Source organism: Pseudomonas wadenswilerensis (assembly GCF_900497695.1).
Classification (GTDB): domain Bacteria; phylum Pseudomonadota; class Gammaproteobacteria; order Pseudomonadales; family Pseudomonadaceae; genus Aquipseudomonas; species Aquipseudomonas wadenswilerensis.
On sequence record NZ_UIDD01000001.1, the window covers coordinates 281,544 to 335,613 of the forward strand.

The 54,070-nt window shown below is 62.9% G+C and carries 54 protein-coding genes and 2 pseudogenes (2 of these 56 only partly in view); 30 read left to right on the top strand and 26 right to left on the bottom strand.

Annotation, left to right across the window (positions count from 1 at the left end; all coding sequences use genetic code 11):
* The 3 genes from CCOS864_RS01365 to CCOS864_RS01375 form a co-directional block, all read right to left on the bottom strand.
* On the bottom strand, positions 1-1,004 hold the 5' portion of the coding sequence (locus tag CCOS864_RS01365) for a YifB family Mg chelatase-like AAA ATPase (protein ID WP_115084714.1). It extends 490 nt beyond the left edge of the window; 1,004 of the gene's 1,494 nt are visible here — the first part of the coding sequence; its start codon is at positions 1,002-1,004; its stop codon lies beyond the left edge, outside the window.
* Positions 1,005-1,278: 274 nt separating this feature from the next.
* Positions 1,279-1,632, bottom strand: coding sequence for a gamma-glutamylcyclotransferase family protein (locus tag CCOS864_RS01370; protein WP_115084715.1), 354 nt, complete (start codon positions 1,630-1,632; stop codon positions 1,279-1,281).
* Positions 1,633-1,639: 7 nt separating this feature from the next.
* Positions 1,640-1,903, bottom strand: coding sequence for an accessory factor UbiK family protein (locus CCOS864_RS01375; protein ID WP_115084717.1), 264 nt, complete (start codon positions 1,901-1,903; stop codon positions 1,640-1,642).
* Between the two features lie 329 nt (positions 1,904-2,232).
* Between CCOS864_RS01375 and glnK the strand changes: the two genes are divergently transcribed.
* The 3 genes from glnK (at position 2,233) to sutA (ending at position 4,734) form a co-directional block, all read left to right on the top strand.
* Entirely contained in the window at positions 2,233-2,571 is a 339-nt protein-coding gene (gene glnK / locus CCOS864_RS01380; RefSeq protein ID WP_002555808.1) for a P-II family nitrogen regulator, read from the top strand.
* Positions 2,572-2,614: 43 nt separating this feature from the next.
* Positions 2,615-3,946 (top strand): ammonium transporter, encoded by a 1,332-nt coding sequence (locus tag CCOS864_RS01385; protein WP_010221118.1) that lies wholly within the window; start codon positions 2,615-2,617, stop codon positions 3,944-3,946.
* 464 nt (positions 3,947-4,410) lie between these two features.
* Positions 4,411-4,734: a transcriptional regulator SutA gene (sutA, locus tag CCOS864_RS01390; RefSeq protein WP_115084719.1), complete on the top strand. Its 324-nt coding sequence runs from the start codon at positions 4,411-4,413 to the stop codon at positions 4,732-4,734.
* A gap of 148 nt (positions 4,735-4,882) precedes the next feature.
* On the opposite strand, the gene CCOS864_RS01395 is transcribed toward sutA, so the two are convergent.
* The 6 genes from CCOS864_RS01395 to lptM are packed head-to-tail and all read right to left on the bottom strand — an operon-like array spanning position 4,883 to position 9,454.
* Positions 4,883-5,578 (bottom strand): HAD family hydrolase, encoded by a 696-nt coding sequence (locus CCOS864_RS01395; RefSeq protein WP_115084720.1) that lies wholly within the window; start codon positions 5,576-5,578, stop codon positions 4,883-4,885.
* A complete protein-coding gene (gene xerC, locus CCOS864_RS01400; RefSeq protein ID WP_115084722.1) occupies positions 5,575-6,474 on the bottom strand; it encodes a tyrosine recombinase XerC in 900 nt (299 codons plus the stop codon). The genes CCOS864_RS01395 and xerC overlap by 4 nt, the downstream gene beginning before the upstream one ends.
* Complete coding sequence (locus tag CCOS864_RS01405) at positions 6,474-7,211, bottom strand: DUF484 family protein (protein ID WP_115084724.1); 738 nt, start codon at positions 7,209-7,211, stop codon at positions 6,474-6,476. Before CCOS864_RS01405 ends, xerC begins: the two co-directional genes overlap by 1 nt.
* Before the next feature lie 13 nt (positions 7,212-7,224).
* Positions 7,225-8,055 carry a diaminopimelate epimerase gene (gene dapF, locus CCOS864_RS01410; RefSeq protein WP_045200978.1) on the bottom strand — a complete coding sequence of 277 codons (831 nt, stop codon included), beginning with the start codon at positions 8,053-8,055 and terminating at the stop codon, positions 7,225-7,227.
* Positions 8,056-8,059: 4 nt separating this feature from the next.
* The gene (gene lysA / locus CCOS864_RS01415) at positions 8,060-9,307 is read right to left on the bottom strand and encodes a diaminopimelate decarboxylase (RefSeq protein WP_115084726.1); all 1,248 of its coding nucleotides are present in this window, start codon (positions 9,305-9,307) and stop codon (positions 8,060-8,062) included.
* 9 nt (positions 9,308-9,316) lie between these two features.
* Entirely contained in the window at positions 9,317-9,454 is a 138-nt protein-coding gene (gene lptM / locus CCOS864_RS01420) for an LPS translocon maturation chaperone LptM (RefSeq protein ID WP_038998077.1), read from the bottom strand.
* A gap of 195 nt (positions 9,455-9,649) precedes the next feature.
* Here lptM and cyaY point away from each other — a divergent pair, with 195 nt between their 5' ends.
* The 3 genes from cyaY (at position 9,650) to rnk (ending at position 10,756) form a co-directional block, all read left to right on the top strand.
* Positions 9,650-9,982: an iron donor protein CyaY gene (cyaY, locus tag CCOS864_RS01425; protein WP_115084727.1), complete on the top strand. Its 333-nt coding sequence runs from the start codon at positions 9,650-9,652 to the stop codon at positions 9,980-9,982.
* Positions 9,982-10,203, top strand: a complete 222-nt coding sequence (locus CCOS864_RS01430; RefSeq protein WP_010221127.1) for a DUF1289 domain-containing protein — start codon at positions 9,982-9,984, stop codon at positions 10,201-10,203. Before cyaY ends, CCOS864_RS01430 begins: the two co-directional genes overlap by 1 nt.
* A 133-nt stretch (positions 10,204-10,336) precedes the next feature.
* Positions 10,337-10,756: a nucleoside diphosphate kinase regulator gene (gene rnk, locus CCOS864_RS01435; protein WP_115084729.1), complete on the top strand. Its 420-nt coding sequence runs from the start codon at positions 10,337-10,339 to the stop codon at positions 10,754-10,756.
* A 3-nt stretch (positions 10,757-10,759) separates the two neighbouring features.
* Here rnk and CCOS864_RS01440 read toward each other — a convergent pair whose 3' ends face one another.
* From CCOS864_RS01440 to CCOS864_RS01450, 3 genes are all read right to left on the bottom strand, one after another.
* On the bottom strand, positions 10,760-13,606 hold the full coding sequence (locus CCOS864_RS01440; protein WP_115084731.1) for a class I adenylate cyclase: 2,847 nt from the start codon (positions 13,604-13,606) through the stop codon (positions 10,760-10,762).
* Between the two features lie 157 nt (positions 13,607-13,763).
* On the bottom strand, positions 13,764-14,009 hold the full coding sequence (locus CCOS864_RS01445; protein WP_045200993.1) for a TIGR02647 family protein: 246 nt from the start codon (positions 14,007-14,009) through the stop codon (positions 13,764-13,766).
* Positions 14,010-14,093: 84 nt separating this feature from the next.
* Positions 14,094-14,378 (bottom strand): hypothetical protein, encoded by a 285-nt coding sequence (locus CCOS864_RS01450; RefSeq protein WP_010221131.1) that lies wholly within the window; start codon positions 14,376-14,378, stop codon positions 14,094-14,096.
* A gap of 146 nt (positions 14,379-14,524) precedes the next feature.
* Here CCOS864_RS01450 and CCOS864_RS01455 point away from each other — a divergent pair, with 146 nt between their 5' ends.
* Complete coding sequence (locus CCOS864_RS01455; protein WP_115084733.1) at positions 14,525-15,187, top strand: glutathione S-transferase family protein; 663 nt, start codon at positions 14,525-14,527, stop codon at positions 15,185-15,187.
* 55 nt (positions 15,188-15,242) lie between these two features.
* Here CCOS864_RS01455 and argH read toward each other — a convergent pair whose 3' ends face one another.
* Positions 15,243-16,637, bottom strand: coding sequence for an argininosuccinate lyase (gene argH / locus CCOS864_RS01460; RefSeq protein WP_115084735.1), 1,395 nt, complete (start codon positions 16,635-16,637; stop codon positions 15,243-15,245).
* A 220-nt stretch (positions 16,638-16,857) separates the two neighbouring features.
* Here argH and CCOS864_RS01465 point away from each other — a divergent pair.
* The 8 genes and pseudogenes from CCOS864_RS01465 to rsd all read left to right on the top strand — a co-directional run.
* A pseudogene (locus CCOS864_RS01465) lies at positions 16,858-16,965 on the top strand (sensor histidine kinase); the annotation flags it as partial.
* Positions 16,962-17,708, top strand: a complete 747-nt coding sequence (locus CCOS864_RS01470; protein WP_115084737.1) for a LytR/AlgR family response regulator transcription factor — start codon at positions 16,962-16,964, stop codon at positions 17,706-17,708. The pseudogene CCOS864_RS01465 and the gene CCOS864_RS01470, both read left to right, overlap by 4 nt.
* Before the next feature lie 121 nt (positions 17,709-17,829).
* Positions 17,830-18,771, top strand: coding sequence for a hydroxymethylbilane synthase (hemC, locus tag CCOS864_RS01475; protein WP_115084738.1), 942 nt, complete (start codon positions 17,830-17,832; stop codon positions 18,769-18,771).
* Complete coding sequence (locus CCOS864_RS01480; RefSeq protein ID WP_115084740.1) at positions 18,768-19,535, top strand: uroporphyrinogen-III synthase; 768 nt, start codon at positions 18,768-18,770, stop codon at positions 19,533-19,535. Before hemC ends, CCOS864_RS01480 begins: the two co-directional genes overlap by 4 nt.
* Positions 19,536-19,581: 46 nt before the next feature.
* Positions 19,582-20,673, top strand: coding sequence for a uroporphyrinogen-III C-methyltransferase (locus tag CCOS864_RS01485; protein ID WP_115084742.1), 1,092 nt, complete (start codon positions 19,582-19,584; stop codon positions 20,671-20,673).
* Positions 20,670-21,908, top strand: a complete 1,239-nt coding sequence (locus tag CCOS864_RS01490; protein WP_115084743.1) for a heme biosynthesis protein HemY — start codon at positions 20,670-20,672, stop codon at positions 21,906-21,908. The genes CCOS864_RS01485 and CCOS864_RS01490 overlap by 4 nt, the downstream gene beginning before the upstream one ends.
* A gap of 216 nt (positions 21,909-22,124) precedes the next feature.
* Positions 22,125-22,646, top strand: coding sequence for a disulfide bond formation protein B (locus CCOS864_RS01495; RefSeq protein WP_115084745.1), 522 nt, complete (start codon positions 22,125-22,127; stop codon positions 22,644-22,646).
* A 226-nt stretch (positions 22,647-22,872) separates the two neighbouring features.
* Positions 22,873-23,343, top strand: a complete 471-nt coding sequence (gene rsd / locus CCOS864_RS01500; protein WP_115084747.1) for a sigma D regulator — start codon at positions 22,873-22,875, stop codon at positions 23,341-23,343.
* Positions 23,344-23,358: 15 nt separating this feature from the next.
* Here the strand turns inward: rsd and CCOS864_RS01505 are convergent, their stop codons facing one another.
* On the bottom strand, positions 23,359-24,024 hold the full coding sequence (locus CCOS864_RS01505; RefSeq protein ID WP_115084749.1) for an FKBP-type peptidyl-prolyl cis-trans isomerase: 666 nt from the start codon (positions 24,022-24,024) through the stop codon (positions 23,359-23,361).
* Between the two features lie 226 nt (positions 24,025-24,250).
* On the opposite strand from CCOS864_RS01505, the gene CCOS864_RS01515 reads away from it, so the two are divergent.
* Positions 24,251-25,285 (top strand): AlgP family protein, encoded by a 1,035-nt coding sequence (locus CCOS864_RS01515; protein WP_115084751.1) that lies wholly within the window; start codon positions 24,251-24,253, stop codon positions 25,283-25,285.
* Here the strand turns inward: CCOS864_RS01515 and CCOS864_RS01520 are convergent.
* Complete coding sequence (locus tag CCOS864_RS01520) at positions 25,261-25,743, bottom strand: TIGR02444 family protein (RefSeq protein ID WP_115084753.1); 483 nt, start codon at positions 25,741-25,743, stop codon at positions 25,261-25,263. The two genes, CCOS864_RS01515 and CCOS864_RS01520, sit on opposite strands and share 25 nt — an antisense overlap.
* A 50-nt stretch (positions 25,744-25,793) precedes the next feature.
* On the opposite strand from CCOS864_RS01520, the gene abc-f reads away from it, so the two are divergent.
* The 3 genes from abc-f (at position 25,794) to CCOS864_RS01535 (ending at position 29,007) form a co-directional block, all read left to right on the top strand.
* Positions 25,794-27,704, top strand: a complete 1,911-nt coding sequence (gene abc-f, locus CCOS864_RS01525) for a ribosomal protection-like ABC-F family protein (protein WP_115084998.1) — start codon at positions 25,794-25,796, stop codon at positions 27,702-27,704.
* On the top strand, positions 27,704-28,291 hold the full coding sequence (locus CCOS864_RS01530; RefSeq protein ID WP_115084754.1) for a mechanosensitive ion channel family protein: 588 nt from the start codon (positions 27,704-27,706) through the stop codon (positions 28,289-28,291). Before abc-f ends, CCOS864_RS01530 begins: the two co-directional genes overlap by 1 nt.
* Positions 28,292-28,374: 83 nt before the next feature.
* A complete protein-coding gene (locus CCOS864_RS01535; RefSeq protein WP_115084756.1) occupies positions 28,375-29,007 on the top strand; it encodes a LysE family transporter in 633 nt (210 codons plus the stop codon).
* Between the two features lie 61 nt (positions 29,008-29,068).
* Here CCOS864_RS01535 and CCOS864_RS01540 read toward each other — a convergent pair whose 3' ends face one another.
* Genes CCOS864_RS01540 through CCOS864_RS01555 form a run of 4 tightly spaced genes read right to left on the bottom strand, consistent with a single transcriptional unit; the run spans position 29,069 to position 32,203 of the window.
* Complete coding sequence (locus CCOS864_RS01540; RefSeq protein ID WP_115084758.1) at positions 29,069-29,809, bottom strand: penicillin-binding protein activator LpoB; 741 nt, start codon at positions 29,807-29,809, stop codon at positions 29,069-29,071.
* A gap of 3 nt (positions 29,810-29,812) precedes the next feature.
* Positions 29,813-30,400 (bottom strand): penicillin-binding protein activator LpoB, encoded by a 588-nt coding sequence (lpoB, locus tag CCOS864_RS01545; RefSeq protein WP_115084760.1) that lies wholly within the window; start codon positions 30,398-30,400, stop codon positions 29,813-29,815.
* A 24-nt stretch (positions 30,401-30,424) separates the two neighbouring features.
* Positions 30,425-30,796, bottom strand: coding sequence for a YcfL family putative periplasmic lipoprotein (locus CCOS864_RS01550; protein WP_115084762.1), 372 nt, complete (start codon positions 30,794-30,796; stop codon positions 30,425-30,427).
* A 9-nt stretch (positions 30,797-30,805) separates the two neighbouring features.
* Positions 30,806-32,203: a COG3014 family protein gene (locus tag CCOS864_RS01555; protein ID WP_115084764.1), complete on the bottom strand. Its 1,398-nt coding sequence runs from the start codon at positions 32,201-32,203 to the stop codon at positions 30,806-30,808.
* 345 nt (positions 32,204-32,548) lie between these two features.
* Here CCOS864_RS01555 and CCOS864_RS01560 point away from each other — a divergent pair, with 345 nt between their 5' ends.
* Together CCOS864_RS01560 and CCOS864_RS01565 are read left to right on the top strand one after the other, a co-directional pair.
* Positions 32,549-34,447 (top strand): cytochrome c/FTR1 family iron permease, encoded by a 1,899-nt coding sequence (locus CCOS864_RS01560; protein WP_115084766.1) that lies wholly within the window; start codon positions 32,549-32,551, stop codon positions 34,445-34,447.
* 60 nt (positions 34,448-34,507) lie between these two features.
* On the top strand, positions 34,508-34,966 hold the full coding sequence (locus CCOS864_RS01565) for a YaiI/YqxD family protein (protein ID WP_115084767.1): 459 nt from the start codon (positions 34,508-34,510) through the stop codon (positions 34,964-34,966).
* Positions 34,967-35,123: 157 nt separating this feature from the next.
* Here CCOS864_RS01565 and elbB read toward each other — a convergent pair whose 3' ends face one another.
* Positions 35,124-35,792, bottom strand: a complete 669-nt coding sequence (gene elbB, locus CCOS864_RS01570) for an isoprenoid biosynthesis glyoxalase ElbB (protein WP_115084769.1) — start codon at positions 35,790-35,792, stop codon at positions 35,124-35,126.
* Positions 35,793-35,983: 191 nt separating this feature from the next.
* Between elbB and CCOS864_RS28580 the strand changes: the two are divergent.
* A pseudogene (locus CCOS864_RS28580) lies at positions 35,984-36,532 on the top strand (sterol desaturase family protein); the annotation flags it as partial.
* Between the two features lie 501 nt (positions 36,533-37,033).
* On the opposite strand, the gene CCOS864_RS01580 reads toward CCOS864_RS28580, so the two are convergent.
* Positions 37,034-37,678, bottom strand: a complete 645-nt coding sequence (locus CCOS864_RS01580) for a DedA family protein (RefSeq protein WP_166675748.1) — start codon at positions 37,676-37,678, stop codon at positions 37,034-37,036.
* Positions 37,679-37,885: 207 nt separating this feature from the next.
* On the opposite strand from CCOS864_RS01580, the gene hemB reads away from it, so the two are divergent.
* Both hemB and ppk1 read left to right on the top strand, forming a co-directional pair.
* Positions 37,886-38,896, top strand: coding sequence for a porphobilinogen synthase (gene hemB / locus CCOS864_RS01585; RefSeq protein WP_115084772.1), 1,011 nt, complete (start codon positions 37,886-37,888; stop codon positions 38,894-38,896).
* Between the two features lie 19 nt (positions 38,897-38,915).
* Positions 38,916-41,162 carry a polyphosphate kinase 1 gene (gene ppk1 / locus CCOS864_RS01590; RefSeq protein ID WP_115084773.1) on the top strand — a complete coding sequence of 749 codons (2,247 nt, stop codon included), beginning with the start codon at positions 38,916-38,918 and terminating at the stop codon, positions 41,160-41,162.
* Here the strand turns inward: ppk1 and ppx are convergent.
* Complete coding sequence (ppx, locus tag CCOS864_RS01595) at positions 41,149-42,651, bottom strand: exopolyphosphatase (RefSeq protein ID WP_115084999.1); 1,503 nt, start codon at positions 42,649-42,651, stop codon at positions 41,149-41,151. The genes ppk1 and ppx overlap by 14 nt on opposite strands.
* A 241-nt stretch (positions 42,652-42,892) precedes the next feature.
* Here ppx and trxA point away from each other — a divergent pair, with 241 nt between their 5' ends.
* The 5 genes from trxA to CCOS864_RS01620 all read left to right on the top strand — a co-directional run bounded on the left by trxA (position 42,893) and on the right by CCOS864_RS01620 (position 48,194).
* Positions 42,893-43,222: a thioredoxin TrxA gene (trxA, locus tag CCOS864_RS01600; protein ID WP_045201042.1), complete on the top strand. Its 330-nt coding sequence runs from the start codon at positions 42,893-42,895 to the stop codon at positions 43,220-43,222.
* Positions 43,223-43,451: 229 nt separating this feature from the next.
* Positions 43,452-44,711 carry a transcription termination factor Rho gene (gene rho / locus CCOS864_RS01605; RefSeq protein WP_028942380.1) on the top strand — a complete coding sequence of 420 codons (1,260 nt, stop codon included), beginning with the start codon at positions 43,452-43,454 and terminating at the stop codon, positions 44,709-44,711.
* Positions 44,712-44,840: 129 nt separating this feature from the next.
* Entirely contained in the window at positions 44,841-46,307 is a 1,467-nt protein-coding gene (gene ubiD, locus CCOS864_RS01610) for a 4-hydroxy-3-polyprenylbenzoate decarboxylase (protein WP_115084774.1), read from the top strand.
* Positions 46,308-47,276 (top strand): CDP-6-deoxy-delta-3,4-glucoseen reductase, encoded by a 969-nt coding sequence (locus CCOS864_RS01615; RefSeq protein ID WP_115084775.1) that lies wholly within the window; start codon positions 46,308-46,310, stop codon positions 47,274-47,276.
* A 276-nt stretch (positions 47,277-47,552) separates the two neighbouring features.
* Positions 47,553-48,194 carry a gamma-glutamylcyclotransferase gene (locus tag CCOS864_RS01620; protein WP_115084776.1) on the top strand — a complete coding sequence of 214 codons (642 nt, stop codon included), beginning with the start codon at positions 47,553-47,555 and terminating at the stop codon, positions 48,192-48,194.
* 17 nt (positions 48,195-48,211) lie between these two features.
* Here the strand turns inward: CCOS864_RS01620 and CCOS864_RS01625 are convergent, their stop codons facing one another.
* Positions 48,212-49,189 (bottom strand): NADPH:quinone oxidoreductase family protein, encoded by a 978-nt coding sequence (locus CCOS864_RS01625; protein WP_115084777.1) that lies wholly within the window; start codon positions 49,187-49,189, stop codon positions 48,212-48,214.
* Positions 49,190-49,345: 156 nt separating this feature from the next.
* Between CCOS864_RS01625 and CCOS864_RS01630 the strand changes: the two genes are divergently transcribed.
* Positions 49,346-49,750: a flagellar basal body-associated protein FliL gene (locus CCOS864_RS01630; protein WP_115084778.1), complete on the top strand. Its 405-nt coding sequence runs from the start codon at positions 49,346-49,348 to the stop codon at positions 49,748-49,750.
* Here the strand turns inward: CCOS864_RS01630 and CCOS864_RS01635 are convergent, their stop codons facing one another.
* The 3 genes in view from CCOS864_RS01635 to CCOS864_RS01645 are tightly spaced (each overlapping or abutting the next) and all read right to left on the bottom strand, a layout consistent with a single transcriptional unit that may run on beyond the window.
* On the bottom strand, positions 49,751-50,869 hold the full coding sequence (locus tag CCOS864_RS01635) for an ABC transporter permease (RefSeq protein ID WP_115084779.1): 1,119 nt from the start codon (positions 50,867-50,869) through the stop codon (positions 49,751-49,753).
* Positions 50,869-53,592, bottom strand: coding sequence for a ribosome-associated ATPase/putative transporter RbbA (rbbA, locus tag CCOS864_RS01640; RefSeq protein WP_115084780.1), 2,724 nt, complete (start codon positions 53,590-53,592; stop codon positions 50,869-50,871). The genes CCOS864_RS01635 and rbbA overlap by 1 nt, the downstream gene beginning before the upstream one ends.
* Positions 53,589-54,070: the end of an HlyD family secretion protein gene (locus tag CCOS864_RS01645; RefSeq protein WP_415842464.1), read on the bottom strand. It continues 484 nt past the right edge of the window; only the last 482 of its 966 coding nucleotides appear in the window; its start codon lies beyond the right edge, outside the window; it ends in the stop codon at positions 53,589-53,591. Before CCOS864_RS01645 ends, rbbA begins: the two co-directional genes overlap by 4 nt.

Here is a 54,070-nt window from a genome sequence, read left to right on the forward strand (position 1 = left end):
GGGAAGCGGATTTTGTCCTTGGCCCGGGCGATGACGATCTCGCCGGATTCCAGCGGTTCGCGCAGCACTTCCAGTACGCGCCGCTCGAACTCCGGCAGCTCATCGAGGAACAGCACGCCGTGATGGGCCAGGGTTATCTCTCCTGGCTGCGGTCGGCTGCCACCGCCGACCAGCGCAGCACCTGAGGCCGAATGGTGCGGATGACGAAACGGACGCTGCGGCCAGCTGCTCAGCGGTACATGGCTGGCCACCGACTGGATCGCTGCCACCTCCAGTGCCTCGCGCTCATCCAGCGGCGGCAACAGGCCGGGCAGGCGGCTGGCGAGCAGGGTCTTGCCGGTGCCGGGTGGGCCGCTGAACAGCAGGTTGTGTGCGCCTGCGGCCGCGACCAGTAGCGCGCGCTTGGCGGCTTGCTGGCCTTGCACTTCGTTGAGGTCGGGGTAGGGGCGGATCTGCAGCAACAGGCCGTTGGCTGCGTAGGGATTGAGCGGGGTGTGGCCGTTGAAGTGGGCGACCAGCTCCAGCAGGTGACTGACTGCAAACACCACCAGCCCCGATGCCAGACAGGCTTCTTCGGCATTTTCCTGCGGCACGACCAGGGCCCGACCGGCTGCTCGTGCAGCCAAGGCTGCGGGCAGAACACCTTGCACCGAGCGGATCGCCCCGGACAGCGCCAGTTCGCCCAGGCATTCCACCTCGCCAAGCGCTGCAATCGGGAACTGGCCGTTGGCGGCGAGAATCCCCAGGGCGATGGCCAGGTCGAAGCGCCCGCCATCCTTGGGCAGGTCGGCTGGCGCGAGGTTGAGGGTGATGCGCCGGGCGGGGAATTCCAGGCCGGAATTGAGGATCGCGCTGCGCACCCGATCCTTGCTTTCCTTCACGGTCGCTTCCGGCAGGCCAACCAGGGTCAGCGCCGGCAAACCATTGGCCAGATGCGCTTCAACACTGACCGCCGGGGCCGAAACACCAACCTGGGCACGGCTGTGGACAAGGGCGAGGGACATGAACGCTCCATGATCTAGACGAGGCCGCGTCCTGCGGCTCTGCAAGCGTAGTGGGGTGGAGCGGATCGGGGCGGGGAAGAGTGAGTCAGGTTTTTACAGGACCATTTGTGCGAGCGCTGCGCACTCGATCGCCGGCAAGCCAGCTCCCACAGGTTCAGCACTGTTCTCAGGCTTGGCGCTCACCTTGTGTAGGAGCGGGCTTGACCCGCGATGAGGTCAGCTCAGCCAGCCACGCCGAGCGTTATGTGCGAGGCCTTGGCCACTACCGCGTCGCTCAGGCGCGCACGTAAACCCAGGCCGTCAGGCCAGAGGCCAGGGTCACCGCAACCCGCTTGTAGTCGGACACTTCATAGGCATCCGCCGCCGCAAGCTCGGCCTCGCTGATCTGGAAGACCATGCCGGCCACGCTGTCGTTTGCATTGTTGCTGGGGGTGACGATCGGGTGGTGGGTCTTGCCGCTGGTGGCCAGGACTTGCGGGTCGGTAATTTCCACCCATGTCTGGCTGTAACCGAGCATCTGGTCAGTCTGGCCGACCAGTTCGCGGCCGAAGTTGGCCAGTTGCACGGCTTTGTCCTGCAAGGTGCCGTAGGAGAACAACAGCACCGGGTACTCAGTAGAAGGCGTCATCGCAAGCTCACTCGGCAGCGGGCGGGTTCTGGCGTGCTTCCATCTCCGCGACCTTGGCTTCGAGCGCTTCAAGGCGGGCGCGGGTGCGGGCCAGGACGACCATCTGGCTGTCGAATTCTTCCCGGCTGACCAGTTCCAGTTTGCTGAACCCACTTTGCAGCAGGGCCTTGAACTGGCTTTCGATTTCGCTGCGGGGCTGCGAGGAGTCGCCACTGAACAGGCGCGAGGCCTGGTCGCTCAGGGCATCAAGAAAGGCTTTGGGCGCGAGCATGTTCGGCTGTCCACAGTATGCAATGGGGCGCCAGTGTAACACGCACCTTTAGCGCCCCAATGCTGCACGCTTTTCGCGCATGGCGGCGAAACGCCGCGCACCGTTGTTGTGCATCAAAACGGTGCTGGCGACTGGCCAAGTCGGGCCGAGTAACGTAAGTCCCTGTAATCCGGGGGTTTAACCAATCTGGCAAGCTTTCTGCTAAGACCTTCATGACCCATGCATTGATGCAGTCACCATGACGACGCGTTACAAAGCCAGGCACTGCGCTTAGACTTGAGTCGGGTTTGTTTTCCTGGGGCAAGTCCACCAATTCGGGAGAGAGTTTCATGAAGCTAGTCACTGCCATCATCAAGCCGTTCAAGTTGGACGACGTGCGCGAGTCGCTGTCCGAAATCGGCGTGCAGGGCATCACTGTCACTGAAGTCAAAGGTTTCGGCCGGCAGAAAGGTCACACCGAGCTGTATCGCGGCGCTGAATATGTGGTCGATTTCCTGCCCAAGGTGAAGATCGACGTCGCCATCGACGACAAGGATTTGGACCGGGTCATCGAGGCGATCACCAAGGCGGCCAACACCGGCAAGATCGGTGACGGCAAGATTTTCGTGGTCAATCTGGAGCAGGCGATTCGCATCCGTACCGGCGAAACCGATACCGACGCGATCTAACAAAAAAGCCTCACCAAACCCCAACGCCCCAGGAGATAACAATATGACTCTGCGTCAGTTCGCAGGGCTAGGAGCCCTTTTGTCCCTCGTAATGCCCGGCCTGGCCCTGGCAGAGGAGGCAGCCCCCGTGCTCAACTCCGGCGACACCGCCTGGATGTTGACCGCCACAGCCCTGGTGCTGTTCATGACCATCCCTGGTCTGGCCCTGTTCTACGGCGGCATGGTGCGTTCCAAGAACGTGCTGTCGGTGATGATGCAGTGCTTTGCGATCACCGGCCTGATCAGCGTCCTGTGGGTGGTTTACGGCTATAGCCTGGCGTTCGATACCACCGGTATGGAGCAAGGTGTAGTCAACTTCAATTCCTTCGTTGGCGGTCTGTCCAAGGCGTTCCTCGCCGGCGTGACCCCGGCGAGCCTGACCTCTTCGGCGGCGCTGTTCCCTGAAGCGGTATTCATCACCTTCCAGATGACCTTCGCGATCATCACCCCGGCGCTGATCGTCGGTGCCTTTGCCGAGCGTATGAAGTTCTCGGCGATGCTGATCTTCATGGCCATCTGGTTCACCCTGGTCTACGCGCCGATCGCCCACATGGTCTGGAGCGGCAACGGCGGCCTGATGTGGGACTGGGGCGTGCTCGACTTCGCCGGCGGCACCGTGGTGCACATCAACGCCGGTATCGCCGGCCTGGTGGCCTGCCTGGTGCTGGGCAAGCGCAAGGGCTTCCCGACCACGCCGATGGCGCCGCACAACCTCGGTTACACGCTGATGGGCGCGGCCATGCTGTGGATTGGCTGGTTCGGCTTCAACGCAGGCTCTGCCGCTGCGGCCAACGGCACCGCCGGCATGGCCATGCTGGTGACCCAGATCGCCACCGCCGCAGCGGCCCTGGGCTGGATGTTCGCCGAGTGGCTGACCCACGGTAAGCCAAGCGCACTGGGCATCGCCTCGGGGGTGGTAGCAGGTCTTGTGGCCATCACCCCGGCTGCCGGCACCGTCGGGCCGATGGGCGCCCTGGTGATCGGCCTGGTGGCAGGCGTGATCTGCTACTTCTGCGCCACCAGCCTCAAGCGCAAGCTCGGCTATGACGACTCCCTGGATGCCTTCGGCGTGCACGGCATCGGCGGTATCGTCGGTGCGATCCTCACCGGCGTGTTCGCAGCCCCGGCCCTGGGTGGCTTCGGCACCGTTGAAGACATCGGCGCACAAGTCTGGATTCAGGCCAAGGGTGTCGGCTTTACCGTGATCTACACCGCGATCGTCACGTACGTGATCCTCAAGGTGCTGGATCTGGTCATGGGCCTGCGGGTCAACGAAGAAGAAGAGTCGGTCGGTCTCGACCTGGCGCAACACAACGAGCGCGGCTACAACCTGTAACGGCCTCGAAAAAAACTTGCCCGGCTTGCCGGGCATTTTTTTGCCCGTAAATTGTCCGTTCGTTCAAGCGCAAACGGTTTCTACCCGAGCTTTGATGGCTGCGTGTGATGTGGGCAGAAAACTTACAGCGCTCAGTGAAATTTAGGCACTTTGCTTTTTCTCTGAGCACGCTAGAATGCGCGCCGAAGGGTGCTGACGAGCTGTCCGCAAACTTCCATACCCTTTGCTAGGCTTGCCAATAAGCGAGTCGATCACGCCAGGGTATGTCGGCGCATTAACGCCGCCCGCTCTTTATTTGTACAGGCCTCGCCCGTGACGTGGGGTTTGCCCGGTTCTCGCCATTCGTTGTGGCGCAACCACGGCCTGCGGCCAGTCCGCGGACCTTGAATTTTTTCTGGCAGCTGTCGATTTTCGACGTTGCTGGTCTATAACTAATCTGCTTTTCGCAAGTCATGAGGTAGAACATGAGCGACGACGATCTGGAAACTGACGACCTCGAAGTAGGCGACGAAGACGAAGGTGATGAAGGCCTCGAAGCGGCAGCTGATGATGTGGCTGACGACAGCGGCGACGACAGCCCGGCACCTGTAGCCAAGGGCAAGAAGTCGGCGGCGGTCTCGGTCGACGAGATGCCGAGCATGGAAGCCAAGCAGAAGGAGCGTGATGCTCTGGCCAAGGCCATGGAAGAGTTTCTCTCCCGTGGTGGCAAGGTGCAGGAAGTGGAGGCCAACGTGGTCGCCGATCCGCCCAAGAAGCCGGACAACAAGTACGGTAGCCGCCCTATCTGAGTGGCCCCGTCAGCAAAAAAGCCCGCCGTCGCTGCGGGCTTTTTTGTGTCTGTAATGGTTGGATCGCCGAAATGTAGTAGCGGGCTTGCCCCGCGATGCGATGTGCGCTGACAGTCCGCAATCGCGGGTCAAGCCCGCTCCCACAGATTTAGCGCCAGCTGTTGAGCAGTTCAGGCAGCTGCGACAGGCGCTGGATCTCCGCGTCAGGGCGGTTCTCAGCCTCCCAGGTCTTACCCTGGGGGTTGAACCAGATCGCCCGCAGGCCGGCACGCTGGGCTCCGGCAATGTCATCGCCGGGGTGATCGCCGATATGCACCGCCGCATGCGCTTCGACCTCACCCTGACGCAGGGCTTCGAGGAAGGGCTGCGGATCGGGTTTGCCAACGCCTAAGTCTTCGGCGCACAGGGCAAACTTGAAGTAGTCGGCCAGGCCCAGGCGGCGTACATCGGCGTTGCCGTTGGTAACCACGCCCAGGGTATAGCTGTGCCGGAGGATCTCCAGTACCGGCTGCACTTCGGGAAAAATGTCAATCTGGTGGCGGGCGCGGAGGAACACCTCGAAGCCTTCGTTGGCCAGCTCACGGGCCTTGTTCTCGCTGTAGCCGACCTCTTCCAGGGCATGGAACAGCACGCGCCGGCGCAGGGCGCTGATGCGGTGCTTGAGCCCGGGCTCCGCCTGTACCAGATGCTCGCGGATGGCGTACAGGTGCTCCACCGGGACCGCGCCCAGGGTTGGCGCATTGGCCGCCAGCCAGTCGCGCAGGATGGCCTCGGCGCTGACAATCACCGGCGCGGTGTCCCACAGGGTGTCGTCGAGGTCGAAGGTGATCAGCTTGATGCTCATGAGTCACTGCCCTTACTGCGTTTGGCCCGGGGATGGGCGCTGTCATAGACGGCGGCCAGGTGCTGGAAGTCCAGGTGAGTGTAGATCTGCGTGGTGGCGATGTCGGCGTGGCCAAGCATCTCTTGCACGGCGCGCAGGTCCTGGGACGATTCCAGCAGGTGGCTGGCGAAGGAGTGCCGCAACATGTGCGGGTGCAGGTTCTGGCCCAGCTCGCGGGCACCAGCGGCCTGCACGCGCAGCTGAATGGCCCGTGGGCCGAGCCGTCGGCCTTGCTGGCTGACGAATACGGCGCCGTCCTGCGGGCCACTGCCAGCGCGCAGGGGCAGCCATTGTTCCAGCGCCTCGCGGGCCTTGCGGCCGACCGGCAGCACGCGGGTCTTGCTGCCCTTGCCGTGCACCTGCACCAGGCCGCCCGGCAGGTCGAGCTGCTCCAGGTTGAGGCTGGTCAGCTCCGACAGGCGCAGGCCGGAGGAGTAGAACAGCTCGAGCATGGCCTGGTCGCGGCGGGCGAGAAATTCATCCTCGACTGCGCCTTCCAGCAGTTGCAGGGCGCGGTCGGTGTCGAGGGTCTTGGGCAGGCGCCGCTCGCCCTTGGGTGCCGACAGGCCGTTGGCCGGATCGTGGCTGCAGTGGCCTTCGCGGTTGAGGTAGCGGTAGAAGCCACGCACTGCCGAGAGCAGGCGGGCGAGGCTGCGTGAAGACTGGCCCTGATGGTGCTGGCGGGCGATCAGTTGGCGCAGATGCTGGATTTGCAGGGCGTTCCAGCTGTCGATGCCGCCCTTGGTGCAGAACGCCAGGACACTTTCGAGGTCGCGTCGGTAGGCCAGCTGGGTGTGTTCGGACACCTGGCGCTCGTTGCGCAAGTGCGCGCAGAAGGCCTCCAGCTGGCGTTCCACTAGCGCACCGGACGCAGGGTCTGGGTATGGCGCGGGACGACCCGGCCCAGCACTTCGGCGATGTAGCTGAGGAACAGGGTGCCGACCGTGCTCTTGTAATGCTGCGGATCGCGGCTACCGATCGCCAGTACGCCGTGCAGGCCCTGATGGTTGAGGGTGGCGACGGCGCTGGAGCCGACTTCCTTGCGCTGCTCTTCGCCGAACAGAAAGTCCAGCTCGTGATCACGCAGGTTGCCGCTGACCGTCTTGCCGGCGCACAGCAGGCCGCCAATGGCTTGCTGGGCGTCTGTGCTGTTGACCCAGCGGCCGACCGGCGCTGCGGTTTCGCCGAACAGAATCAGGCTGACAAAGGGCACCTTGAACTCCTGGCGCAGGCTGTCTTCGACGGCCATGACCACGCTTTCGAGGCTGTCGGCATCGAGCAGGTCGAGGATCAGCCGGCGGGTCTTGTCGAACAGCCGGTCGTTGTCGCGGGCCACGTCCATCAGTTGCGAAAGGCGGTGGCGCATTTCGATGTTGCGGTCGCGCAGCAGCTTGAGCTGGCGCTCGACCAGCGACACGGTGTCACCACGCTGATGGGGGATGTGCAGCTCGCTGAGCAACTCGTCGTGCTCGGCGAAGAACGTCGGGTTGTCGCGCAGGTAGGCAACCACGGCCTCAGCCCCGAGGTTGGGCGTCGAGCCCTCGGCGCTAAGGTCGGTGGGCTGTTCGGCGGGAGCCTGGGGCTGATCGGTCATGGCTGGTACTCACTCATAGACGAACCTGTCCTTCAAACACGCGTACGGCGGGGCCGGTCATCAGCACCGGTTTGCCCGGGCCTGCCCATTCGATGGACAGGCGCCCACCCGGCAGGTCGATCAACAGCGGTGAATCCATCCAGCCCTGGCTGATCGCCGCCACAGCAGCGGCGCAGGCGCCAGTACCACAGGCCTGGGTTTCGCCAGCGCCACGTTCCCACACCCGCAGTTGCGCGCGGTGGCGGTCGATGACCTGGATGAAACCGACATTGACCCGCTGCGGGAAGCGCGGGTGATGCTCGATCTGCGCGCCCAGCTCGTGCACCGGTGCGGCGTTGATGTCGTCGACGCGCAGCACCGCATGGGGGTTGCCCATCGACACGGCGGCCAGTTCGACAGTGCGTCCGGCGACCTCCAGCGGGTAGCTCAGGGCCTGGGCCGGCGCGTCGAACGGGATCTCGGCCGGCACCAGCCGCGGTGGGCCCATGTCGACGCTGATCTGCCCGTCGTTGCGCACGTCCAGCTCAATGATGCCGCCCTTGGTTTCGACGCGGATGCGTTTTTTAGCGGTCAGGCGCTTGTCCAGCACGAAGCGTGCAAAGCAGCGCGCACCGTTGCCGCACTGTTCGACTTCAGAGCCGTCGGCGTTGAAGATCCGGTAGCGGAAATCCACTTCCGGGTTGCTTGGCGCCTCGACGATCAGCAGTTGGTCGAAGCCGATGCCGGTGTGGCGGTCGCCCCATTGCTTGGCGTGCTTGGGCAGAATGTGCGCATGCTGGCTGACCAGGTCGAGGACCATGAAGTCGTTGCCCAGCCCATGCATCTTGGTAAAACGCAGCAGCATGGGTTTACTCCGGCAGCAGGCTTTCGCCGGCGAACAACTCGGCCACGGTTTCGCGACGACGCACTTCGAAGGCCTGGTCACCATCGACCAGCACTTCGGCACAACGACCACGGGTGTTGTAGTTCGAGCTCATGACAAAACCATAGGCGCCCGCCGAGTGCACCGCCAGCAAGTCGCCTTCGGCCAGGTTCAGTTCGCGCTCTTTGGCGAGGAAGTCGCCGGTCTCGCAGATCGGCCCGACGATGTCGTAGGTACGGCCTTCACCGGCACGCGGTTGCACCGCGGTGACGTTCATCCAGGCCTGGTACAGGGCCGGGCGGATCAGGTCGTTCATCGCCGCATCGACGATGGCGAAATCCTTGTGCTCGGTGTGCTTGAGGTACTCGACCTGGGTCAGCAGTACGCCGGCGTTGGCGACGATGTAGCGGCCCGGCTCGAACACCAGGGCCAGGTCGCGATCACCGACGCGCTCGCGGATGGCCTTGATGTAGTCGCTGGCCAGTGGCGGCTCTTCGTCGCGATAGCGCACGCCGACGCCGCCACCCAGGTCCAGGTGGCGCAGGAGGATGCCGCAGTCGCCGAGACGGTCGATCAACGCCAGCAGGCGGTCGAGGGCATCGAGGAAGGGTTCCAGGGTGGTCAGCTGCGAGCCGATATGGCAATCGACGCCGACCACTTCCAGGTTCGGTAGCTGCGCGGCGCGGATGTACACCTCTTCGGCATCGGCGATGGCGATCCCGAACTTGTTTTCTTTGAGGCCCGTGGAGATGTACGGGTGGGTGCCGGCATCGACGTCCGGGTTGACCCGCAGCGAAACCGGCGCACGCACGCCCATTTCGGCAGCCACTGCCTGCAGGCGCTCGAGCTCGTCGGTGGATTCGACGTTGAAGCAGTGCACGCCGACTTCCAGGGCGCGGCGCATGTCTTCGCGGGTCTTGCCGACGCCCGAGAACACCACGCGATCGGCACGCCCGCCAGCAGCCAGGACCCGCTCCAGCTCACCGCCGGAAACGATATCGAAACCTGCGCCCAGGCGGGCCAGCAGGTTCAGCACGCCGAGGTTGGAGTTGGCCTTGACGGCGAAGCACACCAGGTGCGAAACACCCTCCAGGGCATCGGCGTAGCTACGGTACTGGGCCTCGATGTGGGCGCGCGAGTAGACGTAGGTGGGCGTGCCGAAACGTTTGGCGATGGCCGACAGGGCCACGCCTTCCGCGAACAGTTCACCGTCGCGGTAGTTGAAAGCGTCCATGGGTTACCCTTACTGGTGCTTGTGCGATTGCGACTTTTGACCGTCTTTGCTTTCGTCTGGCAGGTACAGCGGGCCCTTCTGGCCGCAGGCGGAAACGAGGCAGGCAACCGCGACGAGCGCCGCGAGGGTGGAGATCAGGCGCTTCATGGCGTAATCCTTTGTAATAAGCAGTATTGCGCCCGAGTATACCGAGCGCCCGGCCCCTTGCCTATGCAGGCAGCCCGCCGTCGGGCGGGGTGGTGGCTGCGCCGGCGGGCGCAGGTCGGTATCCTTTGCATTCGGCGCGCCGCGCTCGTATCTTGCCCGGCTTGCGTGTGTGCAGACATTTTTGAGGTTCTTGCAATGAGTTTGACCGAAGCGCGTTTTCACGACCTGGTCGACGCGACCCAACAGGCCCTGGAAGACCTGTTCGACGAGACTGACCTGGATCTGGACATGGAGAACTCGGCAGGGGTCCTGACCATCAAGTTCGACAACGGCAGCCAGCTGATCTTCAGCCGTCAGGAGCCGCTGCGCCAACTGTGGCTGGCCGACAGGTCCGGTGGTTTCCACTTCGACTACGACGAGCAGAACGGCAAGTGGACCTGCGAAAAGAGCGGAGAGCTGCTGGGCGAAATGCTCGAGCGCATCGTCTGGGAGCGGATCGGTGAAAAGCTCGATTTCGACGACATCTGATGAGCAGTGCAGCCAAGCCGGCCAAGCCGCTCTACAGCAATGTCAGCCCGGCAGTGCCGTCGCCGTGCATCAGCACCTGCCGGCTGGATGAGCACAAGGTCTGCATCGGCTGCTTCCGCCATGTCGAGGACATTCGCCAGTGGCGTGCGGCCGACGATGAGCAACGCCGGCAGATCTGCCGAGAGGCGCTGGCGCGTCGCCAGCTGGCCGGGTCGGCATAGACCCTCCGGGTATTGTGTATTTACTTGGCTGTGGTAGTGTCGAACCTGTTTCGGCTGTGCCGAATTCCTGCAAACCCCGCCCTTGGGCGGGGTTTTGCTTTATATCGCCCAGAAAAAGGAGTCTGACCGGATCATGAGCACCAAGCCTTCCATTATCGTCACCCGATTGGACGTACAGCGTCTCGAGCGTCTTATCGACAGCCTCGATGAGAAGACGCAGGATTCGCCGGGTGTGCTCGCCTTGCAGGACGAGCTGGACCGCGCCGAAACGGTCGGTCACGAGGAAATTCCGGCCGGTGTCGTGACCATGAACTCCCGGGTTCATTGCCGCGAAGAAGCCAGTGGCAAGGACTACCACCTGACTTTGGTCTATCCGAAAGACGCCAATGCCGACGAAGGCAAGATCTCCATTCTCGCCCCGATCGGCAGCGCGCTGCTGGGCTTGTCGGTGGGCGAGAAGATCGACTGGCCGGCCCCGGGCGGCAAGACCCTCAAGCTCGAGCTGCTGGCAGTCGAGTACCAGCCAGAAGCGGCAGGCGACTTCGACCTCTGAGCCTCAAGCCTGCGCCAGGGCCTCGTTGAGCGCCCGCTCCAGTTCGCCCTTGTAGCGCAGGTACAAGATGCTCGAGCCCAGGCCGTCGGCCAGCAGGCCGGACAGGTCCAGGTCAGTGATGTAACACCGGTAGCGCTCGGCCTCGAGGCGCTGCTCGATGATCTCGCGGGCGACCACGGCATACAGCTGGTCGCCGTGCTCGAGCTGGGAAAACTCCCGTTGATTGCAGTACAGCGTGACTTGCACGTCGTCGCTGGCGCCTGCCTGCAAAATCGCCTGCACCTCGTAGTACGGCCGGTCGATAGTTTTGACCTCGACCTGGCGCGCTTCCACCTGGCGGACCTTGCCGGTACCCGATGGCAACAATTGGTAATAAAGAATATCCAGTGAGCCTTGGGCCTGCAGGTTGTCCAGCGGCAGGCGCGCTTCGCGGCGAAACACGATTGATTGCAAAAAGCGCTGCAGCGGCAGCAACAGGCTGTTTTCATCGTGGAACGGCAGGCGCTGCTGCCACAGCGCATTGTGCTCATCGAGCACATAGACATCCGCCCAGGCGTCCTGCACCCGATAGAACAACTGGATGCACTGCGGCTGCCCCAGGGACAGCAGCTGGGCCAGGTCAAGCTCCTGCAGGGCGTTGGCGTCCAGGTGCAGGGGGCTGTAATCGCTGCGCTCTTCGCCGAGGTAACGCAGCACGGCGTCCTGATCTTCCAGGGTCACCAGGTTCACCGCGCCGCTTTGCAGTTCCAGCACATGGGTGTGTTGCTCAACCTGCAACAGGTAGCGGTGGTTGAGGTTCTGCGCGAGCAGCGCCTGGGTAGTGGCGAACACTTCCTCGACCCGCAGGGCAATGGCCTGGGCACGGTTGTGGCAGAAACAGCGCACCCGTAGCCTCGGCGTGTGGCCGGCACCGAGGCTGTTGAGGTAATCGCGCAGGCAGCGCAGCAGGGCATGTTCGCCGTCGTAGCGGTGTACCTGCACTTCGTTCCAGCTATTGAGCGTGACCTGATCGAGGGTCAGCACCAGGTTTTCGCGCACCCCGGCATAGCTCAGCGAGTCGGTGCGCTCGGTGGTCATCAGGATGTTCAGGTCGCGGTGGTGCTGCAGCGGGTCGATGCCGACGTTGACCAGCAAGAGTATCTCGTCCGCCACGCTCGGTTGCAGCAGGCGCTGCTCGCTGACCACCGGCAGGGGCAGGGCGACGCTCTGTTGCAGGCTGCCGAGCAGGTTGAACAGCTCATACTCGCTGAGGTCGCTGCTGCCCGGGTGCAGGGCCAGGCGCGTGCTGCTGTCGATCACGCCATTGCGGTGGGCCCAGGTCAGCAATTCGAGCAGTTCGCGGCAACGCTTGATCGGGGCAAAGTGCTCCCACTCGTGTACGCCCAGGTTGCCGTTATACAGGCCCCAGTGAGTTTGCCCGGGTTCCTTGCGGTTGGGCGACTGGACCAGGGTCAGGGTGTCTTCGGCGAGGTCCGGGGCGATCCCCGGGTTGATGAACTCGACTTTGCCGGCGCGCCGTTCGAAGGCGGCGTACAGGCGCCGGCCGAGGACGCTGAGGTCACGCTGGTCGATGCGGCTGATAGCGTTCTGGCTGCGGGCGAATTGGCAGAGGAAGCGGTAGCTGTAGTTCAGCTCGGCCACCAGCTCACGGCGCTCGACCGCCACCTGGCGGACTTTCCACTGGCTGCGGCTGTCGAGCAGCGCCAGTTGGCGCTCATCCCAGCCCCATTCCTGGCTGAGGCGCTGCAGCAGGTCACGCTGCCAGCTGGCACTACGCTGGCGGGCCAGGCCGCTGAGTTTCTTGTTCACCTTCAAGTACAGGCTGCGCCGCACCAGCTCCAGCCGCTCACGTTCGCCACGGCCTTGCAGGTACTGCTCGATACGCCGGTAGACCATCATGTACGGGTCGAGCTCGTCGAGATCGAGGCGATTGCTGAACACCGCCTGCTTGAACTGCAGGCTCAGGCACTGTACCTGCGGGTGCTCACTGGCATAGACCTCGGTGAGCAGCAGCTTGAGCACCGACTTGTAGGGCGACTCGATGCCCTTGAACAGCTGCCACAACCCGGCGCCGACGAACTCGCCCGGCGGGATGTGCGCAAGGTTGCCGAGGTCGAGGTTGTCTTCGGCGCGCACGAAGCGCTTGGACAGCAGGGTATCGATGTATTGCCGGTAGCGTGTTTCTTCGTAGACCGGTACCAGCCACCACAAGGGCGTGCGCCCGGCGAGCCAGATGGCGGTACGGTAAAACTCGTCGAGCAGCAGGTAATGCTGGGTGGTGCCGCAGTCATCGGAGCTGAGCTGGCCGTCGCGCTCGCCCTGGACGAAGCTTTGCGGCTCGATCAAAAACAGGTGGGCTTCGGCGCCCTGGCTGGCAGCCCAGATTTCCAGCAGCAGGCATTTCTTGCGCAGCTCTGCCAGTTCGCTTTCGCTGAGGTCGGCGGCGTGACAGACCCAGACGTCCATATCGCTTTGCTCGGCCTGGGCCAGGGTGCCCAGGCTGCCCATCAGGTACAGCCCGTGAATCGGCTGGGGCGGGTTGCCGCGGCGGGCCTTGTACGAGAACGAGCGGGTCAGGCGCTGGGCTTCGGCCAGCAGTGGGGCATCAGGCTCGAAATTGGCGACGCCCGCCGGTGTGTTGCCGGATACATAACCGGGTAGCAGTGGGTGATTGACGTGGAAAAACAGCGGCAGCAGGGTCAGCACCTGCTGTTGCCGGCTCGACAGCCCGTCCATGGCCCGCCCCAGGCGCCCCTGGTTGAGCGTCAGGAAACGTTGGCGCAGCTGGCTGAGCACCTTGCGGTCAATGCCCTGGTCGAGGTCGGGGCGAATTTCGTGGGGGTGGTTCATGGCGAGCTAAACCGGCCGTCTGGGGAGCAATGGCGAGTTTAAGCTATTTTAATTTTGACGCCATTTTATTAGCGTTGGTGTGGATACGACCGCTAGCAAGGCCAGCCCCCACTGTGGGAGCCGGCGTTGCCGGCGATGGACTGCAAGGCAGTCCCGATCAGGCAGGTTCGACGACATTCAGAATGTTCAGCAACACCTGCACGTTCTCGGCAGCATCGTGACCAAGGCTGGTCAGATAACCGCCATCGGGCTGGTCGGTGAGCTTTTTCTCGTACAGGCGACGCGCAGCGGCGATCACCTCCTTGGAGGCAGTGTTATGGACCTTGATGCCTTCCTGGCTGCTATCCAGGTTGAACAAGGCAAGGACTTCCAGCTCGGCAATCAGTTCGGGGGTAAACGACATAGAGACTCCGACTTCCAGACAAGGAGGGCAGCACCGTCGCCGGTGCCTGGTTTTGCAGTGTAGTCAGGGAAATCCTGCTTTGCTTCAGACCTTTTCCGGCGGCAGCTCGGGCAGGGCGCGCAAGGCGGTTTCGTACCATTCGGTGTTGAACGCGCGGTCGTCTTCGAGCATCGCGTCAATCTCGTAGGCCAGCACATGGGCCATCAGGTTGAGAATATCTTCACGCTCGTAGCCCACCAGGGTCAGCTTGTTGAACGTGGCCTTGGCCGCCGGCGGGTTGTCGCTTTCGATCTGGTTCTCGATGGCTTCGATCAGGGTCGACTCGGCGAACTCTTCTTCGTCGTTGTCGATATCGGTTGGTTCGCTCATGGGCGCTTTCCTCTTTAGGGGGGCCCAGTTTGCCACGAGCCGGGCACCGATGCCTTGCTATCGACGAACTCCATGATGCTGGTCAGTGCCCGGCACTTGGGTCTATAACAACCCGGCCAACCCCTTTACGGCCTGGAGGCTGTTTCATGCTCAAGCTTCATGGATTTTCGGTCAGCAACTACTACAACATGGCCAAACTGGCGCTGCTGGAGAAGGGCGTGCCGTTTGAAGAAGTGCTGTTTTTCGGCGGCCACAGCCCCGAAGCGCTGAAGCTCAGCCCGCGCGGCAAGGTGCCGGTGCTGGAGACCGAAGAGGGCTTTATCAGCGAAACCAACCTGATCCTCGACTACATCGAGCGGACTCAGCCGGGCAAGGCGCTATTGCCTGAAGGGTTTTTTGCCCAGGCCAAGGTGCACGAGCTGGCCAAGGAGATCGAGCTGTACATCGAACTGCCTGCCCGCGCCTGCTACCCCGAAGCATTTTTCGGCGCACGGGTCGATGACGCCATCAAGGCCAAGGCCAAGGCCGAATTGCTGGCCGGTATCGCCACCCTCAAGCGTAATGGCAAGTTCAGCCCATTTGTGGCCGGCGACAGCCTGACCCTCGCCGACATGCTGTTCTGCTTTAGCGTCGACCTGGCCTATGCCGTGGGCAAGAAGGTCTTCGCCATCGACGTGCTGGAAGACTTCCCGCAAGCGCGTGAGCTGTTGGAGCGTTTCAAGCACAACCCGAACGTGCAGAAAATTGCCGCCGACAAGGAAGCGCAGATGCCTGCTTTCCTGGAGATGGTGCGCTCAAGCAAGCCTTGAAGGCCAAGTGCTGCCACCCAGTCAGAACTGGCCGGGCAGCAGCACGCGACAGGGCTTAGCGCGCGGCGAGCAGCGCCTTGCCGCGGGCTACGGCAGCGCGTACTTGTGCAGGCGCAGTACCGCCGATGTGGTCACGGGCGTTGACCGAGCCTTCGAGGGTCAGCACGGCGAACACATCCTGCTCGATCTGGTCGCTGAACTGGCGCAGTTCGTCCAGGCTCATTTCGGCCAGGTCTTTGCCGGTATCGACACCGTATTTCACCGCGTGGCCGACGATTTCGTGGCAGTCACGGAACGGCAGGCCGCGGCGCACCAGATAGTCGGCCAGGTCAGTGGCGGTGCTGAAGCCGCGCAGGGCCGCTTCGCGCATGATGGCGTGGCGTGGCTTGATCGCCGGGATCATGTCGGCAAAGGCACGCAGCGAGTCGCGCAGGGTGTCTGCGGCGTCGAACAGCGGCTCTTTGTCTTCCTGGTTGTCCTTGTTGTAAGCCAGGGGTTGGCCTTTCATCAGGGTCAGCAGGCCGGTGAGGGCGCCGAACACACGGCCGGTCTTGCCGCGTACCAGCTCCGGCACGTCCGGGTTTTTCTTCTGCGGCATGATCGAGCTGCCGGTGCAGAAGCGATCAGGCAGGTCGATGAACTGGAACTGGGCGCTGGTCCACAGCACCAGCTCTTCCGAGAAACGCGACAGGTGCATCATCGCCACGCTGGCGGCGGCGCAGAATTCGATGGCGAAGTCACGGTCGGAGACGCCGTCGAGCGAGTTGCCGGCCACGGCTTCGAAGCCCAGCAGCTGGCAGGTCAGTTCGCGGTCGATCGGGTAGGTGGTGCCGGCCAGCGCGGCGCTGCCCAGGGGCATGCGGTTGGTGCGCTTGCGGCAGTCGACCAGGCGCTCGTAGTCGCGGCTGAGCATCTCGAACCAGGCCAGCAGGTGGTGGCCGAAGGTTACCGGCTGGGCGGTCTGCAGGTGGGTGAAGCCGGGCATGACGGTTTCGGCTTCGCGCTCGGCCTGTTCCAGCAGGCCCTGCTGCAAGCGGGTGATTTCGGCCAGGATCAGGTCGATCTCGTCACGCAGCCACAGGCGGATATCGGTTGCGACCTGGTCGTTGCGGCTACGGCCGGTGTGCAGCTTCTTGCCGGTGATGCCGATGCGGTCGGTCAGGCGCGCTTCGATGTTCATGTGCACGTCTTCAAGGTCGACGCGCCAGTCGAAGTTGCCGGCCTCGATTTCGCCCTGGATGGTCTTCAGGCCATCAATGATGGTGTCGCGTTCGGCGTCGGTGAGAACGCCGACCTTCGCCAACATGGTGGCGTGGGCGATCGAACCCATGATGTCGTGGCGATACAGGCGCTGGTCGAAATTGACGGAGGCGGTGAAACGGGCGACGAAGGCGTCGACGGGCTCACTGAAGCGGCCGCCCCAGGACTGATTGGTCTTGTCGGTGCTCATGGATTCACTCGTTGAAGGCGTGAACGGAAAAAGTGGCGTCGATCATAGCAGGATTGGCGGCCCTGCCGGAGTGCGGCGGTCGGGGCAAATGCGGGTTTATGTCGCAGCACAGGCCCGCGACAGCGCGCTTGCAACAGGATATTTATCGATTGAACGGCAGTGTTGCGGCAACCGTCTACAGTTGGACAGAGGCTCGGCATGTTTCCTGCCGAGCCAGTGAATCTTTAGCCATCGTGCGAGTCTGAGCGTGGATCGCCGTGACGGTCGTCACCTCACCTGTCTACGCTATCCTTGTGCGAGACTCACGCAGGAATCCAGCGCAATATGAATGTCCTGATCGTTGATGACGAACCCCAAGCCCGGGAACGCCTGAGCCGACTGCTCGGCGAACTGGAGGGCTATACCGTGCTGGAGCCCAGCGCCACCAATGGCGAAGAGGCTCTGGCCCTGATTGACAGCCTCAAGCCCGAGGTGGTCCTGCTCGACATTCGCATGCCGGGGCTGGATGGCCTGCAGGTCGCTGCCCGGCTGTGCGAGCGTGAAGCACCGCCTGCGGTGGTGTTTTGCACCGGTGACGATGAGTTCACCGTACAGTCGTTCAAGGACAGCACCCTGGGCTATGTGCTCAAGCCGGTGCAACCCGACAGCCTGCGCGAAGCCCTGAGAAAGGCCGAGCGCCCCAACCGGGTGCAACTGGCGGCCCTGACCCGTCCGGCAGCCGAGAGCGGCAGCGGCCCGCGCAGCCACATCAGTGCCCGTACCCGCAAGGGCATCGAACTGATCCCCCTCGATCAGGTGATCTATTTCATTGCCGACCACAAGTACGTGACCCTGCGCCACGAATCCGGTGAAGTGCTGCTCGACGAACCGCTCAAGGCGCTGGAAGACGAGTTCGGCGAGCGATTTGTGCGTATTCACCGCAACGCCCTGGTCGCCCGCAACCGCATCGAACGCCTGCAACGCACGCCACTGGGGCATTTCCAGCTATTTCTCAAGGGCCTCAATGGCGATGCCCTGATTGTCAGCCGCCGACATGTGGCCGGTGTGCGCAAAATGATGCAACAGCTTTAAGGGCGGGGACCATGGAGCAGTCGACGGCCAGGGAAGGTCGCCTCCTACCATGATTTAGATCTGCTAGCGGTCTGGACTGAGCTGTTATCATCGGGAGAATCTATCTCGTACGGATCGTTCCATGTCCACTCGCGAAATCCGCATTGCCACCCGCAAAAGTGCCCTGGCCCTGTGGCAGGCCGAATATGTCAAAGCCCGTCTGGAACAGGCCCATCCCGGTCTGGTAGTGACCTTGGTGCCGATGGTCAGCCGTGGCGACAAGCTGCTCGACTCGCCGCTGTCGAAAATCGGCGGCAAGGGGCTGTTCGTCAAGGAACTGGAAACCGCGCTGCTCGAGAACCAGGCCGACATCGCCGTGCACTCGATGAAAGACGTGCCGATGGACTTCCCCGAAGGCCTGGGCCTGTTCTGTATCTGCGAGCGCGAAGACCCGCGCGATGCCTTTGTTTCCAACACCTTCAACAGCCTTGAGGCGCTGCCGGCCGGCAGCATCGTCGGTACCTCCAGCCTGCGCCGCCAGGCCCAGTTGCTGACCCGCCGCCCTGACCTCGAAATCCGCTTCCTGCGTGGCAACGTCAACACCCGCCTGGCCAAGCTCGACGCCGGTGAGTACGACGCCATTATCCTCGCGGCCGCCGGCCTGATCCGCCTGGGCTTTGAAGACCGCATCACCTCCAGCATCAGCGTCGACGACAGCCTGCCTGCAGGCGGCCAGGGCGCGGTGGGCATCGAGTGCCGCAGCGCCGACAGCGAAATCCATGCGCTGCTGGCCCCGCTGCATCACGCCGACACCGCTGACCGGGTCACTGCCGAGCGGGCGCTGAACAAGCACCTCAATGGTGGCTGCCAGGTGCCGATCGCTTGCTACGCGGTGCTCGAAGGTGAGCAGCTGTGGCTGCGCGGACTGGTTGGCGAGCCGGCTGGCGGCAAGCTGCTCACTGCCCAGGCCCGCGCGCCGCGCCAGGATGCCGAAGCACTGGGCATCAAGGTCGCTGAAGACCTGCTCGGGCAAGGTGCCGAGGACATCCTCAAGGCGGTCTACGGCGAGGCCGGGCATCCGTGAGCTGCTGGCGCCTGCTGCTGACCCGGCCGGCAGAAGAGTGCTCGGTGCTGGCCCAGACGCTTGCCGAACAGGGCGTGTTCAGCAGCAGCCTGCCGTTGCTGGAAATCGAGCCGCTGGCGCTGACGCCAGCGCAGCTTCGCCAGGTACAAGCGCTTGATCAGTACTGCGCGATCATTGTCGTCAGCAAGCCGGCTGCGCGCCTGGCGGTTGAACAGCTGAATGCGCACTGGCAGCAGCCGCCCGAGCAAGCCTGGTTCACCGTCGGCGCAGCCACCGCGCAGATCCTCGACGACCATGGCCTCAACGTCAGTTATCCACCGCAAGGTGACGACAGCGAAGCGCTGCTGCAGCTGCCGGCATTGACCGCAGCGATCAGCCAGGCGCAAGCCCGGGTGCTGATCATTCGCGGCGAAGGCGGGCGCGAGTTGCTCGCCGAACGCTTGGCTGCACGGGGTGCCCGCGTCGATTACCTCGAGTTGTATCGCCGCTATCTGCCGCATTACCCTGAGGCTGTCCTGGCCCGGCGTATTGCCGGGGAACGCCTGAACGGCCTGGTGGTCAGCAGTGGGCAGGGTTTTGAACACTTGCGCCAACTGGCGGGCGAAGACTGGCCACGGCTGGCGCAGTTGCCATTGTTCGTGCCCAGCCCACGGGTGGCGGAACTTGCCCGCGCCAGTGGCGCACAGAATGTAGTGGATTGCCGTGGTGCCAGCGCCACGGCTTTGCTGGCAACATTGCAGGAAACTCCTGCACCAGCCCCCTAAGGCGCTAAGCTGATTGGCGACGTGCCGCAAAGCAAAGGATGGATACGTGAGCGAAACTGTCTTGCCCAACGATGAACTGAAGGCCCCTGAGGCTGCTGCGCAAACCCCCGTGGAACCGGCCAAGCGGTCCGGTAATGGTCTGGCAATCCTGGCCTTGCTGCTGGGCGCGGCGGGTGTTGCAGTTGGCGGGTGGGGCGTATGGCAGGTTCGCCAGCTCCAGGGTGCCGAGCAGGGGCAGGTGCAGAACCTGCAGGCCCTGAGCGAGCAAACCCGGGCCCTGCAGCAGCGTGAGCAGCAACTTTCTGCACAGCTGGCCGTTTTGCCGCCTGCTTCCGAACTGGAAGACCGTCGTCGGCTGGTCGCCCAACTGCAGGGTGATCAGCAGCGTTTGAGCCAGCGCCTGGAGACCATCCTCGGCGCCAGCCGCAAGGACTGGCGCCTGGCCGAAGCCGAGCACCTGCTGCGCCTGGCCAGCCTGCGTCTATCCGCCTTGCAGGACATCGTCAGTGCCCGCGAGCTGGTCAAGGGGGCAGACGAAATCCTCCGTGAACAGAGCGACCCGGGGTCGTTTGCCGCCCGCGAGCAACTGGCCAAGAGCCTGGCCACCCTCAACAGCGTCCAGCAGCCCGATCGCACCGGCCTGTTCCTGAAGCTGGCAGCCCAGCGCGAGCAAGTGCTGCAGCTCAGTGCCCAGTCGCCGGAGTTCAACAGCAATGCCGATGCGCTGGGAGCCCTGACCGCTGATGGTGATGGCGCCAGTCGCTGGTCGCAGTGGTGGGCCGAGCTGTCCAAGTACTTCCAGATCGATTTCAACGCCGACGACAATGTTCGTCCACTGCTGGCCGGGCAATCGCTCAATCAGTTGCGCCTGGCCCTGAGCCTGACGATCGAGCAAGCCCAGTGGGCTGCGCTCAATGGCGAAGCCAAGGTCTATACCCAGGCCCTGGATGACGCCAGGAGCGTGCTGTTGGCCAATTTCAACCCGGACAACCCGCAGAGCCAGGCAATGCTTGCCGCTCTCAACGAGCTGGCCGAGCAGCCGGTTGCGGTGGTGGTGCCGGACCTGGCAGACAGCATCAGTGCCGTTCAGGCCTACCTTGAGCGCCGGCATCTGCCGGTCGAGGAGGCCAAGCCATGAAGCGCGTCTACCTGCTGGCGGTGGTGGCCATTGCAGTGGCTGCTGCGCTCGGGATCGCGATCGCCAAGCACAGCGGCTATGTGCTGATCTCCTACGGCAGCTTTCGCTATCAGTCGGGCCTGTGGGCAGCCCTGGCGGCGCTGGCCGGGATTATCCTGGCGGTGCTGCTGGTGCGCTACCTGGTCGGCCTGGTGCTGACTTCAGGCGGGGTGGTCAACCCCTGGTCGCGGCGCAACCGCAGCCGTCGCACGCAACTGGCCATCGAGCAGGGCCAACTGGACCTCGCCGAGGGTCGCTGGGCCAGCGCTCAACGTCACCTGCATCGCGCTGCCGAAGCCGAGCGTCAACCGCTGCTGTACTACCTCGGCGCCGCGCGTGCCGCCAATGAGCTGGGCCGCACCGAAGACAGTGACAACCTGTTGGAGCGTGCCCTGGAGCGTCAGCCCGAAGCCGAGCTGGCCATTGCCCTGAGCCACGCCCAGTTGCAGATGGACCGCGGCGACAGCGACGCGGCCCTGGTTACCCTGCAGGCCATGCAGGAGCGTCACCCGCACAACGTTCAGGTGTTGCGCCTGTTGCAGCGTCTGTATCGCGAGCGTGGCGACTGGTCAGCACTGATCCGCCTGCTGCCTGAGCTGCGCAAGGACAAAGTGCTGCCGGCGCCGGAGCTGGCTGAACTGGAGCGCCGTGCCTGGGGTGAGAACCTGAGCCTGGCGGCCAGCCGCGAAGGCGATGAACAGACCGCGCGGCAATCCCTTGAGCGCGCCTGGCAGCAGCTTACCGCTGCGCAGCGTCAGGAACCGCCGCTGGTGCTGGCCTATGCCGAGCAGCTACGCCAGCTGGGTGCTGAAAGCGAGGCCGAGCAGGTCTTGCGTACAGCCCTCAAGCGTCAGTACGAAAGCCATCTGGCCCGGCTGTACGGGTTGGTGCGCGGCGGCGACCTGGCTCGCCAGTTGCAAACGGCCGAAGGCTGGCTCAAGGAGCATCCTGACGATCCAAGCCTGCTGCTCACCCTGGGCCGCCTGAGCCTGCAGAACCGCTTGTGGGGCAAGGCGCGGGATTACCTGGAAAGCAGTTTGCGTGTGCAGCGCAATCCCGAGGCCTGTGCCGAACTGGCACGCCTGCTTGCTGGCTTGGGTGATACCGAACGCAGTAACCAATTGTTCCAGGAAGGTCTGGGCATGCTTGATGAGCGTCTGCTGGCATTGCCACTGCCAGAGGTCGTGCGAGCTTGAGTTACCCATGGGCGCGCCGAAAAACGCGGGCCCATGGGCTTGAGCCAATTTCCTGCGTTAGCCGGTAAGTTTTCCTTCAAATACCTACGCATTTTTCTTGCTGAGTTCGGGATACTTCCCCAGTCGTTCAGGGACTTGTCCCGACTGTCTTGCCTTGATACAAGCCGCGCCTTTCCTCTACCGTTATCGCCTGTCTATTGCGCTCCTGGATTCGCCATGTCGTTGGCCCGCTTGCGTTCACTATTCTTCCCGGCGTTGCTGGCATCGATACTGGTCCAGGCTGCCGCCTATTACCTGGAATTCGGCATGGGCCTGGTGCCATGCCCGCTGTGCTACAGCCAACGCCTGTTCCTGGGCGCGTTTGCCGTGGTCTGCCTCTGCGCGGTGGTGCATTCCCCGGGGCGTCTGGGTACCCGCATCTATGCCGCTCTGGCGCTGTTCTTTGCCGCAGGTGGCGCGCTGCTCGCCGCCCGGCACGTGTGGCTACAAGGCAATCCGGCGCTTTCAAGCACCGAGTGCGAACCGGCTTTTGACTACGTTATCGAAAGCATGCCAACGCTCCAGGTCATCAAGGCAATGGTCATCGGCAGCCCCGATTGCGTGCCTATCAACTGGAGTTTCCTGGACCTGACCCTGCCTGAATGGAGCCTGTTGTCCTTTGTGTTGCTGGCAACCTTGCCGACCTTCCGCCTGCTCGGCCGCACCCGCCCCCTGTTCACCCGCGCAGTAAAAAACTGAGGCGAAGTTTTTCACAGTGCAAGCGACCGGCGGCAAAGGATGGTCGGATTAAACACTTGTATGAACTTTGTCGCGTGCGTACCTTGAAGGCTAGGGCGCACGGGAATAATCTCCCTGCACGCATACCGAAAACACAGCTGCTCGATGCCGCTCTGCTGATTCCACCTTTGCTCTGCACATTTGCGGCGCGGGGGCAGGGGCATTACCCAGAAGGGAAGAGATCGCCATGCTAGATAGTTGTCAGAATGCTCAGGAACGCTGGGGTGGGGTTCATAAGCTCATTGACCGCTGGTTGGACGAGCGTGCAGAGCTGGTGACGGCCTTCCGCGAGCTGCGTGATGCCAAGCCGGCGTTTGCCGACAAGGACAAGAACCGTGACTTCTGTGCGGTGCTGATCGATTACGTGTCAGCGTGGCATTTCGAAGTGAGCGAACAACTGGTCAGCGAAGCCAAGGCGTTTGGTGATACTCGCGGCCTCGAGCTGGCCAAGCAGATCAGCCCTCGCATCGACGCCATCACCGAAATCGCTTCGGCTTTCAACGATCACTGCGACAAGGGCAACTGTAACGACCCTGAACGTTTCGCGGAAAAGCTGGGCAAGCTCGGCAGCCTGTTGCATGAGCGTTTCGAGCTCGAGGATTGCCTGATCGAAGTGCTGCATACTGCGCACAGTGAAGAAGGCGCGGTGCAGGCCTGACGGTGCTGCCGACCCTCAGTCGGCAACCCCGAGCAGTTCGATCTCGAACACCAGCGGCGTATAGGGTGCAATCAGGTCACCCGCGCCATCGGCGCCGTAAGCCTGCGCCGAAGGGATCACCAGCCGCCATTTCGCCCCGGTCGCCATCTGCGGCAATGTCACCTGCCAGCCCTCGATAACACTGTCCAGATTGAACCACTGTGCCTGCTGGTTCTGATCGAACACGGTCCCGTCCGGCAACTTGCCAACATAGCGAACCTGGACTTTGCCTCCCGCTTTGGGTTTGCTGCCAGTGCCGGCCTGCAATTCGCTCACGAGTATGCCTTCAGCCAGTTCACGCACTCCGGGCCTGGCCCGTTCAGTGGCCATGAAACGTTTCTCTGCGCTCAGCAATTGTTCGGTCTGGGCTTGAACTGCAGCCTCGTTGGCCTGGGCATCATGTTCACTGAGTATTGCCGTCATGCGCTCTTTGCTCAGCGCCAGCGGCTTGTTCTGATAAGCCTGGCGCAACCCTTCGATCAAGGCATCGAGTTGCAGGCCGGGAACTTCGGTACGCAGGCGTTCACCCAGGCTGGCGCCCAGGCTGTAGGCCAGGTCATGGTCACTTGTCGAAGTAGTTTCAGGCGCTGCAATTAACGATGTCGGCAATAGCAACAGGGTAAGGATTAGATAGCGCGGCACAGGCTCGCTCCTGCTTCAGAGGAAACAAAGTATGCCAGCCTTCGCTCGTCACTTCGTGTAAATATCAGCAACACTTTGTGCAGCATCTACACTTGTTTCCAGCTGCAGCGATAACAACTTTGCCCAGGCATGCAACGCGGCGCATTTAATACTGTCAACATGCCCTAGCGGCGGTAGCAGCAGAAGCATAGTATGAGCCGCAATCTCGTCAGCCAGGAGGTAAACCATGTCGGCCAATAAGAAGCCAGTAAGTACGCCGTTGCACCTGCTCCAGCAACTCTCGGGCAGCCTGCTCGATCATTTGGAAAATGCCTGCTCGCAAGCGCTGGCTGATGCTGAAAAACTGCTCGCCAAGTTGGAAAAACAACGGGGTAAGGCACAGGAAAAACTGCACAAGTCCCGTCTTAAACTGCAGGACGCTGCCAAGGCTGGCAAAGCCAAGGCACAGGGCAAGGCCAAGGACGCTGTGGCCGAACTGGAAAAGTTGCTCGACAATTTGAAGGACCGTCAATCGCAAACGCGCACCTACATCCTGCAACTCAAGCGTGACGCTCAGGAAAGCCTGAAACTGGCCCAGGGTGTTGGCAAGGTCAAGGAAGCCGCCGCCAAGGCGTTGACCCTGCGTTCGGCCAAACCTGCTGCAGTGGCTGCTGCCAAGCCAGCCGCCAAACCTGCTGCCAAGGCACCGGCCAAAGCCGCGAGCAAACCTGCTGCCAAGCCTGCGGCAAAACCGGCCGTTAAAGCCGCCGCCAAACTAGCAGCCAAGCCTGCTGCTAAAGCACCCGCGCGCACTGCTGCAGCCAAGCCTGCTGCTGCCAAACCGGCCGCCAAGCCTGCTGCCAAAGCCCCTGCCAAGCCTGCGGCGAAAACTGCAGCGGCAAAACCGGCAGCCAAGCCGGCAGCTAAACCCGTTGCGGCAAAACCTGCCGCTAAACCAGCAGCGGCAAAACCAGCAGCCAAGCCAGCCGCAAAAGCTCCGGCCCGTACCGCTGCAGCCAAACCGGCCGCGGCAAAAGCCCCGGCTAAGCCCGCTGCCAAACCTGCCGCGGCAAAGCCCGCCGCCAAGCCAGCCGCTAAGCCTGCTGCCGTAAAAGCACCCGCCAAGCCTGCTGCAAAGCCCGCTGCAGCCAAACCAGCAGCCAAGCCGGCTACTCCAGCAGCACCGGCAGCAGCCGCTGCTCCTGCACCGGCAGCCGCTGCGTCGTCTGCACCAGCAGCTTCGGTAACACCGGCCACTCAGACCCCGTCTTCGGCGTCCTGAGTCGTCAGCATCACGGCGCGCAGCCTGTGCAGCGCGTCGTGATGCGCACCGGCGACTTCGGGGGCCAGCCAGCTTATCCAGTCCAGTGCGGTTTCGGGCGTTGCTGCCCAGTCCTTGCAGGCCGTCTCAAGGCGCTCCAGCAGGATGCGTTCTGCCGCTAACTCCAGACCTTTTACCTGCTCGCGCAATCCCGTCAATTGCGGATCCCTGGCTGCCTCGTCTCGCCAGGACTGACGCAGGGCGCGCAGTGGTTTCACCACTTCGGTTTGCCAGGTCTCGGCCAGCTCCGTGAGCTGTCGCACCCGTTGTTCGTTCGCTGCTACGCCACGCGCACTAAGCCAGATGCCGCACAGCAGCAGGCAGACGTCGCCACCCAGGTCCTGCCATTGCAGGCAGGCGGCTTCCACGCCTGGTCGGGCGTAAAGCTTCAGGGCAAAATTCCACAGGTCGGTGTGCATTGTCCCACTCGCGCCAGTTGCCGACGAAGCTGGTAGACTCCGCGGCCATTATGATCAGACTATCGAACCTCACTTTACAGCGTGGTCCACAGCGCCTGCTAGAAGGCGCCGAGATGACCCTGCACGCCGGTCATAAAGCCGGCCTGATCGGTGCCAACGGCGCCGGTAAATCCAGCCTGTTCGCCTTGCTGCGCGGCGAGTTGACGCCCGACTCCGGTGACTGTCAGCTGCCTGCGGACTGGCGCATCGCGCACATGCGCCAGGAGGTCGATACCCTCGACCGCCTGGCGGTCGACTATGTACTCGACGGCGATGCCCGCCTGCGCAAGGTCCAGGCCGACCTGGCTGCGGCCGAAGCCGCCCACGACGGCACTGCGCTGGCACGCCTGCACATCGAACTCGACAGCGCCGACGGTTATACCGCCGACGCCCGGGCGCGCAAGTTGCTGGCGGGTCTTGGCTTTACCAACGAGCAGATGGACCGCCGGGTCGGCGACTTCTCCGGTGGCTGGCGGATGCGCCTGAACCTGGCCCAGGCACTGATGTGCCCGTCCGACCTGTTGCTGCTCGATGAACCGACCAACCACCTGGATCTCGATGCCATCCTCTGGCTGGAAGACTGGCTCAAGGGCTACCCCGGCACGCTGCTGCTGATTTCCCACGACCGAGACTTCCTCGATGCCGTGGTCGATCATGTCGCCCATGTCGAGCAGTGCAAACTGACCCTCTACCGTGGCGGCTACACCGCGTTCGAGCGCACCCGTGCCGAGCGTCTGGCGCAGCAGCAACAGGCCTACGAGAAGCAACAGGCCCAGCGCGCGCACATGGAAAAGTACATCGCCCGGTTCAAGGCCCAGGCTACCAAGGCCCGTCAGGCGCAGAGCCGGATCAAGGCCCTGGAGCGCATGGAAGAGCTGTCGGCGGCCCATGTCGATTCGCCGTTCGACTTCGTCTTCCGCGAGTCGGAGAAAATCTCCAGCCCGTTGCTCGATCTGTCCGAAGGCCGTCTGGGCTATGGCGACAAGACCATCCTCGAGAAGGTCAAGCTGCAGCTCACGCCGGGTGCGCGGATCGGCCTGCTGGGCCCGAACGGCGCTGGTAAGTCGACCCTGATCAAGAACCTCGCCGGTGAGCTGGAGCCCCTGAGCGGGCGCCTGGTGCGTGGCGAGAACCTCTCGGTTGGCTACTTCGCCCAGCATCAGCTCGACTCGCTGGACAACAAGGCCAGCCCGCTGCTGCACCTGCAACGCCTGGCGCCGACCGAGCGCGAGCAAACGCTGCGCGATTTCCTCGGTGGCTTCGACTTCCGTGGCGGGCGCATTGACGAGCCGGTGCTGAACTTCTCCGGCGGCGAAAAAGCCCGCCTGGCTCTGGCCCTGATTGCCTGGGAGCGGCCGAACCTGTTGCTGCTCGATGAACCGACCAACCACCTGGACCTCGAAATGCGCCTGGCGCTGACCATGGCCCTGCAAGAGTTCAGTGGCGCGGTGCTGGTGGTCTCCCACGACCGTCACCTGCTCAAGAGCACCACCGATGACTTCCTGCTGGTAGCCGACGGCAAGGTCGAGGCTTTCGATGGCGATCTGGACGACTACAGCCGCTGGCTGGTCGAGTACCGTCAACGCAATGCTCCGGTGAGCAGCGCGCCGGTCAATGCCGACAAGACCGACAAGAAGGCTCAGCGCCAGGCCGCAGCGGCCCTGCGTCAGCAGCTGGCACCGCACAAGCGTGAAGCCGACAAGCTGGAGCGCGAGTTGGGCAGCGTGCATGAGCAACTCGCCAAGGTCGACGCCGGCCTCGGCGACAGCGCGCTCTACGAGGCGGCGCGCAAGGACGAGCTGCGTGACCTGCTGGCTCAACAAGCCAGGCTCAAGGTCCGTGAAGGGGAGCTGGAAGAAGCCTGGATGGCTGCCCTGGAGACGCTTGAGAGCATGCAGGCGGAGCTGGAGGCGTTGTCCTGATGGAATCCTTGCAATGGCCATTGCCGGTGGAATGGATCGCACCGTTCTGGCTGGGTTTGCAGATCCTGCTGATCCTTTCGGCGGCGTTCATCCTGCAGCGTGTGGTTGCGCGTTGCCTCAAGCGCCTGGGCGAGCGCTATCCGTTGCCGCCCGAGCTGCTGATGCCGCTGCGCGGTGGCCTGCGCTGGCTGATCATGGGCAGTGCGCTGATCTTCGTCCTCGAACGCCTGGGGGTTTCCGCCACGGTGCTGTGGACCGCCTTGTCCGGTTTCGTTGCGGTGGCGGCAGTGGCGTTCTTCGCCATGTGGAGCGTGCTGTCGAACCTGCTCTGCGCGGTGCTGATCTTTACCGTCGGGCCATTTCGCATCGGTGATGTGGTCGAGCTGGTCGAAACCATCGACAAGCCCGGCGTCAAAGGCCGGGTGGTCGCGATCAACCTGTTGTTCACCACCTTGATCGAACTGCCGGAGGCTGGCGGTGCGCTGGTGCAGGTGCCCAACAGCCAGTTCTTCCAGAAATCGGTACGGCGCTGGCGCGGTGCCGAAGTACTGCCGCTGGTGAGCGAAAGCAAAACTTCGGACAATTGATCGGTCGCAGAAAAAAATCGTGGTGATTTTTTCGCCAGGGCACTAGCTTAGAGGTTTGTAACAAGTTAGTGCCGAGGTGCGCGATGTTATTGGAAACGTGGTTGGCATTTTTTGCCGCTTGCTGGGTAATCAGTCTGTCGCCGGGGGCCGGGGCCATTGCCTCGATGTCCTGTGGCCTGCAATACGGCTTCTGGCGCGGCTACTGGAACGCGCTAGGCCTGCAGCTGGGCCTGGTGCTGCAGATTGCAATCATTGCCGCCGGCGTCGGTGCCATCCTCGCGACATCAGCCACTGCGTTCCAGGTCATCAAATGGTTCGGTGTTGCCTACCTGGTGTATCTGGCGGTCAAGCAGTGGCGCGCGCTGCCGGCTGACATCAGTGACAATTCCGCCGTACGCCCCATCGGCAAGCCGCTGAGCCTGGTGTTCCGTGGCTTTCTGGTCAACGTCAGCAATCCCAAGGCGCTGATCTTCATGCTCGCGGTGCTGCCGCAGTTCATCAACCCGCATGCGGCCCTGCTGCCGCAGTACCTGATCATCATCGCGACCATGGTCACGGTCGACCTGATGGTCATGGCGGGTTATACCGGGCTTGCAGCCAAGGTGTTGCGCCTGCTGCGCACGCCCCGGCAGCAGCGGCGGATGAACCGTACCTTTGCCGGGTTGTTCCTGGGCGCGGCGACGTTGCTGGCGAGTATCCGTCGGGCGCCGGTTTAGGAGCCCGCGATAAACTCACCGCACACAAAAAAGGCGACCCGAAGGTCGCCTTTTTGCTTTCTCAGCGCAAAATCTGCGCCGGCTCATCAGGCGGCAAGTTGTTGCGCGCCGGTGCACGTTCGTGCCCCGGTACGCTACCGCCCAGTTGCTCGGCCATCTGCCGCGCAACGTCCATTCCCAACTCCTTCGAGACCTCACGCACCACCCGCGGGCGGTTCAGGGTTACCCGCACATCCTGGCTGTTGACCAGCTTGGTGTCCTGGCCTTCGCCCATGGCGGTGAACGCCGAGGTGATCTCGTAGGTCTTGGTGTTGATCAGGCTGAAGTCGGCCACCAGGCTCAGGCCAAGGATGGCCGAATAGCTGTTGGTGTTGTCCAGGGAGGTGATATCGCGCTGGAAATCGATATCCGACAAGGTGCCGAACAGCACGTAGTCGGCGCCCTTGAAGTTGCCGTTCTTGATGCGCCGGATCACGTCATACACGTCGCCTTTGGCATCGGCGGTGTAGGGCGTGCCCTGAACCAGCTGAAACATCCCGGACTTGAGAATCTCGCCCTTGATGTCACCGGTGAACTTGCGCAGTTCGGTCTGCTCGATGTAGCTGTCGCGGCTCTCGTACTCGCTGTAGCTCGACGAGCCACTGGCGTGGTACATGCTTGCCTGGCCGCTGCTCTGCGCCGAGACCGTGTGGATGTACTGCTCCACACGCTCCTGGTACGCGAGGTCGGTGACCGCGACCTTGGGGGCCGCTTGCACGCTGAACGCGCAAGCCAGGCCCAGAACGCCCATCCATGCACGCATTGCTTAGCGCTCCGTGGTCTTGCGGATTTCTTTTTCGTCCATCCACTCGGCCAGGCCGCTTTCAACGTCGATCAACTGCAGGCTGAACTTGTAGAACACGTCCTTGTAGTCGCTGCTGCGCTTGACGATCGAGCTGATCGAGCCTTCCAGGCGGTACTTGGCGGCGATCATGTTGCCGGTCTTGGCCACAGTGCCCTTCTTGTACAGGCCGCTCTGGTTCTGCAGCTTGAGCTGGTCGACCTGGCTCTGCATCTGGGTGTTGTCGCTGGCGAAGCGGGCGGTGCCGGACTTCATCAACTGGGTCTTGATCGAGGTGGTGATCTCGCGGGTATCGATGTACTCGCTGGTCTTGTTCTTCACGTCATAGACCTGCACCACCGGGCGACCCTGGAGGATGCCGGACTGGGCCAGGGAGCGGGTCATGGATTCGGCGATCATCTGCAGGTCGGTCGAACCGAACTCGTTGGTGACCAGTTCCACGGCCTTGCTGTCGCCGTAGCCGATGTTCTTGCCGCCCAGGACCGGCGACGGGGTGCTGCAGCCGCTGACCAGAGCAATGGCGAGGGCGGCGAGGGAAATGCGTGCAATCATGAAAAGGTGCTCCTGCAAAAATGATTACTGAGACTGAACTTCAAGGCGGAAATCGGTGGCCTGCGGCACGGGTGCGATAGCCGGCAACACGCTGGCCTGCTTGCCGTACAGGGTCACGGTCTTCCAGCTTTCTTCATCGGCAACCGGGAAGCCGTCGTTACCCAGCCAGGCGAAGCGGTAGAACAGGGTTTTGTTGCTGCCGCTGGTGTTGTTCAGCGACACCTTGACGGTCAGGAAGCCGTTCTCGCGCGCAACGCGCATCGGGCCGGTTTCGATGTTCTTCAGTTTGCCCATCTTCACCACCTTGCTGGCGGCGCTGCCAGGCTCTGGCGGTGGCGGGGTCGCGCAACCGGCCAGCAGGGCAGTGACGAGAACGGCGAGCAATTTGATACGCATGACGCTTCCTTAAGGTTGTTTGAGGCTGGCGACGGCCTGACCCGCGGCTTTCGTTTCCACATGCAGGGCTGGACCACCGGCAAAGACCTGGTTGCCGACCACGCGCAGGGTGACGACCTGGAACGGGCGGTCGATCTTCACGCTGACCTGGCTGCCACCCAGGCTCGACGGCAGGCTGAGCTGGTGCTCGCCCTGGCGCAGGCGCACGCGGGCAACCTGGGTTTCGTCAGGCAGGGTGCGCCAGGTGCGGGTGTCGGCACCTTCGGTGATGGTCGAGGCAATACCGACGGCGAGGCCGGCCAACGGGTTGACGTCGTTCAGCTGCTTCTGTGCCACGCCACGGGAGATGGCCCGTACGCTGGTACGCAGGATGATCCCCGGCATGTCGTCACGCAGGGCGCGGCGCGACATGGCGGTGGTGCTGTTGAGGGCGGTCAGCTTCAGCTCGCGGTCATTCAGGTAGATCTCGCTGAAGTGCGCAGTGGAAGTGTCTTCCTTGATCACCGGGAACGACAGCGGGGTGATTACCAGGTTGCCGCTGATTGGCAACGGCAGTGGGACACGCACCGAGTCGCGGGCCGGGGCCAGGCCGCTCTGGATCACGATCAGCACGTCGCTGTCGGTGGTTTTCGCTGCGGGCTTGTCCAGTTCGAGCAGGGCCTGCTCCAGCAGCGGGGTGTTCGGGCGCAGCTCGGCAGCCTTGCGGTAGCCCGGTGCAGCCAGGCCTTTTTCGCCCAGGGCTTCGTACACATAGCCGGACAGGTAGTGGCTGAACGCACTCTGGTAGCTGTTCTTCAAGCCGACCACTTCCGGAGCGTCGAGGCTGGCTACCGGGTAACCCTGGAGCTCCTTGTACTCGGTCTTGACGCCTTCTTTCTCGGCCTCTTCTTCGCGCTTGAGGTACTCCTTGTCGCGCAGCTCGGCGATGACCGCTTCACGCTCGTGGGTCTTCTTGATTTCGGTACGGGCGCCGTCGAAGTCGTTCTGGGCCAGCAGGTTGAGGGCCATCTGCGTGGTCAGCATGACTTTTTCGTAGTCGTAGCCTTCGTAACGGCGGACCTTGTCGTTGACCAGGTAGCTGCCGAACTGGCTCAGGTACTTGTCGGTGTCCAGCTTGACCGACTCTTCCCACTTGAACACCACGTCGTCGGCACTGCGCCAGGCCAGCTGGCTGCCGGCCAGGTCGCCCTTGGAGCGCAGCAGTTCGCCTTTCTCGAAGTAGTAGAGAAGGTCTTTGTCCTCACCCTTGTTGTTCTTTTCCAGCAGTTGCAGGGCAGCGTCGACGTTGCCGCTGCTCAGGTGCTGGTTGGTTTCCTGAAGCTCGCTGTCGTAACTGCGAAAGGCCGAGCAACCAGCCAGTTGGATGGCCGCGACCAGGGTCGCGACGGTGAGGACACGGGATGCCATCTGAATTCTTCTTCCCTGAATTGATGAGAGGCCTGGGGGGCGAGACGGCTGTCATCTCTCTGGCGATATCGCCAAATCCTCTTAAAAGAAGAGCCTAAATTCTTATCCGCTATATAGCGGCGCGGCATTATAAACGCATTTGCTGGCTAATTAATGGCGTTTTGCTTTTTGAATCTGCCGTTGTGCCAGCATTCACATATCGGCCGACGAACGGTTGTTCTTTAGCCGGGAGGGATTCAGGGCTATTTGTCACAAAATTTTTCAAGGATCAGCCTGACAAGCCTTGAGCGAAGGGCAGTGGAAGTGAACAATGCTTTACCTCGTATTTCCATTTGAGAGTCGCTCATGATTCCCCGTTCCCGCTTACTCGCCTGGCTGCTCTGGCCGGTGCTGGCGTTGAGCAGTGCCACACTGCTGGCCGACAGCACCGATGGCGCTGCCAAGGCCCTGCACCTGCTCGATTACATCGGTGCCGATTACCCGGCCACCGTTGAGGCAGGCAAGGTCATTGACGAAGGGGAATACCGCGAGCAGCTCGAGTTCATCGATGTGCTTCAGGGGCTGATCGTCGCCTTGCCTGCGCGTGCGGAGCGCCGGGCCCTGGAGCAAGGTGTGGTCAATTTGCGTCAGGCGGTCAGCCAGCGTCAGGACGGCCCGGGCGTCGCCCGTCAGGCCCGTCTGCTCGGCGCGCAACTGGCGGTGGCTTATGAAGTCAGCCAGGCGCCGATCATTACCCCGGACCCGAGCCGCGGCGCGCCGCTGTATGCCCAGCATTGCTCGGTGTGCCATGGCGATACCGGCGCTGGCGACGGCCCGGCCGGCCTCGGCCTGACCCCGCCGCCGGCGAACCTGCGCAGCGCCGAGCGGCTCGACCGTTTGAGCCTGTTCGACCTGTACAATACGCTCGGCCTGGGTATCGAAGGCACCGACATGCCGTCGTTTGCCGACCAGCTCGACGAGCGTCAGCGCTGGGACCTGGCGACCTATGTCGCCAGCTTCACTGCCGATCCGGCCAAGGCCAAGGGTGACAAAGCCTACAACCTCGCCGACCTGGCCCGTCAGACGCCGGCCGAAGTCGAAGCCAGTGAAGGGCCGCAAGCGCTTGCCCGGTTCCGCGCCCAGCGTGCCCAGCCGCCACAGGTTCAGCGTGGCCCGGCGCAACTGCTGGAGTACACCGCCAGTACGCTGGACAAGAGCCTGGCGGCATATAAGTCCGGCGACCACGAACAAGCCTATGACCTGTCGGTAGCGGCCTACCTGGAAGGTTTCGAGCTGGTTGAAAGCTCGCTGGACAACGTTGATGCCAACGTGCGCAAGGACACCGAAAAGTCACTGATGGCGTACCGGCAGTCACTGCAGGACGGCTTGCCGCTGGAGCAGGTGCAACAGCGCCTGGATGCGGCCAAGGCCAAGCTCAAGGATGCCGCCGGCCTGCTTGGCGGTGATGGCCTGAGCTGGTCGCTGAGTTACATTTCAGGCCTGCTGATCCTGCTGCGCGAAGGCCTGGAAGCAATCCTGGTGCTGGCGGCGATCCTCGCCTTCCTGCGCAATACCGGCCAGCAATCGGCGGTGCGCAGCGTCAACGTGGGCTGGGGCCTGGCCCTGCTTGCCGGGCTCGGTACCTGGGCGCTGGCGGCGTATGTGATTGACGTCAGCGGCGCCCAGCGCGAATTGCTTGAAGGCTGCACGGCACTGTTTGCCAGCGTCATGGTGCTTTGGCTGGGCGTGTGGATGCACGATCGCCGCCACGCGGCGGCCTGGCAGGACTACATCAAGAGCAGCCTGGTCAGTGGCGGCGGGCGCTTCGGTTTTGCCGTGCTGGCGTTCTTTTCGGTGTACCGCGAGTTGTTCGAAGTCATCCTGTTCTACGAAACCCTCTGGCTGCAGGCCGGCCCCGCCGGGCACAACGCGGTGCTGGCCGGTGGCGCCACGGCGCTGGTGCTGCTGGTCGGCCTGGCCTGGGTGATCCTGCGCGGTTCGGCCAAGCTGCCGCTGGCGCTGTTCTTCAGTATCAACGCGGCATTGCTGTGCGCCTTGTCGGTGGTGTTTGCCGGGCACGGGGTCAAGGCCCTGCAGGAAGCCGGGGTGTTCGGTACACGGCCGGTGGCGTTCTTCGATTTCGACTGGCTGGGGATTCATGCCGATGCCTACTCGTTGGCGGCGCAGGTAGTTGCGCTGCTGGCCATTGCCATCCTCTACGGGCGCAGCCGCCTGGCCGAGAAGCGCCGCCAACTGGCGGGCTGATTTGAAGCGAAACGGGTGAGCAGGGATACTGTTCCCCCGTTTTTGTTGGAAATCTGTGCCATGCGTGTGTGGATCGATGCCGACGCCTGCCCCAAGGCGGCCAAGGATCAACTGGTCAAGTTCGCTCTCAAGCGACAGCTGGAAGTGGTGCTGGTGGCCGGGCAGAGCCAGATCAAGCCGGCCTTTGCCTGCGTCAAACTGATCGTCGTGCCCAGTGGTCCGGATGCCGCCGATGATTACCTGGTCGAGCACGCCGTGCCTGGCGAACTGGTGATCTGCAGTGATGTGCCGCTGGCCGATCGCCTGGTCAAGAAGGGTGTTGCCTGCCTCGACCCGCGCGGCAAGGAATTCGACGAGCGCAACATGGGCGAGCGCCTGGCGGTGCGCAACCTGTTCACCGACTTGCGCGAGCAAGGGCAGGTCGGTGGTGGTCAGGCGCCTTATGGCGACCGTGAGAAGCAGGCGTTTGCCAACGCCCTGGACCGGATCCTGACCCGCCTGGCGCGCCAGGTGCCATAGCCGCTGGCTTGGGCTGGCGATCACCCTGTGGGAGCTGGCTTTGCCAGCGATCGAGCGCGCAGCGGTCGAAAGTCAGGCAGCAATGAGGTGTTGACTGTACAGGCCTCATCGCCGGCAAGGCCGGCTCCCACAGTGGATCTGTGCCTCACTCCAGTGTTCAGTCATTCTCGTGGGTCAGTTCCAGCACCCGGTCGACCAGCTTGTAAATGCCACCTGCCGCTTCGCTGATGCTTTTGGCCAGCATGTAGGCCGGGGTGCTGACCAGCTTGCGCTGGGTGTCCTCGACGATGTCATGGACATCGCATTCCTCATGGGTGCCGCCCATCTTGACGATGGCCGCGCTGGTGCCGGCATCGTTACCGATGGTGCAGACCACGCCGGGGCCGTAGATCTTCGCCGCCAGGGCCGGTGAGATGCAGATCAGGCCGACCGGCTTGCCGGCTTCGGCGAAAGCTTCAGCCAGGGCCAGGACGTCCGGGTGCACGCTGCATCCGGCGCCTTCCACGGCAAAATTCGAGAGGTTTTTCGCCGCGCCAAAGCCGCCCGGCACGATCAGTGCGTCGAAGTCCTTGGCGTCGGCTTCACGCAGGTCCTTGACCTCGCCGCGGGCGATCCGCGCCGATTCCACCAGCACATTGCGAGTCTCGGGCATTTCTTCGCCGGTCAGGTGATCGATCACATGCATCTGCGCAATGTTTGGCGCAAAGCACTGCACTTGCGCCCCGCGCTGATCCAGGCGCAGCAGGGTGATCACGCTTTCGTGAATTTCGGCGCCGTCATAAACGCCACAGCCGGAAAGAATCACAGCAACTTTTTTCTGGGTCATGCTCACTACTCCCGATTCGAGGCGCTAAATGTCCTCTAGTTTGGCAGATGTGGCCATAGGGGTTGTGCCATTCCCGGCCTAATCTTGCTGGATAGCCTGGAGATGGATAACCCATGGACCTGATCCTGTTGGCGGTACCGTTTTTCTTCGTTCTGATCGTGGTCGAACTGCTCGCCGACCAGTGGCGGGGCATGCGTACCTATCGCCTGGCGGATGCTATCAACAGCCTCAGCGCCGGGGTGCTGTCGACCACCACCGGCCTGTTGACCAAGGGCGTGGGCCTGGTTACCTACGCCCTGGCCTGGGAACATCTGGCACTGTTCAAACTGCCGGGCGAGGCGCTGTGGGTGTGGGTGCTGGCGTTTGTCTTGTATGACTTCTGCTATTACTGGCTGCACCGTATGGGCCACGAGCGCAACATCCTCTGGGCCGCTCATTCGGTGCATCACCAGAGCGAGGACTACAACCTGTCCACGGCCTTGCGCCAGACCAGCAGCGGCTTCTTGCTGTCTTGGATCTTCTACCTGCCGATGGCCGTGCTGGGCGTGCCGCCGCTGGTGTTCATCACCGTCGCGGCGCTCAACCTGCTGTACCAGTTCTGGGTGCACACCCGGCACATTCCGAAACTGGGCTGGTTCGAATGGCTGTTCATTACCCCGTCCAATCATCGTGTCCACCATGCGCAGAATCCTCTGTACTTGGATCGCAACTACGGCGGAGTGTTCATTGTCTGGGATCGTCTGTTTGGCACCTTCCAGGAAGAGGATGACAACGAGCCGGTGATATTCGGCGTGACCACGCCGCTGGCCAGCTGGAACCCGCTGTGGGCCAACCTGCAGTTCTATGCCCAGCTATGGAGCGATGCGCGGCGGGCCGAGCGCTGGTGGGACAAGCTGCGGATCTGGTTCATGCCCACTGGCTGGCGCCCGGATGACGTGGCCCGGCGTTATCCACAGGCCAAGCAGGACTTGAGCCGCTTCGAGAAGTTCGAGGTGCCCCTGGCCTGGCCGCAGCAGCTTTATGTTGTTGTGCAGTTCGCGGCTTATGTGGCGTTGGGCAGTTACTTGATGGAGCACGCCGAGCAGCTGTCGGTCGGCGCATTGCTGCTGGGCTGGGGCTTGATGGCGTTTGGTTTGTTCGTGCTGGGCACGGCGCTGGAGAACCGGCCCTGGGCCTTGAGGCTGGAGCTGCTGCGTCTGGGGTTGAATGCCCCGGCCATGCTGCTGGCCGGGACTACCGGCTTATGGCCGGTCACCGCCCTGGCTTGGGTCTTGCTGCTTGGCTACAGCTTGCTCAGCCTGTTCGGCCTCTACGGCAGCCGCTTCCTTGCGCGCAACGCGGGCAGCCTTGAATCGCCGGCGCAGCCACAGGCAGCCGCCGAGCACCAGCAGGCCGCCGAGCACCCATAGCTCGTATTTCTTCACGTTGCCCAGCAGGCCTTCGAGAATGGCGCCGAAGTGATAGGCAGCGGCGCCCAGGGCCAGGGCCCAGATGGCTGCGCCAATGCCGTTGAGCAGCAGGTAGCGGCGCGGCGGGTAGCCGGACAGGCCGATGGCCACCGGCATCACCGTGCGCAGGCCATAGACGAAGCGGAAACTCAGAACCCAGATGTCCGGATGACGGCGAATGTGCTCCAGCGCACGGTCGCCCATCATCTGCCAGCGCGGTTTGCGCGCCAGCAGTTTGCGCCCATGGCGGCGCCCCATGAAGTACCACAGCTGGTCGCCCGCGTAGCTGCCGAAGAAGGCCACTACGACCACCAGGTTGATATCCATGTATCCGCGGAACGCAAGGAAGCCTGCGAGAACCAGGATGGTCTCACCTTCGAAAAACGTGCCGAGAAAAAGGGCAAAGTAGCCGAAATCCTGCAGGAATTGTTGGAGCATTTTCTGGGTGCTGGCGAAATGAACGCGCAGCCTAACCCTTCGTGGCCTTTGGGGAAAGTGTCCAAATGTGTCTCGACGTGAACATTTCCTACAAGGACAATGACTGCGTCCTCAAGTCGCAGGGTTGCCCTTGGCTGTCATACAGGCGTCATAATGGCCGCTTATAACTGTCGCGCTCGCCCGCCTGCGCGGGCTCAGGAGTCTGCCGTGAGCTTTACCCCCGCTAACCGTTTGTTTCCTGCCACCCGTCTGCGTCGCAACCGTCGTGACGACTTTACCCGTCGTCTGGTTCGCGAAAATGTTCTGACTGTCGATGACCTGATCCTCCCGGTGTTTGTCCTCGATGGCGAAAACCGCCGCGAAGAAGTCGCCTCGATGCCGGGCGTCGAGCGTTTGTCCATCGACCTGTTGCTGGAAGCTGCGCAAGAGTGGGTAAAACTGGGCATTCCGGCCCTCGCGCTGTTCCCGGTAACCCCGGTGGAAAAGAAATCCCTCGACGGCGCCGAAGCCTGGAATCCCGACGGTATTGCCCAGCGTGCCACTCGTGCCCTGCGTGAGCGCTTCCCGGAACTGGGGGTGATCACCGACGTTGCCCTGGACCCATTCACCACCCACGGCCAGGACGGCATTCTCGATGAAGAAGGCTACGTCCAGAACGACATCACCGTCGATGCCCTGGTACGCCAGGCGCTGTCCCATGCCGAAGCCGGTGCCCAGGTGGTCGCACCATCGGACATGATGGACGGCCGCATCCAGGCCATCCGTGAAGCCCTGGAGCTGGCCGGTCACGTCAACGTACGGATCATGGCCTACTCGGCCAAGTACGCCAGCGCCTATTACGGCCCGTTCCGCGATGCGGTCGGCTCGGCGCTGAACCTGGGCAAGGCCAACAAGGCCTCCTACCAGATGGACCCGGCCAACAGTAACGAGGCCCTGCACGAAGTGGCCGCCGACCTGTCGGAAGGTGCCGATATGGTCATGGTCAAACCGGGCATGCCGTACCTGGATATTCTTCACCGGGTCAAAGACGAATTCAAAGTGCCGACCTTCGTGTACCAGGTCAGCGGCGAGTACGCCATGCACATGGCGGCGATTCAGAACGGCTGGCTCAGTGAAGGGGTTATCCTTGAATCCCTCACCGCTTTCAAACGGGCGGGCGCCGATGGCATCCTCACCTATTTCGCTGTTCGCGCTGCTCAATTGATGAGAGGGCAGTAACGCCCTTCAGGAACGCTAGATGAATAACGAAGTACTTACCGACGTCGCTGTGAAAGACGCCCAGCCTGTGCCCGAGCAGATGGTCGAGACCCCGCCGGAACCGCCTGCGGTTGCCGAGCCTGCGTTCGAAGCCCCTGCGGTAGAGGCGCCAGCTCCGGCACCGGTGGCCGCGCCGGCCATCGTCATTCCCGGCCTGGACGACAGCAGCCTGTACATTCATCGCGAATTGTCCCAGCTGCAGTTCAACATCCGCGTGCTGGAACAGGCGCTGGATGAGTCCTATCCATTGCTGGAGCGACTGAAGTTCTTGCTGATCTTCTCCAGCAACCTGGATGAGTTCTTCGAAATTCGTGTGGCGGGCCTGAAGAAACAGATCACCTTCGCCCGTGAACAGGCCGGCGCCGACGGCTTGCAGCCGCACCAGGCGCTGGCGCGGATCAGCGAGCTGGTGCACAGCGAAGTCGATCGCCAGTACGCGATCCTCAACGACGTGCTGCTGCCGGAGCTGGAAAAACACCAGATCCGCTTCATCCGCCGCCGGCACTGGAACACCAAGCTCAAGACCTGGGTGCGGCGCTTCTTCCGTGACGAGATCGCACCGATCATCACCCCGATCGGCCTCGACCCGACCCACCCGTTCCCGTTGCTGGTGAACAAGAGCCTGAACTTCATCGTCGAGCTTGAAGGCGTCGATGCCTTCGGTCGTGATTCAGGCCTGGCGATCATCCCGGCGCCGCGTTTGCTGCCGCGGGTGATCAAGGTGCCGGAGGAAGTCGGGGGGGCTGGCGACAACTATGTGTTCCTGTCGTCGATGATCCACGCTCACGCCGATGACCTGTTCCAGGGCATGAAAGTCAAGGGCTGCTACCAGTTCCGCCTGACCCGTAACGCCGACCTGGCGCTGGACTCCGAGGATGTCGAAGACCTGGCCCGGGCCCTGCGCGGCGAGCTGTTCTCGCGCCGTTATGGTGATGCCGTGCGCCTGGAAGTGGCCGACACCTGCCCCAAACACCTCTCCGACTACCTGCTCAAGCAGTTCAGCCTGAGCGAGAGCGAGCTGTATCAGGTCAATGGCCCGGTCAACCTGACCCGGCTGTTCAGCATCACCAGCCTGGACAGCCACCCGGAGCTGCAATACACGCCGTTCACCCCGGCGATCCCCAAGCTGTTGCAGAACAGCGAGAACATTTTCAGCGTGGTCAGCAAGCAGGACATCCTGCTGATGCACCCCTTCGAGTCGTTCACTCCGGTGGTCGACCTGCTGCGCCAGGCGGCCAAGGACCCGCACGTCCTCGCCGTGCGCCAGACCCTGTACCGCAGCGGTGCCAACTCGGAGATCGTCGACGCGCTGGTCGACGCCGCGCGTAACGGCAAGGAAGTCACTGCGGTGATCGAATTGCGTGCGCGTTTCGACGAAGAGTCCAACCTGCAGATGGCCAGCCGCCTGCAGGCTGCTGGTGCGGTGGTGATCTACGGCGTGGTCGGCTTCAAGACCCACGCCAAGATGATGCTGATCCTGCGCCGCGAAGCCGGCGAGATCGTCCGCTACGCGCACCTGGGTACCGGTAACTACCACGCCGGCAACGCCCGCCTGTACACCGACTACAGCTTGCTGACCTCCGATGACGCCCTCTGCGAAGACGTCGGCAAGCTGTTCAGCCAGCTGATCGGCATGGGCAAGACCTTGCGCATGAAGAAGCTGCTGCACGCGCCGTTCACCCTGAAAAAGGGCATGCTCGACATGATCGCGCGCGAAACCCAGTTCGCCCTCGACGGCAAGCCGGCGCACATCATCGCCAAGTTCAACTCGCTGACCGATCCGAAGATCATTCGCGCGCTGTACAAGGCCAGCCAGTCAGGGGTGCGTATCGATCTGGTGGTGCGTGGCATGTGCTGCCTGCGCCCGGGCATTGCCGGGGTATCGCACAACATTCAGGTGCGCTCGATCATCGGCCGCTTCCTCGAACACACGCGGGTGTTCTACTTCCTCAATGGCGGCGAAGAGCAGATGTTCCTCTCCAGCGCCGACTGGATGGAGCGCAACCTCGACAAGCGCGTCGAGACCTGCTTCCCGGTCGAGGGCAAGAAGCTGATCCTGCGGGTGAAAAAGGAACTGGAAGGGTACCTGACCGACAACACTCACGCCTGGATCCTGCAACCGGATGGCCGCTACGTACGCAGCACGCCAACCGGCAACCAGAACCCGCGCAGTGCCCAGGCCACTCTGCTCGAGCGCCTGAGCAACCCGGTGCTTATCGTACGCTGAGTACGAAGCCGACCCGGGCCAGCCACTCGGCCTCCAGGCCGAAGTCGGCCTGGGTCAGCTGGTTTTCATCCAGCCAGCCCACAGGGAACTCGACGTCCAGGCTGTCGCCTTTGGCGTGCAGGGTCACCGTGGGCATCTGCTGGGTGCCGCGGATGTGGTGGAACAGGATCGCAAAGCGCAGTAGCACGCACAGGCGGATCAGCTTGGCGGCGTCGTCGCCGAACTCGGCGAACTTGTCCTTGGGAATGTTGCGCCGGTGGCCGCGTACCAGCAGCGCGAGCATCAGTTGGTCTTCCCGGGAGAAGCCGGAAAGGTCGGAGTGCTCGATCAGGTAGGCGCCGTGCTTGTGGTAATGGTAGTGGGCGATGTCCAGGCCCACTTCATGCACCTTGGCCGCCCAGCCCAGCAGTTCACGCCAGATACCGTCTTCCAGGTCCCAGTCCTTGGCCACCTGGTCGAAGGCATGCAGGGCCTTGCGCTCGACCCGTGCCGCCTGTCCCTGATCAACGTGGTAACGCTCCATCAGCGAGGTCAGGGTGCGCTCACGTACGTCTTCGTGGTGATGGCGGCCAAGCAGGTCGTAGAGCACGCCTTCGCGCAGAGCGCCGTCGCAGTGATCCATGCGTTGCAGCTCAAGGGCGTCGAAAATCGCTTCCAGGATCGCCAGGCCTGCCGGGAATATCGCCCGGCGGTCGGGTTTGACCCCGTCGAAGTCAATCTTGTCGGTTTCCCCCAGCTTGAACAGCTTGCGTTTGAGCCAGGCCAGGCCTTCGGCATTGACCTCGCCGCTGCCCATGCCACCGGATTTCAGCGCCAGGCCAATGGCGCGGATCGTCCCCGAAGAGCCGATGGCTTCATCCCAGGTCAGGCGGTGCAGGGCGTTTTCAATGCTCATCAGCTCCAGGCGTGCGGCGGTGTAGGCCTGGGCGTAGCGCGCCGGGGTGATCTTGCCGTCGCGGAAATAACGCTGGGTGTAGCTGACGCAGCCCATCTGCAGGCTTTCGCGCAGCAGCGGCTCGAACCGCTGGCCGATGATGAATTCGGTGCTGCCGCCGCCGATGTCGGCGACCAGGCGCTTGCCCGGGGTGTCGGCCAGGGTATGGGACACGCCAAGGTAAATCAGGCGGGCTTCTTCACGACCGGAGATGACTTCCACCGGGTGGCCAAGGATGGCTTCGGCGCGGCGGATGAATTCGCCACGGTTGCGCGCCTCGCGCAGGGCGTTGGTGCCAACGATGCGTACGGCGCCATCGGGCAGACCGTTGATCAGTTGGGCAAAACGCTTGAGGCAGTCCAGGCCGCGTTGCATGGACTCTTCGCTGAGCTGGCGCTCTTCGTTGATGCCGGCGGCCAGCTGAACTTTTTCGCCGAGCCGCTCCAGGATGCGGATCTCGCTATGGTGGGCCTTGGCGACCACCATGTGGAAACTGTTGGAGCCCAGGTCTATGGCAGCGATCAAGGACAGATTCTTGGCTGTGGTTTGCGGCATGGTCATGGGTTCTCGGTCGATAACCCGGCAATCCTGCCACGATCCGGCGCTGGCGCCAACGCGCAGCGTATCAAGGCTTGATATGGGGCAGGTTGTGCGGGAAATATGACTTTCCCGTGACAGCAGCGATATGCGCGGTCATGCACAACTATAGTTACACTCAATCGTTCCCGGCTTCCTGTAGGCGGCGGGTGCAGCTATGATGGGCCACGTTTTTTTGCTTACGACCTTGGAGACTTCCATGAGCAGCGATCTTATCAAACACGTCACCGACGCCACCTTCGAAGCCGAAGTTCTGAAGGCTGAAGGCCCGGTGCTGGTCGACTACTGGGCTGAATGGTGCGGCCCTTGCAAAATGATCGCGCCGGTTCTGGACGACATCGCCGCTACCTACCAGGGCAAACTGACCGTCGCCAAGCTGAACATCGACGACAACCAGGAAACCCCGGCCAAGCACGGCGTGCGTGGCATCCCGACGCTGATGCTGTTCAAGAACGGCAACGTCGAGGCCACCAAGGTCGGTGCACTGTCGAAATCTCAGCTGGCAGCCTTCCTGGACGCCAATATCTGAGTGAAAAAAGCCCCGCATTCGTCGGGGCTTTTCTTTATCTGGTGACTAGACGCCAGAAAAAGCAGGTGTTACATTCGGCCTCGCACTGTTTCTTCGGTGCCCTCTGCACGCCGTCGCCGACGCATCCCTAATTCGAATCAGTACGCGATCCTGTCGCCTTCTTTGCGGCGCGGCTTCATTAAGCCAGAAGCTTAATTCCCCCTTCTTACATGATTACGTCACTCCCCTTATGAACCTGACTGAACTCAAGCAAAAGCCGATTACCGATCTGCTCGAAATGGCCGAACAGATGGGCATAGAAAATATGGCCCGTTCGCGCAAGCAAGATGTGATTTTCTCCCTGTTGAAAAAGCATGCGAAAAGCGGCGAGGAAATCTCCGGTGACGGCGTGCTGGAGATTCTCCAGGACGGCTTCGGCTTCCTGCGCTCGGCCGATGCCTCGTACCTGGCCGGCCCGGACGACATCTACGTGTCGCCAAGCCAGATCCGCCGTTTCAACTTGCGTACCGGCGACACCATCGTCGGCAAGATCCGCCCGCCAAAAGAAGGCGAGCGTTACTTCGCCCTGCTGAAAGTCGACACCATCAACTTCGACCGGCCGGAAAACGCGAAGAACAAGATCCTGTTCGAGAACCTGACGCCGCTGTTCCCCAACGAGCGCCTGAAGATGGAAGCCGGCAACGGTTCCACCGAAGACCTCACCGGCCGGGTTATCGACCTCTGCGCCCCGATCGGCAAAGGCCAGCGCGGCCTGATCGTCGCTCCGCCAAAAGCGGGCAAGACCATCATGCTGCAGAACATCGCGGCCAACATCACCCGTAACAATCCCGAGTGCCACCTGATCGTCCTGCTGATCGACGAGCGCCCGGAAGAAGTGACCGAAATGCAGCGCACCGTGCGCGGCGAAGTGGTTGCCTCGACTTTCGACGAGCCGCCAACCCGCCACGTGCAGGTTGCCGAAATGGTCATCGAGAAGGCCAAGCGCCTGGTTGAACACAAGAAAGACGTGGTCATCCTGCTCGACTCCATCACCCGTCTGGCCCGTGCCTACAACACCGTGATCCCGAGCTCCGGCAAGGTCCTCACCGGTGGTGTCGATGCCCACGCCCTGGAGAAGCCGAAGCGTTTCTTCGGTGCCGCGCGTAACATCGAAGAAGGCGGTTCGCTGACCATCATCGCCACCGCGCTGGTCGAAACCGGCTCGAAGATGGACGAAGTGATCTACGAAGAGTTCAAGGGTACCGGCAACATGGAGCTGCCCCTGGACCGCAAGATCGCCGAGAAGCGTGTCTTCCCGGCCATCAACATCAACCGTTCGGGTACCCGTCGCGAAGAGCTGCTGACCGCCGACGACGAGCTGCAGCGCATGTGGATCCTGCGCAAGCTGCTGCACCCGATGGATGAAGTTGCTGCTATCGAGTTCCTGATCGACAAACTCAAGCAGACCAAGACCAACGACGAGTTCTTCTTGTCGATGAAGCGCAAGTAAACTGCTGCGCTGGGCAAGAGCCGGGGCGACCCGGCTTTTTGCTATCTGTACTTTGGCTATTCTGAGCAGCCGAGTTCGGCGCTACACTCTGCAGCCCGACCGCTACGGCAGCCAATACGAGGCTTTTGCATGCAGTATCGCGATTTGCGCGACTTTATCCGTGGCCTGGAACAGCGCGGCGAACTCAAGCGCATCCAGGTGCCGATCTCTCCAGTCCTGGAAATGACCGAAGTCTGCGACCGCACCCTGCGCGCCAAAGGCCCGGCCCTGCTGTTCGAAAAACCTACCGGCTTCGACATTCCGGTGCTCGGCAACCTGTTCGGTACCCCGGAGCGGGTAGCCATGGGCATGGGTGCCGAGTCGGTCAGCGAGCTGCGCGAAATCGGCAAACTGCTGGCCTTCCTCAAGGAGCCCGAGCCGCCGAAAGGCCTCAAGGACGCCTGGTCGAAGCTGCCGATCTTCAAAAAGGTCGTGGCAATGGCGCCGAAGGTGGTCAAGGATGCGCCGTGCCACGAAGTAGTCATCGAAGGCGACGATGTCGATCTGGGCCTGCTGCCTGTGCAGCATTGCTGGCCGGGCGACGTTGCGCCGCTGATCACCTGGGGCCTGACCGTTACCCGCGGGCCGAACAAGGACCGCCAGAACCTGGGTATCTATCGCCAGCAGGTAATCGGCCGCAACAAGGTCATCATGCGCTGGCTGAGCCATCGCGGCGGCGCCCTGGACTATCGCGAATGGTGCGAAAAGCACCCCGGCCAACCCTTCCCGGTGGCCGTGGCCCTGGGCGCCGACCCGGCGACCATTCTCGGTGCTGTGACGCCGGTGCCTGATACCCTGTCCGAATATGCCTTCGCCGGCCTGCTGCGCGGCAACCGCACCGAGCTGGTCAAATGCCGTGGCAGCGACCTGCAGGTGCCGGCGACAGCCGAAATCATTCTCGAAGGCGTGATCCATCCGGGCGAAATGGCTCCGGAAGGGCCGTACGGCGACCACACCGGTTACTACAACGAAGTCGACAGCTTCCCGGTGTTCACTGTCGAGCGCATCACCCACCGCACCAAGCCGATCTACCACAGCACCTACACTGGCCGTCCGCCAGATGAGCCGGCGATCCTCGGCGTGGCGCTGAACGAAGTGTTCGTGCCGATCCTGCAGAAGCAGTTCCCGGAGATCACCGACTTCTACCTGCCGCCTGAGGGCTGCTCGTACCGCATGGCGGTGGTGACCATGAAAAAGCAGTACCCGGGCCACGCCAAGCGCGTAATGCTGGGTGTCTGGTCGTTTTTGCGACAGTTCATGTACACCAAGTTCGTTATCGTCACCGACGACGATATCAATGCGCGGGACTGGAACGACGTGATCTGGGCAATTACCACGCGGATGGACCCCAAGCGCGATACGGTGATGATCGACAACACCCCGATCGATTACCTGGACTTTGCTTCGCCGGTGTCCGGGCTGGGATCAAAAATGGGCCTGGATGCCACCCACAAGTGGCCGGGTGAAACCACCCGCGAGTGGGGCCGGGTCATCGTCAAGGATGAAGCCGTCACTCGGCGGATCGATGAGCTTTGGCATCAGTTGGGAATAGACTAAATGCAGGTAACCTTGCAGCCGTCCGGGGCCGTGTTGGCGCTCAAGCCCGGAGAAAGGATTCTGGATGCGGCGCGGCGCCTGGGCTACGACTGCCCGCAGAGCTGTCGCAACGGTAACTGCCATGTCTGCGCCGCGCTGCTGGTCGAAGGCCGGGTGCGCCAGGATGGCGTCGAGCGTGATCACGGCGAGCTGTTCACTTGCATCGCCGAGCCCCTGGAGGACTGTGTCTTGTTGTGGGATGGCGTGCTGGCCCTGGGCGAATTGCCGGTACGGACCCTGGCCTGCCAGCTCAGCGAATGCGTGGAAGTCGGCGGCGACGTCTGGCGCGTGCGCCTGCGTGCGCCAGCCGGCAAGCCACCGCGCTACCATGCTGGGCAGTACCTGATGATCGAGCGTGACAGCGGCGACAAGGCCGCCTTCTCGCTGGCCTCGGCACCGCACAGTGGCCGCGACCTTGAGCTGCATGTGCTGGCCCGCGAGAACAGCGCACTTGAGCTGATCGCCCAGTTGCAACGCAATGGCATGGCACGGCTCGAGATGCCGTTTGGCGACACGCACCTGGCGGAGTTGCCCGACGGCCCGCTGGTGCTGATCGCCGCCGGTACCGGCATGGCGCAGATGCACAGCCTGATCGAGCATTGCCGGGCCAGCGGTTTCAAGCACCCGGTGCACCTGTACTGGGGCGTGCGCCTGCCGGACGACTTCTACCAGATCGAGCACTGGGCCGAATGGGAGCACCTGCCCAACCTGTTCCTGCACAAGGTGGTCAGCGATCTGTGTGGTTGGGAAGGGCGCTGCGGCCTGCTGCACCAGGCGGTGTGTGAAGACATCAGCGACCTGGCCGGTGTGCATGTCTATGCCAGCGGCTCGCCGAACATGATCTATGCCACGCTCGATGCCCTGGTCGAAGCCGGCATGGATGCGCATCAAATGCGCGCCGATGTATTCGCTTATGCCCCACGCAATTGAATGACGGAATAAGGCACGCTGCAACAGCGTGCCGGCTTAAATAACGGTTGGCGTTGCCCGTGGTGATAAGCCAATAATTATTGGCAACAACGAAAATAACTTTCGCTACACTTGAAACAGTGCACCTGTTATCGCACCTGCACGGCCGTTGTTGCCGTCTCCGGTGGCCTGGGGGCTTGTATTGCAGCGCTTATCTGCCGTACGGTAACTCGGTGCGCAGTGCTTTGGCTTATAGTGCAGTGCTTTGGTAATTCACGGGGAAGTGTGGCGGCAGCTATGTCGGCGATCGAAACTGCATCTTTGAATGTGGCATATCCTCCTTTGCTTGATTTCGGGGAACAATTAACCCGCGAGCAACTTGTACATTCAGTTCAACACACCATGTCCCGGCATCAGGGCGGCCCGGTGTGGTTGTTTGCCTACGGCTCGTTGATCTGGCGCCCGGAGTGCAATGCCGCCGAAAGGCGCCGGGCGCGGGTGCATGGTTATCATCGTGGTCTGTACCTGTGGTCCCACGAGCACCGCGGCACGCCGGAATGCCCGGGTCTGGTCTTCGGCCTGGATCGCGGTGGTTCGTGCAGCGGTTTCGCCTACCGCTTGCCGGACGACTGCCTGGAAGAATCGCTGCTGGCCTTGTGGCAACGGGAGATGCCTTACCCGGCCTATCGTCCGCACTGGCTCAATTGTCGTCTTGAGGATGGCAGCAAGGTCCAGGCCCTGGGCTTCGTACTCGAACGCCACTTGCCGTGCTACGCCGGCAATTTGCCGGACACCTTGCTCAGTCAGATCTTTGCCAGTGCCAAGGGTCGTTATGGCACTACCCGCGACTATGTCGAGCAGACCCTCGATGCCCTGCGCAGCCACGCCATGCCGGATCGCAATCTGGAGGCGCGCTTTCGGCGTTGTCATTCCAGGTAGGAGCGGGCTTCAGCTGTTTAGGCCATGGTCACTACCAGCTTGCCTACCGCCTTGCGCTGGCCAAGCATCTCGATGGCTGCACCGGCTTCAGCCAGCGGGAAGGTTTGCGACACCAGCGGCTTGAGCTTGCCCTCGGCAAACCAGGCAAACAGCTGCTGAAAGTTCGCCGCGTTGTCAGCCGGCTGGCGTTGGGCAAAGGCGCCCCAGAACACCCCGAGCACCGCCGCACCCTTGAGCAGCGCCAGGTTCACCGGCAGCTCGGGGATGCGTCCGCTGGCAAACCCGACCACCAGCAGCCGGCCATTCCAGGCGATACCGCGCACCGCCTGGTCAAACAGGTCGCCACCCACCGGGTCGTAGATCACATCGGCGCCATTGCCGCCGGTCAGGCGTTTGATCTCGTCCTTGAGGCTGGCTTCGCTGTAGTTGATCAGCTCGTCGGCACCGGCAGCCTTGGCCACGGCCAGCTTCTCGGGACTGCTGGCTGCGGCAATCACCCGCGCGCCCATGGCTTTGCCAATTTCCACCGCCGCCAGGCCGACACCGCCGGAAGCACCGAGCACCAGCAGGGTTTCCCCGGCCTTGAGCTGGCCGCGCTGGCTGAGCGCATGCATCGAGGTGCCGTAGGTCATGCCGAAGGCCGCAGCGGTGGTGAAGTCCATCTGCGCTGGAATCGGCAATACGTTATAGGCCGGCACCGCCACCTGTTCGGCAAAACTGCCCCACCCGGTCAGGGCCATGACCCGGTCGCCGACCTTCAGGTTGCCAGCCTTTTCGCCCACGGCGCTGACCACGCCAGCGGCTTCGCCACCCGGCGAGAATGGCAGTGGTGGTTGGAACTGGTACTTGCCTTCGATGATCAGGGTGTCGGGAAAGTTGACCCCGGCGGCCTGCACGTCCAGCAGGATCTCGTTCTTCTTCGGCACCGGGCTGGCGACGTCTTCCAGGACCAGGTTTTGCGCCGGGCCAAGGGCTTTGCACAACACTGCTTTCATCGGGACTATTCCTTTGCGCGTAGTGGCCGATAAGTGTAGGTGGGCGAGGTGCCGGGTCAACGAGCATGGCCCGCCCTGATAGGCCGGCATAAGCCCGGGCTTGGGTTTGACCGGTGCGCTGGGTATGCTGGCGCCAACTGTATGAGGAGCGAATTCGTGAAAGCGTGGATCTTGATGGTACTGGCGCTGATGCTGCCGATGGCGGCCATGGCCGAGGAAGCCAAGGAAGGGGAACCGAAGGTTTCCTATATTTCCCTCACCCCGCCTTTTGTGGGTAACTACGCCCTCGATGGCGGGTCGAAATTGCGCGTGTACAAGGCCGACGTGGCCCTGCGGGTCAACAGCGACGCCGCGGCGGCAGCAGTGCGTCATCACGAGCCGTTGATCCGTAACCAGCTGGTTGCCCTGTTCACCCAGCAGAACCTCGAGAGCATGAGTAACGTCGAGGCCAAGGAAAAGCTGCGTCAGGAAGCCCTGAAGCAGGTCCAGCAGGTGCTCGAAACCGAAGAAGGCAAGCCGACGGTCGACGACCTGCTGTTCAACAACCTGATCGTCCAGTAATCACGACGTCAGGCTGCGGCGAAAGCGCGCCAGGGCAATCGCGAAGAAGGCCAGGCCAATGGCGGCGAGCGCTGCGATGTCTGGCCAGACTACTTCCAGCCCGGCGTCACGGAACAGGATGGCTGCACTCAGGCTGACGAAGTGGGTCGAGGGCGAGCCCTGCATCACCCACTGCAGCCACTGCGGCATGCTGTCCAGTGGCGTGCTGCCGCCCGAGAGCAACAGCATCGGGATGATCACCGGGATGGCCAGCAGGCCGAACTGCGGGGTCGAGCGTGCCAGGGTGGCGAGGAAGATCCCCAGCGCGGTGCTGGCGAACAGGTACAGCGCCGTCACCGCCAGAAACAACCCCAGCGATCCCGCCAGTGGCACCCCCAGCGCCCCTTTGACGATCACTTCCAGCGACACCCAGGTACACAGCACCACCACCAGGGCGTTGCTGCCGATCTTCGCCAGCATGATTTCCAGGGCGGTCAGCGGCAGCACCAGCAGGTGGTCGAGGGTGCCGTGTTCGCGCTCGCGCAGCAGTGCCGTGCCGGTGAGGATGATGGCCAGGATGGTGATGTTGTTGACGATCTGGATCACCGCCAGGAACCAGCCACCCTCAAGGTTGGGGTTGAACAGCGCCCGGGCACTGAGCAGCGCCGGGCTGCCGGCAGTGGCCGAGCCCTGGTTGGCGTAGTCGAGCAGTTCGCGTTCGACGATCCGGCCGATGTAGCCGGCGCCCATGAATGCCTGGCTCATGGCCGTGGCGTCGACGTTGACCTGCAGCTCCGGCGAGCGTCCGGCCAGCAGGTCGGTCTGGAAGTTCACCGGCACGTTGATCACAAAGGTGTAGCGGCCGCTGTCCATGGCCTGGTCGAGCTGATCGTAGGCCAGTGGCACAGCGCGCTGGAACTCCGGTGGTTGCAGGGCTTCGGCGAGTTTGCGCGAAACCAGGCTATGGTCTTCGTCGATCACCGCGACGCTGGCGTTGTGCACGCCGATCACCGAGCCTGCGGCCGGCATGTAGATCGCCACGCTGAAGGCATACAGCAGGAACAGCAGCAGCACGCTGTCATGACGCAGGCTGGTCAGCTCCTTGAGCCCCAGGCGCAGGGTGTGTGCCAGACGATGCATCAGACCTCCTGCTTCTTCAGCATGGCCAGACTCAGGCCGGTGAAACCGACAAAGAAGCCCAGCAGCGCCAGGCATTGCGGCCAGAGTTCACGCAAGTCCAATGCCTTGGTGAAGGTGCCGACAGCGATATCGAGAAAGTAACCGGCCGGGAACAACTGCCCCATCAAGGCCGCAGCGCCGTCGAGCGAGGAGCGCGGCACGATCAGCCCGGAGAACTGAATGGTCGGCAGGCTGGTGATGATCATGGTGCCGAGGATCGCGGCGATCTGGGTGCGGGTGAAGGCCGAGATCAGCAGGCCCAGGCTGGTGGTCGCCAGCAGGTACAGCAAGCCACCGCAGGCCAGTGCCAGGGCGCTGCCCTTGAACGGCACGCCGAACAGCCAGCGGTTCATTGCCACCAGCAGCGCCAGGTTGATCATGCTCACCGCCAGGTACGGCGCCTGCTTGCCGAGCAGGAACTCCAGGCGGGTCAGTGGCGTGGCATAGAAGTTGGTGATCGAGCCCAGTTCTTTCTCGCGCACGATACCCAGCGCGGTGAGCATCGCCGGAATGAACGCCAGGATCAGCGCCATCACCCCAGGGCCGATGGCGTTCACGCTGACCACATCCTGGTTGTAGCGAAAGCGGGTTTCCAGGCGCACCGGGGTTTGCCCGGGCCGGGACTTGCTGCTCAGCGCCGCCAGTTGTTCAAGGTTGGCCTGGTGCACGGCCTCGACATAGTTGCGGCTGGTCTCGGCGCGAAACGGCATGCCGCCATCCAGCCAGGCCGCGACTACCGGCTGGCGCCCGGCGTACAGGTCGCGGCCAAAACCTGGCGGAATCTCCAGGGCCAGTTTGATTTCCGAGCGCTGCAGGCGTTTATGCAACTGTGCGGCATCGCGGATCGGTGTCTGCTCGGCGAAGTAGCGTGAGCCGCGGAAGGCTTCCAGGTAAGCGCGGCTTTGCGGGCTCTGGTCCTGGTCGTAGACGGCGAAGGCGAGGTTCTCCACATCCAGGGAGATGCCATAACCGAAGATCACCATCATGAACAGCGCGCCGAGCAGGGCGAAAGCCAGGCGCACCTTGTCGCGCAGCAGTTCCTTGCCTTCGCGGGTGGCGACGGCGAACAGGCGCTTGAGGCTGAAGCCGCGGCGCAGGTGCAACGGCGCTGCGTTGGCTGGAGTATCGAGCTGGGTGCTGACCGTCGGCGCTTCGCTGGCTCCCTGAGCCTGTTCCAGGCAGGTGACGAAGGCGTCTTCAAGGGTCTCGCCACCAAACTGCTGCTGCAGCGCCGCCGGGGTATCGCAGGCCAGGACCTTGCCGGCATGCATCAGGGAAATCCGGTCGCAGCGCAACGCTTCGTTCATGAAGTGGGTGGAGAGGAAGATCGTCACCCCCTGGTCTCGCGACAGCTCGATCAGCAGGCGCCAGAAATCATCGCGGGCGGCGGGATCGACGCCTGAGGTGGGTTCGTCGAGGATCAGTACTTCCGGGCGGTGCAGCACTGCCACCGCCAGTGACAGGCGCTGGCGCAAGCCCAGGGGCAGGGCGCCGGACTGCTGGTCGGCGATGGCGCCCAGGTCGAAACGCTCGATCAACTCGGCGATACGCGGGCCACTCTCGGCCTTGGGCAGGTCGAACAGCCGCGCATGCAGGTCAAGGTTCTGTCGCACGCTGAGTTCGCCATACAGCGAGAAGCTCTGGGACATGAAACCGACGCGCTTGCGCGTGGCCAGGTCCTTGGCGTTCACCGGGCGGCCGAGCAGGGTGGCGCTGCCTTCGCTGGCCGGCATCAGGCCGGTGAGCACCTTCATGGTGGTGGTCTTGCCGCAGCCGTTGGAGCCGAGAAAACCGAAGATCTCGCCACGGCCGATGGCGAAGCTGACCTTGTTCACGGCGGTGAAGTCGCCGAAGCGCAAAGTCAGTTCGTGGGCCTCGATGGCGATCTCGGCATTGCCGGTGTCACGCGCAGGGATCACCAATGGCTGCTGGCTGTGCTGGCTGTCGCCCTGGAAGTGGGTAAAGGCGTCATCGAGCTTGTGGCTGGCGGTGGCTGCAGCCAGTTCTTCGCTCAAGCCCGCGGCAATCAGCCGGCCACGATCAAGCATCAGGCAGTGTTCAAACTGTTCGGCTTCTTCCATGTAGGCCGTGGCCACCAGCAGGGTCAGTTGCGGTCGCTCCTGGCGTACCTGTTCGACCAGCTCCCAGAAGCGCCGGCGCGACAGCGGGTCGACGCCGGTGGTGGGTTCGTCGAGAATCAGCAGGTCCGGTTCGTGGATCAGCGCACAGCACAGCCCGAGCTTCTGCTTCATGCCGCCCGACAACTTGCCCGCCGGGCGCTCGGCAAAGCGCAGCAGGTCGGTGGCCAGCAGCAGGTTGTGCATGCGCTGTTCGCACTCCTTGGCGCCAAGGCCGAACAGGGTGGCGAAGAAGCGGATGTTTTCGCTGATCGAAAGCTCAGGGTAAAGGTTATTGCCCAAGCCTTGGGGCATGAAGGCGATGCGCGGGTACAGGTTGTTGCGATGGCGGCGCTGGCGGATCGAGCCGCCGAGCACCTGCAGCTCGCCGCTTTGCAGTTTCTTGACCCCGGCGATCAGCCCGAGCAGGCTCGACTTGCCGGCGCCGTCCGGGCCGATGAGGCCGCAGCGGGTGCCAGCCGGCAGGCTGAAGGCGATGTCCTGCAGGGCACTCAGCCCACCGTAGCGGTGGTTGATGCCCTCGGCGTTCAGCGCCAGCGCGCTCATTGCAGGTTGGCCGGCCAGTCCACATCAGCGGTGCGCACATAGCCTGCGCCCGGCATGCCGGGTTTGGCCTGGGGCACGGCGCTCGGTTCGGTCAGGCGCAGCTTGACCCGGAACACCAGCTTCTGGCGCTCGTCACGGGTTTCCACTTGCTTGGGGGTGAACTGTGCCTTGGCCGCGACGAAGGCAATTTTCGCCGGCAAGGCCCGGTCGGGCAGGGCGTCGAGGACGATGCGCGCCTGGTCGCCGACAGTCAGGCGGCCTGTGGTGGAGGCGGGCAGGTAGAGGTTCATGTACTGGTCGCTCGGGTCGATCAGCATCAATACGCGGCCGCCAGCACCGAGCACTTCGCCAGGTTCGGCCAGGCGCAGCTGGATCACGCCGTTGATCGGCGCGCGCAGGCTGCTGTCGTCGATTTCGCTGGTCAGTTGCGCGACCTGGGCTTCGGCAGCGCCGATGGCCGCCTTGATTGCCGCCAGTT

Excerpts from the sequence above, each read along its gene's own strand:
- CCOS864_RS01550 (WP_115084762.1), bottom strand. The coding sequence starts at position 30,796 with ATGCGTATCAAATTGCTCGCCGTTCTCGTCACTGCCCTGCTGGCCGGT.
- CCOS864_RS01565 (WP_115084767.1), top strand. The coding sequence starts at position 34,508 with ATGCGTGTGTGGATCGATGCCGACGCCTGCCCCAAGGCGGCCAAGGAT.
- CCOS864_RS01620 (WP_115084776.1), top strand. The coding sequence starts at position 47,553 with ATGTCGGCGATCGAAACTGCATCTTTGAATGTGGCATATCCTCCTTTG.
- hemC (WP_115084738.1), top strand. The coding sequence starts at position 17,830 with ATGTCCACTCGCGAAATCCGCATTGCCACCCGCAAAAGTGCCCTGGCC.
- ppx (WP_115084999.1), bottom strand. The coding sequence starts at position 42,651 with ATGCCGCAAACCACAGCCAAGAATCTGTCCTTGATCGCTGCCATAGAC.
- abc-f (WP_115084998.1), top strand. The coding sequence starts at position 25,794 with ATGATCAGACTATCGAACCTCACTTTACAGCGTGGTCCACAGCGCCTG.
- argH (WP_115084735.1), bottom strand. The coding sequence starts at position 16,637 with ATGAGCACCGACAAGACCAATCAGTCCTGGGGCGGCCGCTTCAGTGAG.
- CCOS864_RS01440 (WP_115084731.1), bottom strand. The coding sequence starts at position 13,606 with ATGAACCACCCCCACGAAATTCGCCCCGACCTCGACCAGGGCATTGAC.
- CCOS864_RS01450 (WP_010221131.1), bottom strand. The coding sequence starts at position 14,378 with ATGAGCGAACCAACCGATATCGACAACGACGAAGAAGAGTTCGCCGAG.
- CCOS864_RS01530 (WP_115084754.1), top strand. The coding sequence starts at position 27,704 with ATGGAATCCTTGCAATGGCCATTGCCGGTGGAATGGATCGCACCGTTC.
- rsd (WP_115084747.1), top strand. The coding sequence starts at position 22,873 with ATGCTAGATAGTTGTCAGAATGCTCAGGAACGCTGGGGTGGGGTTCAT.
- lpoB (WP_115084760.1), bottom strand. The coding sequence starts at position 30,400 with ATGATTGCACGCATTTCCCTCGCCGCCCTCGCCATTGCTCTGGTCAGC.
- CCOS864_RS01385 (WP_010221118.1), top strand. The coding sequence starts at position 2,615 with ATGACTCTGCGTCAGTTCGCAGGGCTAGGAGCCCTTTTGTCCCTCGTA.
- CCOS864_RS01405 (WP_115084724.1), bottom strand. The coding sequence starts at position 7,211 with ATGACCGATCAGCCCCAGGCTCCCGCCGAACAGCCCACCGACCTTAGC.
- CCOS864_RS01540 (WP_115084758.1), bottom strand. The coding sequence starts at position 29,809 with ATGCGTGCATGGATGGGCGTTCTGGGCCTGGCTTGCGCGTTCAGCGTG.
- lysA (WP_115084726.1), bottom strand. The coding sequence starts at position 9,307 with ATGGACGCTTTCAACTACCGCGACGGTGAACTGTTCGCGGAAGGCGTG.
- dapF (WP_045200978.1), bottom strand. The coding sequence starts at position 8,055 with ATGCTGCTGCGTTTTACCAAGATGCATGGGCTGGGCAACGACTTCATG.
- CCOS864_RS01375 (WP_115084717.1), bottom strand. The coding sequence starts at position 1,903 with ATGCTCGCGCCCAAAGCCTTTCTTGATGCCCTGAGCGACCAGGCCTCG.
- sutA (WP_115084719.1), top strand. The coding sequence starts at position 4,411 with ATGAGCGACGACGATCTGGAAACTGACGACCTCGAAGTAGGCGACGAA.
- rnk (WP_115084729.1), top strand. The coding sequence starts at position 10,337 with ATGAGCACCAAGCCTTCCATTATCGTCACCCGATTGGACGTACAGCGT.
- CCOS864_RS01555 (WP_115084764.1), bottom strand. The coding sequence starts at position 32,203 with ATGGCATCCCGTGTCCTCACCGTCGCGACCCTGGTCGCGGCCATCCAA.
- elbB (WP_115084769.1), bottom strand. The coding sequence starts at position 35,792 with ATGACCCAGAAAAAAGTTGCTGTGATTCTTTCCGGCTGTGGCGTTTAT.
- CCOS864_RS01580 (WP_166675748.1), bottom strand. The coding sequence starts at position 37,678 with ATGCTCCAACAATTCCTGCAGGATTTCGGCTACTTTGCCCTTTTTCTC.
- cyaY (WP_115084727.1), top strand. The coding sequence starts at position 9,650 with ATGAGTTTGACCGAAGCGCGTTTTCACGACCTGGTCGACGCGACCCAA.
- rbbA (WP_115084780.1), bottom strand. The coding sequence starts at position 53,592 with ATGAGCGCGCTGGCGCTGAACGCCGAGGGCATCAACCACCGCTACGGT.
- trxA (WP_045201042.1), top strand. The coding sequence starts at position 42,893 with ATGAGCAGCGATCTTATCAAACACGTCACCGACGCCACCTTCGAAGCC.
- rho (WP_028942380.1), top strand. The coding sequence starts at position 43,452 with ATGAACCTGACTGAACTCAAGCAAAAGCCGATTACCGATCTGCTCGAA.
- CCOS864_RS01535 (WP_115084756.1), top strand. The coding sequence starts at position 28,375 with ATGTTATTGGAAACGTGGTTGGCATTTTTTGCCGCTTGCTGGGTAATC.
- CCOS864_RS01490 (WP_115084743.1), top strand. The coding sequence starts at position 20,670 with ATGAAGCGCGTCTACCTGCTGGCGGTGGTGGCCATTGCAGTGGCTGCT.
- CCOS864_RS01445 (WP_045200993.1), bottom strand. The coding sequence starts at position 14,009 with ATGTCGTTTACCCCCGAACTGATTGCCGAGCTGGAAGTCCTTGCCTTG.
- glnK (WP_002555808.1), top strand. The coding sequence starts at position 2,233 with ATGAAGCTAGTCACTGCCATCATCAAGCCGTTCAAGTTGGACGACGTG.
- CCOS864_RS01520 (WP_115084753.1), bottom strand. The coding sequence starts at position 25,743 with ATGCACACCGACCTGTGGAATTTTGCCCTGAAGCTTTACGCCCGACCA.
- CCOS864_RS01370 (WP_115084715.1), bottom strand. The coding sequence starts at position 1,632 with ATGACGCCTTCTACTGAGTACCCGGTGCTGTTGTTCTCCTACGGCACC.
- CCOS864_RS01470 (WP_115084737.1), top strand. The coding sequence starts at position 16,962 with ATGAATGTCCTGATCGTTGATGACGAACCCCAAGCCCGGGAACGCCTG.
- CCOS864_RS01395 (WP_115084720.1), bottom strand. The coding sequence starts at position 5,578 with ATGAGCATCAAGCTGATCACCTTCGACCTCGACGACACCCTGTGGGAC.
- CCOS864_RS01495 (WP_115084745.1), top strand. The coding sequence starts at position 22,125 with ATGTCGTTGGCCCGCTTGCGTTCACTATTCTTCCCGGCGTTGCTGGCA.
- CCOS864_RS01455 (WP_115084733.1), top strand. The coding sequence starts at position 14,525 with ATGCTCAAGCTTCATGGATTTTCGGTCAGCAACTACTACAACATGGCC.
- CCOS864_RS01430 (WP_010221127.1), top strand. The coding sequence starts at position 9,982 with ATGAGCAGTGCAGCCAAGCCGGCCAAGCCGCTCTACAGCAATGTCAGC.
- CCOS864_RS01625 (WP_115084777.1), bottom strand. The coding sequence starts at position 49,189 with ATGAAAGCAGTGTTGTGCAAAGCCCTTGGCCCGGCGCAAAACCTGGTC.
- CCOS864_RS01615 (WP_115084775.1), top strand. The coding sequence starts at position 46,308 with ATGCAGGTAACCTTGCAGCCGTCCGGGGCCGTGTTGGCGCTCAAGCCC.
- ubiD (WP_115084774.1), top strand. The coding sequence starts at position 44,841 with ATGCAGTATCGCGATTTGCGCGACTTTATCCGTGGCCTGGAACAGCGC.
- ppk1 (WP_115084773.1), top strand. The coding sequence starts at position 38,916 with ATGAATAACGAAGTACTTACCGACGTCGCTGTGAAAGACGCCCAGCCT.
- lptM (WP_038998077.1), bottom strand. The coding sequence starts at position 9,454 with ATGAAGCGCCTGATCTCCACCCTCGCGGCGCTCGTCGCGGTTGCCTGC.
- CCOS864_RS01560 (WP_115084766.1), top strand. The coding sequence starts at position 32,549 with ATGATTCCCCGTTCCCGCTTACTCGCCTGGCTGCTCTGGCCGGTGCTG.
- CCOS864_RS01635 (WP_115084779.1), bottom strand. The coding sequence starts at position 50,869 with ATGCATCGTCTGGCACACACCCTGCGCCTGGGGCTCAAGGAGCTGACC.
- CCOS864_RS01515 (WP_115084751.1), top strand. The coding sequence starts at position 24,251 with ATGTCGGCCAATAAGAAGCCAGTAAGTACGCCGTTGCACCTGCTCCAG.